Consider the following 57,671-nt stretch of genomic DNA (forward strand, 5'->3'; position numbering starts at 1 on the left):
CTCGCCAATCCTTTAAGATATCAACTAGTTTTATATACCCATTTTTAAAGAATATAACCTTCAAACTGAAAAAGTAATAAATGAAAGAGGGGCAGTGCCAGTTTTTCATTTTTTCGATTTCCGTTAGCTTTACTATACCATTATGTTTTTAAATTTAAATACAATGGTGAATGAAAGCGTACTTCAAACTGAAAAATTAGGATAAAGTGATGAAGACCTTGAAAATTCATTGACATTACCCATTCTATTCTGTATCTTTTTCAAGGTGTGTTTAATATTAGGGAGGTTCATCATGAGCAACGGGAGTACACATCATGTAAAAATAGTGACGGCAGATCCGTCAGCTTTAGGTTTATTTGGCCTGGCAATGGTCACTTTAGTAGCATCTTTTCAAAAACTCGGGATTACGGATGGAGTATCCTTGGTATTGCCCTGGGCAATATTTTTAGGAGGATTAGCGCAATTAATTGCCTCAATCCAAGACTCGAAACATAACAATACCTTTGGAGCAACGGCCTTTGGCGCTTTTGGTTTGTTTTGGTTTGGAGTAGGAATGTCGTGGTTAATCCAAATGGGAGCTTTTGGGGAAGAATTAGCATCAGCTGCAGATCCGAAACAGCTTGGATTTGCTTTTGTCGGCTACTTCATTTTCAGTTTTTTTATGACCATTGGGGCAATGGAAACACATAAGGTCTTATTTATTATTTTCGTGTTAATTGATTTCTTATTTATAGGGCTTTCTTTAAGTACATTCGGCTTTATGCATGAATTTACACATATGCTGGCAGCTGTATCCGAACTGTTAATTGCTTTGTTCTCTTTTTACGGTTCAGCCGCTGCTGTTTTGAATACTCATTTTGGACAAGTTGTCCTTCCTGTCGGTAAACCTTTTGGGATATTTAAAAAATAGGATTTTAAAGCCCTTTCGTTCATAAACAAAAGGGCTTTTTCTTAATGATTGTTCTTGCTACGCTTCTCCAGCTGATTATACTGATCAACAGCAGGCCAGTTTACAAACCTAAAGTAGTGGATCGAATCATGTATCTATTTAATAGGGCAGTTTAATAATCTGAAACGAGGGAAACTACTCCCTCGTTATTTTTTTTATCAAGATATGGTCATAACCTAGTTTAGCTGCTTCCCCTAATATATTCCTCGGCCAGCCCCATTTGCCCACTCCTTCTAACACTCTCGTGGCTATTTCGACCATACCGGACCGGGTTCTTTTCCCTTCCAAAGCAAGCTTTATGAAAATTATACAGTTTACTCTCCGATGAAGTATGAATGTTCAATTAAAGCCATATACTTTAATGTTCCTTTTGATTGTTTTCCAGGTTAAATACACTTCAGGTCTAACTCTTAGCAAAGGAGAAATCGATTTGCATTGTTTGTGTGAAGTTTTAGACTGCAAGAAATATTCCATTGACAAGCCTGTGGCTATTTTAGAGGATAAACAGATCATCCAGAAGCTTTTTGGGTTGAATGACAAATGGCTGAATATGTTCAATATTGACAGCCGGCTAATGACGGTATGCTATGAATCATTGGATGGTGATTTTCTTCGCTTTATTGTCGTGTATGATTATGAGTATTTTTGTTCAGATAATGAGGTTAAGGAAGCCATTATCTATCATGAATTAGGCCACATTACGCATCCAGTTGCTGAAAAAGAAATCAACCACCAGGCAGAAATTTTTTGTGACCAAAACGCAATCTTTCATGGTTATGTTTCAGGGATTAGAAAGGTACTGTTTTTGCTTTCGAAAATGGCCCATTCATTAAACAACCCTTTGCTTATTGAAGCGGCGGAAACCAGGACAAAAGCATTGGAGCAGTTCAAAGCGGGCTAAGGAAAATTGAAAGCTATTGCTTTGATTTTTCCCTAGCTTGACCGGATAGACATGTTACCTTTTCTTTAGGGGATTTGCCATTGAGGACTTGTGGATTTGAGGATCTGCTATAGGTATATGTATGAAAATAAAATAAGAAGACATGCTTTTATATATTTTCAATAAATCCATGTTCTTGGTATTTAGTGATAAAATCATCAAGCTGTCGGCTCAGTGTTAACGTATTTTTACTGCCAAGTCCTTCTTGCATTCCAGTCTGGACCATTTTCCTGCGCAGGGTTTCAATGGTTATCATCAATTCACTTTCTTCAGCTGCAATCGACTTGATTCGCATAAAAGTGCTCCCCCTTGTTTCTTTTCAAATTAATATATCCAGCCTGAATTCGTCCGCACTCTCAGCGGCATAAACTGTTAAATAACCCTTTTTAAGCATCATGATTTGAGTTTCATAGGTAGGGTAAACCTCTACCTCGGTGGGTATTAATCGAATTATAAAGGGCTTACATTATCGCTGTAAATAAAAAATTTTTAGATAAATATATAAATTTTTTAGATATTCCTAGAATGAATAGATATTTAAATTAGATCTTAAGTGTTTGTAACCTGAAAAATTGATTGGCAACCCCCCAATTTATTTACCTTACAATAAACCAATATACACAAACTATTCCCAGATCACTTAATGCATGACTGATGATAGAACCCGTAATCGAACCCGTTTTCTCTCGAATACCCCCCCATAAAACCCCGGCAATTAATACAGGAAGAACAGCAACCACGCCAAACCAGCCTTGGAAAATATGAAAAACTGATAGTAAATGATAGAGTGTATAGAATACAGCAGTTATCAAAATGGCCGTGAGTGCCTTCCCCTGCGATCTCACCTTCTTGTACATGTAGCCTCTCCAATAGACCTCCTCAAGGATTGGATTCACAATTAGCAGGATTAAAATAAGCCAAATCTCAGATGAACCAGAAAATCCCCATTCCCACAGAATGATTCTTAGCTGTTTAATATCCAGAAGATAGCTCTGCAGCAAGGTTACGCCACCGAAAACAAACAAGAAAAAGGCCAAACCGCAACCAATTGCCACAATAAGTTCATGCCTTGTTATCTTGAAGCTTTCTTTTGGAAAAGCTTTTTCTATTATCGGTGCCCAAAGCAGCCAGCCGTAAAATAACATAAATGTAATCGTAACACTCCCCAATAATTGAAGACCGATGAATACCATCAGGGTCGGTCCAATCAAACCTAATGTATTTTTCATTCAGCTCTCCCCCGAGGTTTCACTCAATATTGACTCCATGCCTTTCATACTAATGTTCACCTCCAGTCCGCAAAAACTGGTCAATAACACAATTGAATTCCAAAAAAGACCGTGGGGGCAGCTGATGGGTGCCATTGTTTATCATCACTACTTGTGTTTGAGGCGCAGCCTGCAGAAAAGGTATTCTATAACGGTGCATGGGTTTTTCCAGTGATCCGTATACAAGCAGGATTGGCATATTGAGTTGATGCATAGCATCCGTAGCTTTGTAATGAAGGCCTGCTATACAGTATTCGTAAGAACGCTGAGCGTCTGACAATCTGGCATACTGAAAAATTTCTTTCTCATCTTGAGAAGTGGCAGAATTAAATTTAGCCAGAAGTTTTGCCGCCAAAGTCATTTTGCGGTGTTTGGCCATCGCCATAACCGACTTAATGAAAATTTTAGGGATAAGAGTATTAATTTCCGAAAAACCTCCCGAAAGAATTAAAGCTGTCGTCCGCTCTGGGTACTTCAACGCAAACTGCTGGGCAACTAGCCCGCCGTATGAATAGCCGCACAGCGCCACTTTTTTCACATTGATGTGATTGAGCAATTCCTTTAAATGTTCTGCAAGAAGCTCGATGGATAATGGCTGGTTTCCTTTCGTGCTGCGTCCATGTCCTGCAAGATCATAAAAGATCGTTTGATACTTTTCCGCCAGGCGCTCCTGGTGTTTGAACACATTATGGCCCATTACAAAAGGGTGTATAAATACGATTGGCATCCCTTCCCCTTTTATTTGGTAGAAAAGCGAGAGCGAGTTATCGATGTTAGCGTGCGGCATAATGGTTTCACCTCATAGTGTCAGCGGTTCACGCCGTAAGTATAGTTTTGTTTAATACCCGTAATTCCAGTATCTCAAAACCGGCTAACTCAGGTGTTTTGAAGCAGACGCAATGGTATTTCGATTGCATTGCTGAGTATAGTTCCATAATAAAAAGCGGTGCCAGTAAGGCCCCGCTGTCAGTATGTATAGTTCTTATTGTGTTTCGTTCTCATTAAAAGAGCATTAATTCCTAATAATAATGGACTGATAAATATAAACATAATAAGCAAGAATCCAACTCCTGCTTCTCCGGTGGCTATGCTCAGGATGGCGGTATATAGACAAATCGTAAAAAATTGAGCTACGGTAGCAGCCAATGCGAGTATAAATGTATTTTGCTTCTTTATCAGTCTGTCCTTAAATTTTTTCACCAGAAAAATAGGCACTGCCAAAATAATTAAAAGTAATAACCAGGCGATTATTTTAGACCCCCTCCTTTCACTATGATAATAAAGTTACATGAATGATCGTAATTTGAACAGAGTTTTTATCCAGGGCCTGCCAATCAGCATTGAGTTTTTCTTCTCTTCTGGTGATATCCAGAAACACTCTAGATGCTATAGGAACCAGGATTGATCAAATCCGGTTCCCTTACTCATGGTTCATCTGGATTTTTTATTCGCCCCGTACCACTATGGAAATAGAGTCACCAGGCCTAATACAAGGTAGTAATGGCAAATCCTGATCCAGTACGTGTCCAATGACATTGACTCGATCATCGGCAGGCAAATCATGCAGTGTTATCTGAACCTCTCCCCGGTAACGCCCATACCGGTCATTGTCCATTGTTATGCTCCCTTTCGGACGTGCTTCCGTATTGGCCGGTGGAACTGAAGCCGTTGTTCTTGTATTCATTAACCTCAGCACATCCCGGGCAAAATCCGGCCGCAAACGGTACTCTCCTTCCTTTAAACAGGAGTCAGAAAGGTGAAGACGGACTAGATTCTTTTCATCAAATTCCACTAGCTGTTCCAATAATTGTCGGCCAGCACCAGGATCGCCAATATATACGTCCTCTACACCACTCCGAAACAGCTCTAGGGCCGCCGCATAGGGATGTGTTTCTCTATGTTTTTCCAAAGTCGGCAACCCCTCAAAAAGCGGCCCTCGCTTCTCCCCATCTCCCGGAATGTAGGCACTTACAGGAATATCGAATTGTTGGAACATCTGGTTCTGGCGAAAAAAGAACTCTTCGTCCAGTCCCGTTTCCTTCCGTGGATAAAAATTATGCCAGGCAATTAATTGTTCGGGGAGCAGTCCTGCATCCAGCAATTGGACCACTTCCTCTTTCATGACAATACTTGCGTTAAGAGCAAGCTTAAATTCCATAGAAAGGGCTAGAATCGTATTGGGTTCAAAAAAGTCGTCCAGCCGTAGCCCTGTTACTCCGAGTTCTTTCATGTCCTGTAACTTTTGAAGACCCATGTGGGCAGGCGTTTGATGCGATACATCGGCATAGACATCCACCCCGCACTCCTTTGCCACCTTTACCAGCTCTATGGCACGGGAAGCTAAATTTCCTGATTCTTCAGGGATGTGAAGCGAGGTGAACGCTCGCTTCACACCTTTTTTCCCAGCAAATACAATTCTTTCTTCGGCAAGAGGATCATTCAGGTAAAACGAAATGCCAATCATTCAAATTCACCGGCCATTTCATCCTTGAAGCCGAAGAGATAAGTAAAGATAAAGCCTGCAGCATAGGCGATCAACAGTCCAGCTAGGTACAGCAGGACTTCACCGGCATTGACAATAAAGGCGAGCGGCAGGCCGGAAACACCAATGGCTACGGTTGCGATGTTAAAAGCAGCCTGGAACGCTCCGCCGACGCCTGCTCCCAGACAGGCAGTAATGAAGGGGCGGCCAAGAGGCAGGGTGACACCAAAAATCAATGGTTCTCCAATCCCCAGCATTCCGGAAGGGAGCGCCCCGCCTATGGCCCTTTTCAAACGTTTTTTCTTTGTTTTAAAATAAATGGCAAATGCAGCCCCTACCTGGCCGGCTCCGCCCATCGCCAGGATTGGAAGCAGCGGATCGTCGCCAATGGAATTAATCAGTTCAAGATGAATAGGTGTCAAACCCTGATGGAGACCAGTGACAACCAGCGGAAGAAAAGTTGCGCCAAGGATGAAACCTGCAACCACGCCGCCAAAATCCAAAATCGAGGTAAGACCTTTTGTAATCACATCTGAAATAAATCCGCCAAGCGGCATAAAGACCAGGTACGTAATAATTCCGGTGATCAATAAGGCAATGGTAGGAGTTACAATAATATCAAGCGATTGAGGGACAAATCGGCGTACCCGCCTTTCGACCAAAGCAATGAAAATGGCGGCAAGCAAAACACCAATTAAGCCTCCTCGCCCTGGAAGCAATTCTTCCCCAAAAAGAGTAATGGTAGCAGATGCAGGGTTGAGGATGAGAATTCCGGCCAGGGCTCCTAGGGCTGGAGAGCCGCCGAATTCCTTGGCTGCATTTAAGCCTACTAGAATACCAAGATATCCAAATAGCCCCCCTCCGATGACCGAGAGAATGGTTGCAATTTGAGAGTCCCCTGCCAGCCAGCCAGCCAGCCTGTATGATAGCCTTGGTGATGCCCGTGATAAGACCTGAAGCAACCAGCGCGGGAATGAGGGGAATGAAAATGCTGGATATTTTTCGTAAAAACAGCTTAAAAGGAGTCGCGTTTTTTTGATTCAATTCTGCTTTTTTACTTGCTGCCTTTTTATCTAGGCTAATTTCTCCTGAAGCATCTAGCAGTCTCCCAAACTCTTCTGTTACTCTTGTTACTTTTCCAGGACCAATAATAATCTGCAATGTCTCTTCTTCCACAAGCCCAAGGACCCCATCAATCTTTTTAATGCCATCCTGGTTCACCTTCGTACTATCTGCAGGTGTAACCCGCAGCCTCGTCATGCAGTTCGTATAAGAAATGACGTTGGCCGCGCCGCCCAGCTGTTCCAGGATCTTCTCTGCCAATACCTTATCTGCTTCGGACATGATGATTCCTCCCATCACATAATAAATTAATGGTGCCTGCCGCCTTTAGCCTTTCAAAAATAATTCACCACTCCCCTTAGTTCCTCTCTTTCAGGAACCGGATTGCATCTCTTGTTTTGTCAATAGAATCTATGGTCTCCGCATATTGGGCGGTTGCCATCGATAAAAACAAAATATCGATCACATAAAGCTGGGCAAGCCTTGAAGATGTGGCACCACTCCGGAAAGGAGCCTCAGCTGAATAGGCTGTGTAAAGCTTAATATCTGAAAGGGCAGATAAGGTAGTATTGCCATATATGGTCAGAGAAATCGTCTTTATGCCCTGTTCTTTAGCGAGAGTCATGACTTTTACCACTTCAGGAGTTTCACCTGAAAAGGAAATTCCGAAGAACACATCCTCTTTTTTTGCATTAGCGATCAAAGTAGCAACAAGGTGGGAATCTGAAAAGGCTGTTGCCCCCTTGTTGATTCGAATCAGCTTTTGCTGGGCATCCAATGCGATGATATGGGAAGCCCCTATTCCATATAAATGGACATTGGATGCCTGTTTCAAGGCTTTTACCGCCTTTTCAAGTTCTTCAAGATTAATGAGTTCTTCTGTATCCTTCAGGCTTTGTATACTGTTGCTGGTTGTCTTTTGAACGATGGATAAAAAGCTTTCCCCCGGTTCAATATCACGATAGCCCCGTTCCACCGGTTTTGCCAAATCCCCGGCAATCCTGAACTTTAAATCTTGAAATCCGTTTACTCCCAATGATTTGCACAGCCGGACAACGGCAGCCCCGCTTGCACCGGCTTTAACCCCCAATTCATTGACAGTCCTGTTCACAACTGCATGCGGGTTTTGAAGAATGTACTCTGCTATCTTCTGCTCTGAAGCAGGCAGCTGCCCGAGCATATTTTCGATCATTTTTAGACCGCCTGTTGCCATGATGAAACCCACCTTTAATCTCTGTCTTTATTAGCCAGAAGAATCGCATTGCGAACATACCCGTTTGCCTGTTTAAGCAGCTCGGCTGCACGCTTGGCGTTAATATCGGCTTTTAACATTACAATTGCTGGTTTAACCTGGAGGCCGGCAGATTCCAGAGCTTCCTCAGCAGCATTGGATGACACCCCTGTGATCTGGCAGATTATGTTAATGGCACGTACCTTTAGCTTATGGTTGCTGACGTGGACATCAACCATTAAATTCTCGTAAGCCTTCCCCAGCAGGATCATGGAGGCTGTAGAAATCATATTCAGGATCATTTTATGGGCAGTGGCTGCTTTTAGTCTTGTGGACCCAGCCAGTACTTCAGGTCCGACGATCACCTCAATTTTTTGGTGTGCTTCTTTGCTGATTTCTGCACCTTTATTGCAGGACAGGGCACGGTTTTAGCACCTACGCTCAGGGCATATTTCAGGCCGCCGATCACATAAGGGGTACGGCCGCTCGCCGCTATTCCAATTACTGTATCATGTTCACTTAAGTTGATTCTTTTTAAGTCAGCTTCTCCCCATTCCGGTTTATCCTCTGCACCCTCAACTGCTTTTACGAAAGCACCCTCTCCGCCTGCCATCAATCCTTGAACCATTTCTGGAGAAGTGCTGAATGTCGGCGGGCATTCGACGGCATCAAGTATGCCGAGCCTTCCGCTCGTCCCTGCACCCATATAGATCAGCCGTCCGCCATTTTGGAAGGACTGAAAGGCAAACTGAACAGCGGCTTCCACATCAGGCAGCACCTTATTGACAGCTAAGGCTATTTTCTGGTCCTCGCTGTTCATAGTTTCCAGAATGGATAGTGGTTCTGCTGTATCGATTTGCATGGAATTCCTGTTCCTTGTTTCTGTCGTCAGAGCAGTAAGATCCTGGTCCATATATTAATCCTCCATTTTTTGAAAGCGGTTACTATTAACCATTATATATTGGTAAAAATTTTGTTTCAATAATTACTCTAATTCTTTGAAAATATTTTTCAGTGCTTAAAACAAATACTCATTAATGGCTGCTGCAATTCCACCCGCATTATTATCGTTTGTCACTGTATCAGCTTGTGCCTTTACTTCAGAAGGAGCATTTCCCATTGCAATCCCCAGTCCAGCTGTTTTTAACATCTGTACATCATTATAGTTGTCACCTATAGCAGCCACTCTAGACAAGGGAATCTTTAATAGGTCGGCGAGCCTCAATAAAGAAGTGCCCTTTGAAACGCCTGCTGGTGAAATTTCAAGATTCGCATAATTGAAGGAAGAGCTGATTTCCATCTCGTGTTTCGAAGCTAGCTGATGTGAAAACTCCCTTAAATCATGCGCTTTATCAAAGACAGCAATCTTAGATATTTTGGGCATGTTCTCAGAAATATACTGAAATAAATCATCAATGAGTTTCACCTGGCACTGGCTGCGATATCTATTGCAGCCTTCCAATGTGCCGCCAGAGTGTGCAAGCAAGGGGATATTATTTTCAATCCACTTGTCATTCCATTCGTTTTCCTCTGGAATCAACAATGTATCACCCTCGTAAAAATGAGCATAAATTCCTCTTGTCTGACAGCTGTCCAAGAAAGAAATAAGTGTTCCCTGCTGAAAATTGGAGGTCTCGATTATTTCACCGTTTTCATCTAAAATTATGGAACCATTATAGGCGATGATAGGTTCGCACAATCCTATGGTTTCGGCAACCCACTTTGTGGACAACGGCGAACGGCCGCTGCAAATGACAACCTTTCCGCCGAGCTCCCTGTAACGATGAATCGCATGGATATTTACTGGGTCTATTTCTTTGTGATCATTAAAAAGCGTTCCGTCCAGGTCTATCGCTAATAATGGAAATCTCATGAATAACCCCTTTTGTAAAATATATTTTTATTTTATTCTCTTACTTTATAAAATATTATATCAGTTTTAAAAACAATTATGATTCTTTTGGCAGATTGTCTTACAAGTAAAAATTTTATAAATAAAAATAGGACCTCCTGCGTAAAGAGGCCCATAAAGCATTATTTTAGATTTAGTATCCGTGTACGATGATGAATCTTTAATATAAGAGATACTTTTCACGTACCTCCATGAATTTTTCCTGTTCAGGTTCCCATTCCTTCTTCATTTCTTCAATGGATTTTCCACTTTCTATGCCGGCTCTGATTGAACCATTTCCGGTCAGATTGTCAAAGAAGGAGATCCCGCTGCTGTTTGGCTGCCTGAATTGAAATTTATCCGGATACAGATCATGGATCATTTTTACGAGATGCAGCCCGGTTTCAAAAGGCCTAAAGGACTTCCGGTCGGTCACATGAATCTGTACCCCGTGTGACAGGACATTTGCATGTTTGGAGAAAGTCGGCACAAAAGATGCAGCCCTGAACGTGACCCCAGGCAGGTTAAGGGCATTCAGCTTTTGGGCAAGATCGGTACTGTTGATGAAAGGCGCTCCAATCAGTTCGAAAGGTTTGGTAGTGCCACGGCCCTCGGATACATTGGTTCCTTCAATCAAGGCAGCACCAGGATAGACCAGCGCAGTTTCAAGAGTCGGTATGTTTGGTGATGGAAGGACAAAAGGCAAACCCGTCTCATCATAATACATATTCCGTTTCCATCCTTCCATTTCAACAACAGTGAGGTCCGCCCCGATACCGAATTCCGTGTTGAAAAGCTTCGCTAATTCCCCTGCTGTCATCCCGTGCCGGACAGGTATAGGATATTCTCCAATGAAGGATGAGTATGGATCTTCCAGCACAGGGCCTTCAACCTTTGTACCTGAAATGGGGTTTGGCCTGTCAAGAACTACGATCGGGATCCCGTTTTCTTTCGCGGCTTCCATGGCAAGTGCCATAGTATAAATATAGGTGTAGAAACGGCTCCCAACATCCTGGATATCAAACAACAGTATATCCACATTTTCTAGCATCTCCGGTGTAGGTTTTTTAGTGCTTCCATAAAGGCTGTAGACTGGAAGCCCGGTTATTTCATCCGTATATTTTTCCACATATTGACCTGCCTGGGCACTGCCGCGCACACCGTGTTCCGGCCCAAATAAAGCGGTAAGCTCGACGTCTGGCTGTTTGAAAAGCCTGTCGACAATACTATTCATCTTCTGGTCAACACCAGTGGGGTTTGTAATCAAACCCACTCGCTTCCCCTTGATGAGGTCGAGGCGGTCCTCAAGCAGAACTTCTATACCCAGCCGGAATTGTTTGCGCTTTTTTTGCTTTTCTCCCCCAGCGAGGGCTGCAGTGATGCTTGAAAGGATCAATACCATGGCAAGGATGCCTGAAAGCCACTTCTTCATGTTTATCTCCTCTTTCTTTAGGTAGATTAATAGCTTAATCCATGGCCAAAACTGAACAATTTGTCACCTGTTTGAGAAAAAATGGTGACTGGCAGCTTGCCTGACGGCTGGTTCTCTCCAAAAATGGTGTCCGCCATCGCCTTAAAGCTGGACGGCCTGAACCCGTATTGAACGAGGTACGCGTCAACACCTGGGTAAGCCATTATATCGTACGGGTTCCTGATTCCGACAGCTATTACTGGTGCATTTGTTTGGTCAATGAGCTGATTGGCGAGCTTCATTTGATCGCTGTTCGCCGATCTTCCGGCAACACTGGACGTTGATGTTCCCAAAATAATATAATTCGCCTGTTTGATTTTAGAAAGCTCCGCTTCAGTGAGGGGCTTTGTTGCATTGATTACCATGACGTTGTCATGATGATGTGCCACCTGGGAAGCCAAATCAGCAAGATAGGAGTTTCCAATAACGGCGATTTTGTCGCTTGGTGCTGGTCGTAGCGGAAGAACCTCCTCGTTTTTAATCAGCGTAATGGACTTGTTCGCAACTTCCTTTTCCACCTGTTTATGTTCGGGTGATCCCACTGTCATCAATGCATTGCTAACTTTTTCTTCAAGACTGGCCTCACTTTCTGATTTTAGAATCCCCCTGTTGATTTTAAGGGCCAAAATGCGTTCAACCGACTGCTCGATTCTATCTTCAGTAATTTCTCCAGAGCGGATCGCTTCATATAATCCATTGGCTACTTCTTTAATCCCTACTGGCATCAGTACAATATCAGTACCTGCTTTAACAGCACGGATGGCAGCATCGACTGGTCCGAAATGGTCACTGATGGCCTGCATATTCATGGCATCCGTAATGATAACCCCTTCAAAGTCCATTTCTTCACGCATGAGTCCTGTCAGTACTTTACTGGACAGGGTGGCAGGAATGGAAATTTCTGTTCCGTCTTTTTGTGAACTGGCTTTTGTGCTGTCAATCTTAGGAAAAGTGACATGTGCAGTCATGATAGCATCAATACCAGCATTCATGGCCTGCTGGAATGGATAGAGTTCTACCTGCTTAAGCCTATCGAGATCATGGGGAACTTCAGGAAGTCCCAGGTGGGAGTCGACCGCTGTGTCCCCATGCCCTGGAAAATGCTTGGCGGTCGCAGCAATGCCGCTCTCTTGAAGCCCGCCGATATAGGCATTCCCCATTTGGGCCACAAGCTCTGGACTTTCTCCAAAGGATCTTACTCCTATGACAGGATTATCAGGATTATTGTTGACGTCAAGTACGGGAGCAAGGTTCATATTGATTCCAAGAGCACTCAGTTCTTCGCCAATAGCCTTCCCCACCTGCTGTGAAAGTGTTTCTGACCTGGCAGCCCCCAGAGCCATATTGCCAGGCATATCTGTACCAGACTGCAGCCTGGTGACAATTCCGCCTTCCTGATCAATGGTCATTAGCAGCCCATATTTTTCAGCAGCATCCTGATAGGCAGAAACCAGCTCAGTTGTTTGTTCAGTTGTCACCACGTTTTCACGGAAAAGGATGACACCTCCCAGATGGTACTCCTTGACGAGCTCCTCAATCTCAGGCTGCATTTCCGTTACATTTTTCCCTTTCCATGTCCTGAAATCAGGCATCAGCATTTGGCCCACCTTTTCTTCTAGAGACATAGAGCTGATTGCGTGGCCAATCAGATTATACCGTTCCTGTTTGCTCTTATTTATGTGGATTTCCCCATCACGGCCTTTGCACTGGATGGCGATTCGGTCGCTGAAGTGGCCATCTCTCACTTTGATATACGTCTTTCCTTTATGCCCTGTAAGTGTAACTTCTCCCTTCTCATTGACAGTGGCAACATTTTTATTAGAGGAACTCCAGGTCAGGTTTTCAGCAGCCAGCTGGAAATGACCGTCTTTTAGAACTTGAAGTGCTTTTAATTGAATAGACTGATTCTTCACTTTCCTATTGACCTGAGGTATGTTCAGGTCAATGACCAGGTCTTTGATGTTTGGTGCAGCCTCCCCTTGAACAGGGATTTGCATGATCAGCAGTACTAAGGCAATCATTGTTATCATTGATTTTTTTACATAGCGCCCCATCGTCTCTCTCCCTTTTAATTGCTGATTTAGTAATTTCTTTGCAGCCAGTCGCTGCTGGTCAGAGGCAGTTCACTGGTCTTCCCTTCTGTTTTAACCTCAGGATTATAAATATACCAGCCGCGGCCATTGACTGATCCATCTGTTTGATAACGGAAACGCAGTTTGGAAGCCTCTTTTGGCAATATTAGCTCTGTCTTTTCCCAGTCCTGGCTGTTTGCCGTAAACTTCGCAAGCTGCTGCCACGCTCCATCCCGATAAACTTCTACAAAACCAAAATCGGCATTTCCTTCCATGCGGTGCCACTGTTTAAAAGAAAATATTCCTGTTTCTCTTAATGAAAGGTCAGTTTCCAGTACCTTGTTTTGATTGTCTCCATAACCGGAAAACCATGTGTTCCCTTTCCCGGGAATGGTGACTGGAATAGAATCCGCCACCCGTCTTGCAAATAAACGCCGTGTCTGGTTGACAGAAACGGTTGATCTTGATGGGTGCACCCGGTTGGTAAGCAGGATGGCAATCGTCTTGTTGGAGGGGTTTACGACAATGGAGGTCCCTGTATAACCTGTATGCCCAAAAGAATCCCCATCTGACATGGCATCCATATACCAGCCTTGGTTCAGCTCCCAGCCCAATCCATGATCATCACCTGGAAAGGTGGTGTTTTGATTCTCCAGCAGCGCGTGAACGGATTCAGGCGAAAGTATTCTTTTGCCTGCATATTTCCCTTCATTGAGAAAAATAGAAGCAAACTTTGCCAAATCACTAGCTGTTGAGAACACACCGGCATGCCCAGCAACTCCGTCCAATGACCAGGCATTTTCATCATGTACCTGGCCCCAGACCAGCCCCCTTTTAAGCAAAGGCTGATACTCTGTCGCAGCAATGCGCTTCTGTAACGCTAATGGTGGATTATACATGGTGTCCTTCATCCCTAATGGGCCGGTAATATACTCCTTGACAAACTCATCAAGGGGCTGAGCTGTTAGTTTTTCCACTATTGCTCCCAATGTAATCATATTTAAGTCGCTATAGGTGTAGACTGTCCCTGGCTCGTTTTTTAACGGTTGTTTAAAAACAAGCTGCAGGCGCTCTTCTCTTGAATGTCCTTTCGAATATAAGGGAATCCAGGCCTCTAATCCGGAAGTATGGGTTAACAGCTGACGGACCGTGACAGATTCCTTTCCTGCCTGTGCAAATTCAGGAATATAAACTGCTGCATGCTGGTCGAGTTCAATCAATCCTTTCTCATGCAGAATCATCACTGCGACAGATGTAAAAATCTTTGAGATGGAAGCTAAGTCGAAAATGGTATACGTGTTCATGGGAATGAGGTTTTCTAATTCTGAAAATGAGTCGTCTGCATACCTTGCAGAAAAGCCATATGCAGAATGTTTTACAACTTTTCCGCCTCTCGCTACCAACACCACAGCCCCCGGCATGATTTGATCCGAAATCGCTTTGTCCATGATCTGATCGATTTCGTTTAGCGAGGCCGCCCTCATGCCAGCTCCTTTAGGAGATGATGGGTGAAGGACCTTATATCTTGGCTGAACAGCTGTGTCCCATACAAAACCTGGCTGAGGACGGACAGGATTAGAGATGTGCTTATCCTTGTGTTCAATAGACTGAACATCGTTCCAGCCCCCTCCTGAAAAAGCAGCAGGAACACTCAAAAGAAGAGCGGCCACGGCAGGAATCAATAAAAGGTTCTTTTTCATATAGCCTCCTTTTTCAGTGAATTTGCAGGCGCATCGTGGGATTTCACAGAATTGTTAGCGCTTACACATCTATAGGAGAAGTGTAAGTGATAACTGGTATAGATGTCTATAATACTTCTTTCCTATCAAGAGAAAGAGACAGTAGGTAAAAGGGAAATTGGTAATATGTCATTTGGATTATATTTACAGCCGCAGTAATCTGTTGGGCAGTAAATGGTGATGCAATGTCTGTTGTATTCTTTTATCAAGGTTTTTATGAAAAAACGTTCATCCTGAATAGCAAACCTTATAAAGAAAAACCGCATTATGTACGCGGTTTTGGAGAGTAATTAATTAATTGTGAGGTACTTAATTTTCATCACCTTCCCTATTCAAGAAGGCATTGATTTCTATGCAACTGATCAAAGACGCATGAATTCTGGGACTTTACAAATGCATCAACTACTTTATGGCAGTCCTTCCTGGCGTACTAAAATGATCGTTTTTCCCAAATTTTTTTATGGCAAAATATGAAAACAGTGATAAGGACACAAAACTCCACAACAGCGAAGTTTTAGGGTCGATATCATTAATGACAAACAGAGAGGGAAGCTTTCCAAAAGCGGAATGGTCCATGGTTAAAAACCAGCCGATGAACATATTATTGGCAGCATGTGCACCGATGGTTAATTCTGCACTGTTTGTTCTTGCTGTGATATAACACCATAAGACCCCTGAAAGAATATAGTCACTTCCAACAAAAAAGGCGGAATAATTCATTTCAGGATTTCCAAAGTGAAGCGAAGCGAAGATTAAGCCAACAATTACTGATAACAGTATCTTATTATTAATCTTCCTTCCGAACCACTGCATCAGGTAGCCTCGGAAAAAGACTTCCTCTGCCGTTGTTTGAATTGGAGTGAGAATGAGAACAAATAGAAATAGTTTAATAAAATCCTGTGCTTTTATTTGATTAAGAGAATAATCACTGGGATTTAACAGGAAATCAATCAGTGAGGTTCCAGCCACAAGGGCAAAGAATATGCCAAACCCCCAAAGGACCCGCTTCCAGTCAATTTTTTCCTTAGGCGTAACAAGCGTTTTAAATTTACGCTTATGAATAAGCCTCATGAATAAAAACAATCCCAAAAACCAAAAGACGTAGGTAAGATTGGAAAATACAAAATCGTAGACTGGGTCCACATTAACACCAACCATACCCTCTAGGTCAAAATATGAATCGGGATTTCCATCTGCGGCGGCAAACGCGGCTAAAGCAAAAAGGTACCCTACAGAACCCAGGAACAAAAATAATAGAAACAGAATGAATGAAAATAGATACCTTTTCCAATTATTGATTCCCTGATTCATCTTAATAAAATCGTTTCCCAAACATATACCCCCCTTTTTATGACCTTTACATCTTGAAGATTATACCATATTTTATATTTATTACTATTCTATTATTATTTTTTTTCGTTAAAAAAGAGATTGGACAAAATGCCGATCTTTCTAACGTTTAGTCTCCAATCTTATTCTTTACAAGACGCGTTAATGTCTTTTCAGCTGTTAGAAACCCATACATTTTTTCATTTTGACTAATGATTTTACTGACTTTCTTTATGTTTTCCTTGGAAGTTTGTTTGTCACCCTCCATATGAGCAATGATGGCTTTTCCTCGATAATAGGAAACAGGCTCCATTTTCCCTAACAATTGTTGATATTTTTCCATCTTTTCTATTTCTGCATCACCTGTTAAAAAATGTGCAAGCTGCTTCATATGAATCAGGAACCCTATCTGCACTTTATTTTTAGATGTTACTGGAATCGCAGAATACTCTTTCAATGCATTTACAGCAGCCAGTAAGCCATTCTTCTCTATTTCATGATAATAAATCAGCATTGCGTATTGTAAATTATCAACCGTAGGAGGCTTTTCCTTTGCCAATTGGATATATTCACAACTATATTGTGATGGATGTTTGCTGCTGAGAAGCTCTTTTGATACAAGGAGATCCTCCATCAGTAATCTTGACTGGTCATTATTTTTCATCAGTGTAAAGAGCACATATCCATCTGTTTTCATGCTTCCTTTTAAGGGCAGCATCGTTGCCATTAATATAGTCCCATTCATTAAAGCAAAGTAGAATAACATTTGATAAGAAAATAGCTCATATAGACCTAACCCGAAGAGTGCTAAAAGAAGAGATATGAAAGGGCCGCCCGCAGTGTATAAAGCCATTTTTTTCATTAGGCTTTCTCTTTTCTCTTGGGGAGGTGTCATCATGGCAACGCCGCCAAAAAATAACCAATTTCTGTTTTCCTTTACCCTTACGCCAGCACTCTCTTTTTCTATTAAAACAGGTCCGAATGCTAAAAAGATAAAGTCATATCCACACCATTTCCCAAACAGAAAATGGCCAAGCTCATGCAGTGAAATCGCTAGCCATGTACAAATCATCAGGCTGGCTAAAAGCATGGTTCCTTCATAAGTACGGTCTACGAACGTTCCGATGGTTATTAAAACGATAACATAAATAGTTACCCATTTAGGTGTAAAAAAGGGATTCACTATTTCCCCCTCACTTTCTTTATTTTGTTCGATTCTCCCGGCAGACACCTGCAAGTGCCACTACAATAGGATAAGAAGCTCTTCATAGGATAAATAATAGGAAATAATATCCACATACTATCTTAAGCACAAAAATGAAAGAGTGCAAACACATCAACTCTTTGTACAAAATAGCTTCAACGCATTGAAACCTATTTTAGTGTATAGCCGCCTACTTTGTGTATGCCACTTTATCAAAATAAAGAGTGCCTGACCCGCAACGCTTTAAAGCGATGCAGTCAGGCCCCTTCTTTCTTATTATGGGCCGGTGATATTGTGGCAAACAACCACAATGTTCAGGAGATGTTCCGCAGACAAATAGGCATAAAAAAATAACCCGGATCAAGGGGTTATTTTTTTAGCTATCATAACGTGCATTCTCAAACAATACTTCTTCAACGGACCTCTTTTTGAGATGGTAGATCATCTGGGATATCGTTTAGCTTGTAATTTTCTGAAAGCCAGAAGGTAGAAGGAGCCACATTAAAAGAGACCAGGATAAAAAATAAATACCTGGAAGATTATTTGGAAGACAGGATCTATTATGAAACGGCTATGCTGCCCCAATTCATATTTTGTTAGACATTCCAAATACCTCTAAAATATTTAAAAGAAAAAAGCACTTCTACTAAATGCAGAAACGCATATGTTCTCTATTTTATAGAACGATAAATAAAGCTGCTTAAAATGGCTCCATGGCACTAAGTGCCTGCTGCACACTCTGAAAAGTCATGATTCCCGAGAAATCAAAGCCTACGTGAACAGCCGCCTGGGCAAGCCTGGGCCTTATGCCGGTAAAAGCAGTACCAACGCCTAGAAGCATAAGGATTTTCTGTAATTGTAAAATCTGTGTAGCGACCATTTTATTAAATGTACCAATTCCCGAACAATCAATGATTAAATGATGAATCTTCATGTCCGCCACTCTTGTAGGTACAGATTGAATAATCCCGTCAAGTCTGTCTTGATTAAAGATGCCAATTAAAGGCAGAATGGCGGTTTGGTTCATGATTGGAACAAGGGGGGCAGATAACTCGTTCAATTCCTGTTCAGCTATTCGAAGTGCATCTGCCGTCTTTCTCCGATCCGTATCATCCTTAAACACAACCTGAATAGCCGGCTTTCCAAAATAAGTTACTCGCGAAGCAGAAACTTCTACTTCAAGGACTGATCCATCCCAACAAATAACTTTTTCCTCGATCGTTTTATTCACAGACCGCTCTCCGCTTAACAGTTTTTTCATTCTTTGTAATACTGTTTCATGGTAATCAGGGTGGATGACTTCAAAAACGGATTTACCCAGAATACTGTCCTGGCGGGAAGGGGCTCGAAATAACGTCACACCGGCAGGATTAAGATAAACAAACTGGTCCTCTATATAAATGGCCACAGCTTCAGGGCAATTTTCAATCAATTCCTGAAAGTTTATCCCTAGCATCGCACCTGTTTCTTTCATAAACTCACCCTGTAATTCTTATTTGACTTTTCATGAAGAATGGCTTTCATATCATTCATCCTGTGTTGAAAATTCATATGAGTTCATCCTCTCATAACTGGTCACGTTACTATTTAATTCACCAACCATGATGTAAAATCCTTTCTAATTTCTGTTAATTCAATACAGAAAATTAACAGTCCCGGATGGCAGTTTATCATTTCTCCAAAATTCATCGAAATAACAATTCAGTAGTTATCCCATTTACAATTGGGACCTTTTTTTATCCCTAGGGGAATAATATTTTAGATAGTGAGACGACTATAGTTACGGTCACCATACTAAAAATGGTAGACATCAAGACGGCTTGAGCAGCGTATTCTGGATGGTTTCCATATTCCAAAGCAAATAAGGAGCTGTTTCTTGATGTTGGAAACGAACTAGCAATAAATAACGCTTGAGCGATTGTCCCTTCCAGATGTAAAAACGTAATAATTAAAAATGCCAGACACGGTGACAGGATCAGGCGCCCAATAATACTTAAAACCAGTGGAAAAGAGAATCGGTTTATTTTTAAGAAGGCGCTCTGTGCTCCAAGTGTGACAAGAGCGACAGCCACAAAAGCATAGGATGCATTTTCAATTGGAGCCCAAAGGAATCCTGGCAGTTTTATAGAGAAGGTATGAAGGAACAGACCAATCAAAAATGCATAAATGACAGGGTTTTTAAAAAAGACCTTTATCGCCTGCAACCCTTTCTGATCAACAGATACTGAATTGTATAAACCATATGTATACGTAAGTAGGTTTTGAAAAATCATCACCACAACCTGTATGGACTGACCCAGCGGGTGATGCTGGAAAACGAGCTGGCTGACAGGCAAACCAAAGTTCCCTGAATTGACAAGGACGACACTATTTTTAAAGGTGGAGGACAGACCTCCCTCAAACTTGGCTAGTTTAGCGATACAAGAGGTTAGAATAATTAAGCTTAGACTCTGAACAGCCAAAAATGTCAAGATATAAAGCAGTGTAGCACTTCCCATTTTGCTCTGGTACACATTGGCAAAACTGACGGCAGGCATCAGCAAATAGGTTGTAAGTTTTGATAACGTATTCAAATCCAATGTGAATTTTCGGTGAAGGAAAGCTCCTGCCCCGATAAGGGTGAACACAGGCAAAATGACATTCAATAAAATTAGAAACAAAACATCCATCAACAATCATCCCCAGACGGTAACACCGATAAAACAGCGAATCTTCAAAGATTCTGATTAAATCGCTAGTGGTGCCTTTATTTTTATAAATAAGAAAATCGGTAATCCATCCCCCATGCTTCCTTTTCATTATAAAAATCACCACTCTATAGTTAAAATACAAATAAATTATGTGCATTCATTCAAAAATGGAATATTAAAAAAGCGTGGGAACTCTCCCACACTTTCCTTATAACTGTTCAAAATCCAATTTACTTATAAAGTGTACAAACTCCTTGACAACCTTCAGGTCCATTGATTCTTCGCGATACAGCATCCAGGTTTTCCTGACAAGAGGGTTGCCCGCATCGTCTTTTAAGTTGATTTTATAGAGGTCATTCCGATTTTCCACTAACACACTTGGAAGTATCCCATATCCTAATCCACTTGTGACCATTTCCTTGCATGTATCAGCTTTGTCCACTTCCATCCCAATAACAGGCGGCTCTGAAAAATTGCCGCTCCACCAGTTATCAATCATCGACTTCAGTAAAGCATCCGTTTCATAATCAATTCTTGGAAGTACAGGCAAATCCTGAATTTCAATGTGTTCAGTTGAAACGATACAGATGTTTTCTTCAAATAGAAGCTGCCGGGATTCCGGCCATTGATAGTCACCTCGAACAATCCCAATTTGCACATCCCGGTTATAGGCAAGCTGAAACACCTCCCTGCTCCATCCGGTTGTGACTTTATAGCTGACTTTAGGGAACTGTTCACGAAAAAGTTTTAAAAGCTGAGGAAGCTTATGCCTTGTTATGAAATTGGAAACTGCGATGCGCAAGGTACCGCTAACTTCCTGATCCATATTCCGGACCGTTTCTTTAATCCTTCGATGCCGTTCGAGCATTTCATCTGCACATTTGGCTAAATATTCTCCCTGGGGTGTAAACTGTACGCCGCGTGTTCCCCGGCTGACAATGGTCAGATTGAATTCCTTTTCTATTTGCTGAATTCTTTTTGTCAAGGAAGGCTGTGACATATATAAAATTTCAGCACTTTTTGTAATGTTGTTTTTTTCATATAAAACCTTCAAGATGAGCCAGTCCCGTTCATCCATTGTCTTGCCCCCGCTCCATTGATGTGATTGTATTATGGTAGAATTGCAAGAGCTGAGCCCCCATATTCAAAAATACCATAGCAACAAAGATTAATTCAAAAAATAGTAAGGTTCTTTATTTTATATTCCATTCATAATAATGCTATTTTACTAATTTAACAGTTTCGTGGAACAGTCTTTTAGTTGAAAAAGAATGACTATCCTACGTAAAAAAGCTGAATGAGAGTTTGATTTTGCAAGTCTTGTCCAATCCCAGAGAATTTGATTGTTCTGCATAAATCAGCAAACTCATTATTGCTTTTTATCGAGGTTAAACTATTTATATTCTTTCTGTGTAATTACATCTATACCTACAAGTTTTTTTAAAGAATAAAAAGAAAACCACGTGAACATACTATCATTTACGAAATGGACGGCAAAATTAACGGGGGATTTTGCAATGCCGGGATATGTAGAAATTATAATACGTACAATCATCGCTTTTAGCATCCTGTGGGTTTTTGTCCACCTGCTCGGGAAACAGACTATTGCCCAGAGGACGTACCACCTCTATATTGCTTCGATTACAATGGGGACAATTGGAGGGAATCTGGCATTTAATATTAAAATTAAATTTCTGTATTTTATTATTTCTATTTTCTTGATGGGCTCCATCGTTTTTGTACTGAATATGCTGTCTGTCAGGTCAAATCGCCTGCGAAGATGGATTGCTGGAGAGCCTGCTACACTGATAAAGGAAGGAAAAATTCTCGAAGAATCAATGAAGCGAATGGGCTATTCGCTGGATTCCCTAAAACAGGCTTTACGGGCCAAAGACATATTCAACCTGGAAGAAGTAGAATGCGCGATTTTGGAAATCAACGGCTCTCTTTCAGTACTCAAAAAGCCATCCTACCGAAGTGTTACCAAGCAAGATTTAAATATAAAATCCTCACCTGAAAGTGTGCCAGTTGAATTGATCTATGACGGCAAGATGCTGCAAAATAATGTTCTCAACCATACTTACGACCGAGAATGGTTAGAATGTGAGCTGAAAAAAAGAAACCTTGCAATTAAAGATATCTCCTATGCTGTGGTTGGAACAAAGGGGAATTTGTACATCGATTTATTTCACGATCAGTAACGGGAAACAGAATCTTACAGTAATAGAGAGCTGGTATAACCAGCCCTCCATCTTTAATGATTAGTATGTGCACTATGGCTCTCTTCAAATTCTGGTCTTGGTTTGAACAATAATCCTAGATTAATTAACCCAGAGATTCCAACTAATCCGTAAATAATTCTCGATAAAGCAGAATCCTGCCCGCCGAAAATCGCTGCAACCAGGTCAAATTGAAAAAATCCAATTAGCCCCCAATTTATCGCGCCAATTATTACCAGAGTCAGGGCAATTCTTTGCAATAAACTCATATTGGCCTCCTTAAGGTTAATGTTAATACCTTCTTTATATACACTAAGAGATGAGTACATAAACCTGTGAAGAGAGCCTGGAAAGCTTACTTAATACCGTTTGGCAAGTACAACAAAAGTAATGAAAACAGTCATGATTGTTAAGGCAGCCAACACGCTTACTGTCTGGTATCCTGTCAACGCAATAATATGAAACTAAAACCCTAGCATAAGGAGCGACATAAAGCCCAGTATAAAAAAATAACTGATGAACATGCCTCTCTCCCGGATTCTTTTTGAACGTTTATCATTTTCTTTAAAGTGAGGGTAAAGATATGCATTGCAAAAGGCCATGACACTGACACTCAGTAAAATCAGGTCACATCCAAGAGGAAAGACTCCTTCCGAAATAGCAGCAGCACTGACCATGACCCCAAACAACAACAACAACAACAACAACAACAATAAGGAGCCAAATACGATAAATTGTACTGGACCGGTTTTATCCACACAGTTTTCTATCCTTGTCCGATTAAAGGCTGTCCTGATATTTTATTTACATAACGTGACAAACTCAGTTAATTTCTTCAAAGAGGTCAGATTTTGATTGCACTTAGCGCTATCATGGCATATATAATTTCCTCTCTTTGTGAAGGTGCCCTCTGCTACTCCCTTTTTCTCTGTCAGGAACATGCCAACTACTTCCAACTTATTGCAGATCGCACAGATCCCTTTTTTATGACTAGGTGTAAAATGACCTTGCAGTCCGATTGGCTTGCTGTCTTGATAGACCAGGATATATTTTTTCTGGGATCCGGCATCGTCCCATCCCAGGTAGGAAGTCTCTTTTAAACAAAGGTCATCCAAAGGTGGCATTTTCAGCTTTTTTACTTTAGGCCATAACTTTTTTAGTGAATTCAGAGATATTTCCTTAAATGGGATAACAAACTGCTTTAACTGTGTTAAGTATTCGCCGGCCTGTTCTTTTCTGTGAATATCCCCGAGACGATTTAGCATGATTAACTGCTCCGATTTGATATCAGAAAACAAATTTATTGACTTTTCAAGCACCAGTGATTTCAAAGCACTCAGGACCTCCCGATCATTGACAGAAGTATGCCCGTTAACAAGAACTTGAATTTGGTCTCTGATAAAGTTATATTGATCATTCCGAATAAAAGGTTCCATTACTTCCACTCCTAAATAGTTCTTTGCACTTCATTATTTTAAATAGTTCATGATGTGTTGGAAATGCAAACTTTATTTATGAAAAGAAGTCGCCATACTAAAAAGCATTGATGGAGTCCACCAATGCTTAAAAGTTAAGTTTTCTTGTAAATTATTTTTTTTATTGTTTCAGTCGAAAGATAGTATTGTTCGGCAAGTTGATCAATACTGCTTCCATTTTTATATTCGAATTTAATGGACGCATTCCGGTCATCTATAAATTTTCGGGCGCCAGAACGCTCCCCCCATTTTTGGTGTCCAACATCCAGTTTGGGGATATAGATCGTTTTACCGTGTACGTATTTTTGAATTTCTGATATCAGCTCTTCTGGCAGAATTGCCGTTGCTTTTACGTAGGCCATAATTCCAGCTCCTTATTTTGAGTTTAACTTTAAAATAAGGTGCAAAGCCTGACGATCAGAAAAGCTACCTAATGGGCGATTGTAAAGATCTGCCCCATGCAAAGTATCGCCTTTCCAATACTAGGCTTTGCATGAGTTGTCCTAGGCTTAGGCAGGTTGCTTAATTGTGCCATTTTACCACCTCCAGAATGATTTCAACGTAAAGCTCCAGCTTTATTTTACCATTTTTAGGGATACGTGAAAGGGTTAAATGATCAGCTGTGCGTTTGAGGTGCAATTGCTTTACCTTTTAGTCTGCATACACTCACCATATACCTCGCTTTTATATAGACAAATTGAGAATATGACAAGAACTGCACTGACAATTTCAGCCTTAAATTTAATCAAGTGTACTACGTCAATTATTTTATGAATGGATAACTCTATAGCCTGTTCCTTTTACTGAGATACCGTTATAGATAAAACTAAAAAGTCTAACCAAAGGTTTGAAGGTAGCAGGAGATTCCCTGCCCATAATGGCACACCCTTATTTAAAAATTTTAATATAGCGATTATACTCATTGTATGTCTGCATCCCCATACTTTCATATAAGGCCTTGGCTGCATGGTTTTCCGGGGCCGTTTCTAAAATGATGAACCTGATGCTTTCATTGACTCCAAACTGAAAGGCTTCATCAAGGAGAGCTTTGCCTGTGCCTCTTCTTCTAAATTCTTTCTTAACAAATAAGTCGTTTAAAATATAGGCTTTCTGCATGCCTATTGAGGTGAAGGTTGGATACAATTGAACAAAACCTGCTGCCTTCTCCCCCTCATAAGCGATTAAAATTACCGATTCGCTATGCGAAATTCTGTCCCTAAGGAATGCTGCTACTCCTTCTTCATCACTTGGCTGCTGATAAAAAACCCGGTAAGCATTAAACAAAGGCACAAGATCCTCCAAAGAATGTATAGTTGCTCTGATAATGTTCAAACTAAGAACCCCTTTCTATTTTTCTCGAAATCTTGCAATTTGTTTTTTCCTTACCTATATTATTTATATAAAGTGACACATTAAAAAGGTACAATTCTCATCTTTTTTACATGTCAGATAGGGTGTGGGATTTGAAAGAGCTGTTGTTTCAATTGGATGAAATGAATCCAAAATACAAACAAATTTATCAATCGATTCGATCATTAATTGAAAAAGCTGAACTAAAAGCTAATACAAAGCTGCCCTCCATTCGCCAGCTGGCTGATCTGCTGCAGGTTAGCCGGAATACAACGCTTACTGCATATGAACAATTACTGGCGGAAGGCTATATCAGGAGTGAACCGAAGCGGGGCTATTTCGTAGAAGAGTATGAGCCGATGCATCTTCAATGCCCAAAAGCAATGCCAGTAAAATACCAGGGAACAGAACTTCCCGCCTTCGTCGATTTCCGCGCTGGAGCTGTTGACATGACAGTATTTCCTATAAAAGCATGGCGGCAATGCAGCAATGAAGTATTGAGGGAGGAGATTGCATACACCTATGGAAATGTACAGGGTGATCCTCATTTAAGGGCTAACCTTGCTCATTATTTATTGCAATCAAGAGGGATCCAGACCAGCCCGGATGCTATCATGATTGGCAGTTCTACCCAGCAGCTATTGATGCACTTAACGATTTTATTAAAAAAGGATTTTTCAGCCATCGCAGTAGAAAATCCAGGTTATGACGGCGCACGTACTATATTTAGCCTGCAGGGATTTACCCTCCAGCCAATAGACGTAACAGCAAAAGGTATTTCGATTAAACAGCTTGAACAAACGGATTCAAGGGTTGTATACATCACCCCTTCGCATCAGTTTCCAACGGGGGTTACGATGCCGGTTGCTGAACGCCAGCAGCTGCTAAAATGGGCCCGCCAAAATAATGGCTACATCATTGAAGACGATTATGATAGTGAATTCCGCTATAAACAACAGCCTATTCCAGCCTTGTCTTCCATAGGGAATCCTGAACGTGTTATTTACCTAAGCACCTTTTCAAAAGCGTTTCTGCCATCAATCCGATTGAGCTACATGATTCTGCCTCCATCTCTGCTCGTTCGATATCAGCAGCTGTTTTCATCGGTTGAACAGACAGCTTCGAGTCTTCATCAGCGGACAATGGCTCTTTTTATGGAACGCGGTTACTGGGACTCCCATATTCGGAAGATGCGGGCAAACTACAAGCGAAAAATGCAGAGGCTTGTTTCCGCTCTGGAGGGTTCATTCGGTGAGACCGTAAAAATCATCGGTTTTCAATCAGGTCTGTATATACTAATTCAGTTCCAAAGTTCGATTGGCGAAGAGAATCTAATTAGTCAAGCAGCGAAGCATGGAGTCAAGGTCTATCCTATATCCCAGTACTACCTTGGAAAAGAATCACAAAAAACGATATTACAGCTTGGTTTTAGCAATTTGTCTATGGAAGAGATCAATGCAGGAGTCCATTTTTTACATGAAGCTTGGAGTAAATCTTTCAATTACCTCTAAAAAAGTCCAGTATCCCGGCTTTGGGGGGGCATGTACCGGTTTTAAATAAAGAAAAAAGCTATATTCAAAGTAAAGGCTTCTGCCGTTTTAAATAAGCAAACACCCTTCCTCATATATAGATGAGAATTAAGGATTATTGGAGAAATTGCTGATTGCATTCAGGATTAAAACCGGTGACCGACCCTCATTCTCTGTGTTTCTTATTTCGACCGTATGTATTATCAGCCCTTAACCTGGCGAAGTAAAAATGAAGGATTCCTTATATGTTCTCCCCGGTGCCTTGGTTCCTTCTTGCAGGATAACAGGTTTATCTTCCCAAGTAATAACAAATTCTAACTCTTCACTTTGTGCCTTTACTGGAAAGTTTAGAAACTTAAAATCGTCACCTTTCACCATTAGATTCCTTTCCATCTCCGGAGCTAAACCAAACATTTTACTTGTGCCCGGTTGACTTCTGAATGAATGAACATGCACATTATAAACTTTTTTTCCTTTGTTCGTTACGAAAAGGCTGTATACCTCGTATTTATCTTTTTGCCCCTGAGACAGATTCTTTTCCCTGGATGGGGCTTTTAACTCTACCTTCCATATGTCTGATTCTTTTAAAGCTGGAACCTGAAATTCTGCTTTTGCTTCAATTGGAAGGAACGCGAATCCTAAAATGAATGCTGGAATAATGATTCCCTTCAATCCTTACACCCACCTAGTCAAAGTTTAGCCGTAAGCTAGAATAGTTTTTCCTGATAGATTTTTTTTATGTGCTCAATACTTTGTGCGGTATGTTCCTTAAAATGTACAAAAGGAAAGCATCTCTCCGGTAAGGAGCTAAAAGAAAAGACACCAATCATATACGTTACTTCCTGTACAAGTAATTCCAATAATTCCTTTAATTTCATTTGAAAGCTTGTGACATTGTATATAAGTCTTCTATTCCCGCTAAAGACCTATGAACCTGGTGAGAAATGTCCTTATCTTTCCTTATCTCGCTTTTTAAGGGATACAAAACAGTTAACAGCCTGACATTATGTAGGTGTATTCTCTAGGAAATCATTTTTAGAAACCAGGTACCATCGGAAAGCATAATTTCCCTTCCTTTATACATATTGAGAAGTACACGGAAAATGTTCTGAGCTGCTCCGCAATCCTAAAGGTATGTTAACCTGGTAAATTTATAGAAAAATAGGGTCCGATATTGTATATACAGATAACAAATATTATCTCATTGTCTTTGTCTATTCACCCTTCGCTCAATTTTTCAATAGCCTTTTTAGCCTCATAAATGATTACTCGTTTTGGAATACCTGCCGTTTTATTTTTCACCAACTAAAAAAGGATTCAAAATTGAATCCTTCTTGATTATCGGATGGTTATTATCCATTTCCTTTACTTTTACTTTTCCGGTAGAAAATATACCCTACTACCAACGCTAATATTACGAAGATTGGCAAAAATGACAATAATGTCTGGCTTAGATCGATTTGCATAAGGCCCTCCTTATGTTTTTATACATCTATACCCGCTTACACTCTGTTCATTCCTGATATGCCATCACATTTTGGGGGACCGAGAACTTCATGGCCAAGTAATAAGAAGATCCTCCATGTATATTTCCATATTTCTAATAAAAACTTCTAATTATTTATAATTATTTTTGTGAAAATTAAACCTACATCGGCCCGAATGGACAGGATGTATAAATTAAATCAAGGTGTTTTTTTACTGGATTGGCGATGGAATGGTCCAAAATCCAAATGACATATTCATGAACCTTTAATTCCAGAGCCCCTGCGGTTAGAATTCCATCCTTTCCAGCAGCATAGCTGGAATTAGGAGAAATGATCGGGTCAACTAGTGATTGAAAGTTGGTTTCGGTATAGAAATCAAGGAGTCCATAGTTTCCGCTTGTCTTCGAAATTTCTCTAACCCCCTTAAAATTTAATACCATTTTTATCATATTTTAATAGTCTTCTTTCTATGTCAGGATGTACAGCCTCTTTAAAAAAAAGAAAGCATCCAACCCTGAAAAAAACAGGAAGAATGCTTTGCTTTTAAAAAGGATGGTTACCGGCTGTTTGCTCCAACTTCAGAAAAACGGAATTGACAATGGAATAATTGATATAGGCACCCACACTAAAAATGATTAATGAAGATGCTGGAAAATAGTATAGGATGAGAGTTAACAATGCAAGAGCGCCTATTAGCAAAAGAGTTGTCGGAAAATGGGCGATCGCCAGGAAAAATGAATTCTTTATTCCATCCTTCAACGTGACCTTATAATGGGTAATCAGTGGAAACAAAAACACTGTTAAACAAATAAACAGGAATGAGATGATAAATAAAGGCACAATAATGACAAATTTCACAGGCGTTTGATCTTGATTCAAGTAGAAAAAATTAAAAAATAGTATGGCTGCAAAAAAAATCCAAAGCAAACCTACTAAAAAGCTTTGCTGAAAGTTTTCTTTAAAATAACGAAAATAATTTCTCACAACACTAGTATCCTGCTTTAATTTCCATTGTCTGACCACACTGAACATCGCTGTTGTCGCAGGTGCAATCGTTATAATCGGAAGACAGGAAACAATCCAAAATATGTTCAGGATAAAAAGGTTGGATAATCTGTCAACGCCCCCATAAAATCTGCTATCCAGGATATTCATACTGCAACCCCTTTTGGGGAGAAGGAGTCATAAAAAAACCTTCTCCATTTTTTTTGCACTTTCGATGGCTCCAAAAACCATTGCCATGCTTTTAATATTGTCATGGCAATCCGTTTCGGCCTTCCGATTTTCCTCCAGCGCTGAAAACATTTCATCCAGGCAGCCCCAATGACCTTCTCGTCCATCCCAGGCACTCTCCGTCTCGATTGACTGTACTCCGCGCAAGAATTCTTTGGGCATTTTTTCATCAACCACTTCGCAGACCGGGAGATTATGGCCATCCCAAAGGATACTGCCTTTGCTTCCGGTCACCCTCCAGTCAGATTCCCAGGAGGTATTGAAGCCTTCAGCACACCAGGAACCACGATAGGTAAATACTATACCGCCGGTCATTTCAAAAATGCAGATGGCCGAGGCATTTCCTTTATACCAGGAGCCTGGGGGATTATATTCATGGCAGTAAACAGAAACCGGGTCACTCCCGGAAATGAAACGCGCCTGGTCAAATGTATGGATGGCCATGTCCAGGATCAGCGGGTGATCCATCATATCCCGGAACCCTCCAAAATGGGGGCCGAGAAAGAAGTCAGCATGTATGGACCCTATTGTGCCAACAGCCTGGCTTGACACTAGATCACGGAATGCGCGTATTTGCTTTAAATACCGCCGGTTTTGCATAACGGTATACCTTTTCCCATAAAGTTGAACGGTTCTTAGGACCTCTTTCGCATCTTCCATCGATTCTGCCATTGGTTTTTCACCAAAAACATGACAGCCAGCTTTCATGGACACAGTAACTATTTCTTTATGCACAGCAGGGATTGTCACATCGAACACCAAATTCGCCCCTGTCTCAGCCAGAGCTTCTTGTAAATCCGTAAAAACCGGGACATTTAAATCCTTCCGGTTTGCCATTGATCTTGCAGCGGAAATATTCACATCAACTAATCCAACAATCTCGGCATTTTCTCGCTGGATGGCATAATCAACCCAGTTATTGGCCATACCTCCGCAGCCTGCAACAACAATTTTATGATTCATTACTCAACCTCCTTCATTTTTTAAATGGAGCTAAATCGATTCACCTTCAATGATCTTAAAATCCAGAGACATTGGAGAGTATGTGTTGAATTTTCCATCTTCAATTTTATAAATCAAGCTTTCAACCGCCATCTTTCCAATTTCTTCAACTGGATACTCAACCGTCGTTAATTTGGGGGAGATATATTTAAGCACATCGATATTATCAAAGCCCATCAACCCGACATCCTCGGGGATCTTGATCTTTTTTTCCTTGAAATGATTCATGACCTCAAGAGCATACAGGTCACAGGAGCAGACAATTGCCATATCACCATCTTTAAACACTAGGCCATCGAGTACATCCAGGTAATCATTCTGTTTAATGACCTTCACATGATTGATGCCCCTTTCAGAAAGTCCTTCCTCTAACCCCTTCAGTCTTTCCTCCTGGGTAAAAATATTTCTTTTCCCCTGAAATGACAGCGGGGGACAAATGTAAGTAATTTTGGTATAGCCTTTATCTGCAATAAATAAAGCGACGTCCTTCATAGCTCCCCGTTCATGAATTCCAATGTATTGCCACCTTTCCGACAAAAAGTTGAAAATCGTTATAATCGGAAAGGAGAAACTTTCCAAATAGTGTTCAAACTCTTCTCCTTGATGGACTGTAAATAGGATCATTCCATCCACTTTGTGATTGGCAAGATATTCAATACACTGTTTTTCATTATCAGGATCTTTATTTGTCAATGCTACGTAGATAAAGTATCCATACTCCTTTGCTTTCAGCTCGACTGCATTCAAAAGCTGTGCAAAGGTACGATTGTAAAGATCAAACAGGACAATGCCAAGAGTCATTGTCTTCCCTTTTACCAGGCTTCTGGCGGTAAAATCGGGACGGTAATTTAATTTTGCGGCTGCTTCGAGAACCTTCTGTTTTGTTTTAAGCTTGATACCGGGACGGTTATTTAAAGCTCGATCCACCGTCCCGGAGGAAACACCGCAGTACTCTGCAAGGTCTTTAATCGTAATTCTCATAGAGCCTCCACTGATATCATGAAGAAATCGAGTTCACAATTCTTACTCCATAGACACCGCCGGCAGCTTTCCCTTGCTCTGACTGAAACTTGACTTCGACCTTTTGTTTCTCCTGTGTCAGGTGAAGTGGTATCTCGTAATTCATATCGATAAGGCCGTCGGAGAGCTTTCCTGTCAGCTGCTGCTCGGCAATCACTTCTCCATTAACTAAAATCTGAAAATAGCGTTCAAATACTTTTCCATCCGTATAAAGGGTATTGTCACGGCCATAATAGGTGACCTGTAGGTACATTTGCTTCTCTGGTTCTACAGCCATCTCATAGCTAAAAAATCCTTCCCCGCGAACATCCCGCCATGATTTTTGAACCACATTGAAATAATCAGACTGCGAGTTTTGTGATTGAATCCCGTGCTCGATCTCTGGCTGCTGTTCACCAGGCTGAACGGCATCAACTGTGATGGATCTCAGTCTTTCCAGCTCTTCTTTTTCCTTATCCACAAACGTTTCGTAAGTTGTTTCATCCATCAAGTTCCAGTACAGTGTGTAACGCTGATGATGTAGTTCATAAAACGGAATAAGGATAACCTTTATGTTCCCTGGCTGTCCAATCGCTTCAGTTTCAAACTTCAACGGTGAACCCTCAACAGGCTTGATCCATTCTTCCAGGTTATTTTTGTCCGCTACAAGGCTTGGCACCTCAATCAATGGATGATTATTGAGTTTCAGATGGTCACCAAGGATATCGCTTTCAGGGAAATTCTCGTTGCCCAATGCACCAGCAAGAACGACAGGGCCGTACATGAATCCCGTTTTAAGCGGGTTATCCTTAGCCGTATAAGCATGAAGTCCCATTGGCAGTACAAATTCTATAGTGTCACCTGTTTCCCATTCTGCATCAATTGTTACATAGCCTTCTGCAGAAGAGGAATCGGCAATTTCCCCATTAACCAGGACTGAAAATGATTCAGTCACCCAATATGGCACCCGGATATGTAATTTCAATTTATCACCGTTTGCCTGTTCAAATAATAGCCGAACTTTATTTGATCTTGGGAAATCTGTCTCTTGCCTGATCTTCAGCTTTCGATCTTCTGACTCAAGCTCCGAAGCTATAAACAGATTTAGAAACAGGTTTTCTTGTTCTTGATAAAAGATGCATCGTGTATATCGGGCAGGATTTTCCATACCGGTTCCGGTACAGCACCAAAAGGAATTGTCCGGGGAACAATAAACTTTAAAATGTCCAGGCTGTGTGGCTACAAAATAGGTCTTCATTCCGGAATCAGGATCCTGCGAAGCAAGTATATGGTTATAAAGGGCTCTTTCATAGTAATCCATATATTCTGCTTTCCTGGACCACTTGAATAAGTGCTCCGTAAGCTTTAGCATATTGTAGGTATTGCAGGTTTCCAGCGTTTCGATTCCGAGTGTTTCCTTGTCCGCCGGCCCGAAATGTTCTCCAATGCTATTGCCGCCGATAATGTAGGATCGGTTTTCGGTTACTACCTTCCAAAAGTAAAGTGCCGCATTCTTGTAATCTTCGTTCCCTGTCAATTCATAAAGCTTAGCTGCCCCTATGACTTTAGGTATTTGGGTGTTCGCATGTTTTCCTTCAAGAATGTCGATGCCTTTGGATAAAGGCTCAAGTATCGCTTGATGGCAGAATCTTTTGGCAAGATCAAGATAATCTTCATTGCCAGTAATCATATAAAGATCAGCCATAGCTTCATTCATTCCACCATGCTCACAGATTAGCATTCTTTGAAACTGTTCATCAGTCAGATTATCGGTCCCCTTCTTTGCCCAATCAGCCAGAAGGATGACTGCATCAAGGGCTTTTTGGTTTCCAGTGAGTGTATATACATCAATAAGACCTGCATAGATCTTATGGATGCTGTACCATGGAACCCAACCGCCAGCAAGACTGAAATTATCTACTTCAAAGTCACCTGTAAATGTTTTATCAAAACATTCCCTGGAGAATCCGCTTACATATCCTGCACGATCAAGGCTTTGTACATAGGACAGTTCATCAACCGCATATTCCAGTTTTTTGAGGAGAATCTTATCTTTGGTAACAGCATACATCGAAGCAGCTGCAGAAAGCCAATGGCCAATAGAATGTCCTGCAATGCCGGTCGATTCCCATCCCCCATACCTGGGTTTTTTGGCTGCATGTCCTGCCCCTTCATAACATGGGGCAATAAGCCTGTCCACATCAAGGTAAATGAGGTATTCCTTCCCTTTATTCTGTGATTCTCTAAAAATCCCATCCAGTAAGGTTACTTGTGATTCTTTAAAAATTCCATCCAGCATGTTTACATCTTTCATAGCTGCTATTCTCCTTTTACTCACGAAATATAGTGAATCTCAATTACCACTATACTATTATAAGAACTTTTTTAATAGAAAGAAAACGGGAGGTTCCCTAAGATGAACCCTTACACCATGCATTCCGTCTGGTTATATTGTTGAAGGCCATATGTCCTTTTTATCATCCTTTTACTGAACCAATCATTACACCTTTTTCAAAGTATTTTTGGATGAATGGATACACAAGTAAAATCGGCAGCGTCGAAACAATAATCACTCCATATTTTATCTGGTCAGCATATTTCTGTGCATATCCGCCGGCTGCTCCCCCAGAGCCCGCTCCCTCAGCAAACACCTGATTCGCTAACAGAATGTCCCTTAGAACGATTTGCAGAGGCTGCAAACTGTAATCCCGGATGTAGATCAAGCCTGTAAAGAAATCGTTCCAGTGCCCGACTAGGTAATAAAGTCCGACAACAGAAATGACAGCCTTGGATAATGGCAGTGCGATCTTTCCAAAAAATTGAAAGTGTGAACAACCATCCATTTGTGCGGCTTCAAATAATTCCTTCGGCAGCGATGTTTCAAAAAATGTTCTGGTGATGATCAGGTTGAAGACGTTGACAGAAAACGGAAGAATGAACACCCACATTGAGTTTGTCAAGCCTAGTTCTTTGATTAGAAGGTAGGTTGGAATTAATCCACCGTTAAAAAACATCGTAAATACGAATATGAACATCAATGCACGCCTTGCTTTAAACTCCGGTCTTGAAAGCACATATGCAGCAGGCAACGTAAACAATAGGTTCACGGCAGTACCTAAGACGGTATAGATAATCGTATTCTTATATCCAACCCAAATTCTCGAGTCGTTAAAAATTTCCTTGTAGCCAAACAGACTGAAGCCTTTAGGATATAAGGTAACCTGCCCGGTAGATACCAGCGTGGAATCGCTGACGGATGCAATGATGACGAAATACAATGGATAGGCGACAATTAAAAAGACGAATGCACATAGAACAAAAATAATAATGTCAAAGATTAAATCCGACGTCGATTTCCCTTTTTTACTTAAAAGGCTCATGGCCTTCCCTCCTTGCTTTGCAGTTCAAACAGAATTTCAAATAGCTGTAGGCCATTACCATAAACTAATGTTAGAAAATCTCTTGGCAATATAATTCATCGCCAACAAGAAAGCAAAATTGATAAGTGTATTGAATAATCCAATAGCGGCAGAATAGCTGAATTGGTTGGATATAATCCCGATTTTGTATACATAGGTGGCGATTACTTCTGAGACAGGCAGGTTCAATGGATTTTGCATCAGGAATATTTTTTCGAACCCAGTATTCAAAATATTTCCCATACTTAAGATGAAGAGGATGATCATGGTTGGGACAATCGCTGGCAAATCGACATATCTGATCGTCTGCCATCTGCTTGCTCCGTCGATCTTAGCAGAATCATATAACTCAGGGTCTACACTAGCCAAGGCCGCCAAATAAATGATGCTGTTCCAGCCGGCGTGCTGCCAGATATCCGACAGTACGTATACGGGAACAAAAGCTTTCTCGGAAGCAAGGAGGTTGACATCAAAACCCAGGGAACTGGCAATATGCCCTACTACCCCTGAATTTGGCGACAACAGAACGTTAAGAAGTCCTACCATTACGACCATCGAAATGAAATGGGGCAGGTACACGGTTGTTTGAATCGTTTTCTTCCATTTTTTCCAAACAACCTGATTAATGATTAACGCTAAGATTATGGGGGCCGGGAAACCCAGGATAATGGTAGCCAAACTGATGACCACCGTATTGGTCATTAAATCTGCAAACATAAAACTGTCAATGAATTGCTTAAAGTATTTCAGGCCGACCCATTCTCCCCCGGTAAGTCCTTTGGTAAAATCGTACTCCCGAAATGCCAGTTGGATTCCGTACATTGGTATGTAGTTAAAGATGATAATAACGATTATTGCCGGCAGGATCATCAGCCATAATTGATAATCCCGTTTAAAGGTGTTGAAAACAGTTGCTTTTTTCTTTGGTACAATAGCACTGGGGATGCTGCCGTCAATTGGTTTTGTTGTTTGAGGATTTAAAAACGCCACAAATTTATACCTCCTATTGATAGGAAGATGCTATACCGTTTTCTCGATATAGCATCTTCTATATCATTTTTTATTTTTGCTTGTATTCATCATAATACTTTTGCATAATTTCAAGGTTCTCAGGCAGCCCGGTCTTTTCTGCCTGCTTAACATAAGCATCCCATTCTTTCTCAATGCCGCCTTTGGTTATCCATTGTGAGTACTTTGAAAGGGCAAGAGTCATCAGGTTGGTATTGTTCAGACTTAATTTGGAGTTATCTTCTTTGCTGTATTTGATGAACATGCTAGGCAGTACATCGTTTTCTTTGTCGACCGCATCTAGTGCCGGCATAAACGGTTCTGTCTGCTTTCCAACAGACTGCATATCCGTACCAAGTTCAAGCTTTAGGTCGTCTGAAATGTACATGGGTCCATTATCGGCGAATGTAGACGTCCATTTCCATGTACCAGGGTCCATTTTTTCATCTGCAGGAGGCAGGACCTTGTAGCTTCCGTCCCCTTTATCCTCAATATTCGTTCCTAATGAACCGAATAAAACCTGCATGCTGACTTCAGGATCATATAATTCGTTGATAAACTTCAAAGCGGCTTCTTTATTTTTCGATTGCGAGGAGAGCGTAACCATATTCGCTCCGTAGTTAAGACCGTTAAAGTCATAGCTCCAGGAAACTTGCTCTGTTGAATTTGCAGAAACCTTTAATGGTGCCAATGACATATATTGCGGAGCCAGTGTGTTTCCGAATCGGTCGGTCACTTCCCAGCCGTACGTATATCCAACCTTTGCAACATCGTCCTTGCCACGGGCCACTGACTGGTATTTTGTATAGTCCTGGGTAAAGACCTCCTTGCTGATCAATCCCTCCTTATAGCATTTGTGCAGGAATGCAACCATTTCTTTATACCGTTCATCTGTCAGGAAATTTTTGACTTTCCCATCTTCAGCAAAATAGCCAGCTCCGCTTGCGTCTGTCAATGTAATCCCAGTGCTCCCAAGAAGAACGGTTGGCTGGAAGAATCCAAAGCCGACAGTTCCGGTTGGTGAAAAGTCCATTGGAATTTCATCACTTTTATCTCCGTTGCCGTTTGCATCCTCTTCTTTAAACGCTTTCAGGACAGTATATAATTCATCCCAGTTGGTCGGTGCTTTTAATCCCAGGTTTTCCAGCCACTGTTGGTTGATAAATTGTCTTGTTGCAGTAGCCGGCCAAAATCTTTGATATTTAGGAAGACCATAAATGTTTCCGTCCAGCTGAGTGGCAATTTCCTTTGTTTCAGGCTTCTCATCGAACATAACTTTTACATTGGGCAAGCTTTTGTCCAGATCATCCGACAAGTCTTCAAACAGACCAGGAAATTGGACATGATCTGCATCTGTGATAGCGTTAGGCCCGATGATTAAATCCGGGACATCTCCGCTTGTAAGCAATGCCCCTTTTTTCTGATCCCAGTCAGCTGTCACCTCTTCCCATTTAATTTCTACTCCTGCACGCTCTTCCACTTCTTGAAGCCATTCCATTTTATTGACATCCTGTGTTAATGGATGCTTGGTAATGAGGGCTGTGAGTTTCGCCTTTCCATCCTTTGTTACCTCTCCTTTTTCTTCCGTGCCTGCTTCATCATCAGAACACCCAGCTAAAACACCCGCGGATAATGAAAGGGCTAAAATACCATTTACTACCTTTTTCATTTCATTTCCCCCTAGTATTAATTATGTAATGTGTACGTTCACGAAAAATAGTGCACGTTCACGAAATACCATATAAGTATGGAGTAAATCAGGATTAGTATAGTTTTTAACCCTGCTTCAACCTAAAGGCCAGCGCTACTCTAAGGACAGGCTTAAATTAAGTTAACTATGAACTTCGCGAACACATAAACGTGCATGATAGACATTAATATATATATTAATTAGTTAATGTATCTTAATTTAAAATCATGATAGCGTTTTCTTTTTGGCTCGTCAATAAATTTTATAAATATTCACAAAAATAAAATAATTTTCACATAAAGTTATAAATTTTTCATGTTAGTGGGAAATGAGAGGAAAATCTTTTGAGGGCAAGTCTACGAGGTTTAAATCGCATACTCTTTTTGATTGGCGGAGTAAACTATAAAGCAGCATTGGAGACCCTTGCTTTCTAATTTTCCATTCAAAGCAAAAAAGGCCGCCAATGACAGCAGCCTTCCTATGGTTGATCGATGTTATCATAGTCACTATGCTACCGGACCAGTAATCGCCTTTTAGTCTGTTTGTTTAACACCCTTGCTTTTATATGGTTTAGCACTCTTCGCTTTATTGGCACCAGCCTGCCACCGATTCCACCCTTTTTTTCCAGTCCCTCTACCAGTCCCGCTCTTTCCTTTTGCTTTACTCATTACACCAGCTCCTGCATCCATGAATTTATGTTACCTATATTAAGTGTTAGTCTTATCATTTTCCTTTAGGATAAAAAGGATGAAAATAAAATGTTTCAGACCCCCAAAATCATTTATTATACCAGAGTTTATAAAAAAGGAGTGAAAAATATATATCTTTAATCAAAGACATAAATATTCTATCCTCCCGTATTCAGCCTCACAGCTCGTTTTTCTTGTTTCTTATGCTGTTTTGTCAATTTAAAAAAGGAAATTGAGCCTATTAACGAGGTCGTAAACAATATGGCCCCCATTGGTACGGCGGTCGTCTCGTTTAGTCCTACCAAAGGAGAAACTATGGATCCCAAGAGTAATGGAAGGACTCCTAACAAGGCGCTCGCGCTTCCTGCACGATGGCTCTGGTTTTCCATTGCCAGTGTGAAAGAGCTTGTGAGAATCATTCCAATCGTCATCATATAAATAAAAATTGGGATAACCAAGCCAGCCAGCGGTCCCTCTACCAGCGTCATAGTAAACAGGACTGTATTGGCACAAAGAGCAATAATTATGGCGAATCGGAGCAGTTTTCTTTCATTTATTATTGCACTAAAACGCCCAATAATAAAACTTCCTGTAATAATGGCCAAGCCGTTAATGCCAAATAGTATACTGAAGACTTGCGGAGACACTCCGTAGATTCCCTGGTAGACAAAAGGTGTGCCAGAAACATAGGCAAATGTTCCTCCGTGAATGAATCCTACTGTAAGGGCATAGCCAATAAATGACCGGTCTTTAAAAAGGCTTGCCATGGTTCGAACGGAATGTCCAACTGAGCCCGGCATGCGGCTTTCTAGGGGCAATGTTTCCTTTAAACGAAGGAAAACCGTAAGGACAATGATAAGTCCAAGCACACTTAAAAAATAGAAAATCCAGTTCCATTCGGAAAATGGCAAGAGCAGGATGGCTCCGCCAGCAACTGGAGCTATCAGTGGAGCTGTTGAATTTATCACCATTAATAGTGCGAAAAATTTAGTCAGCTCTCTTCCGCTGAATACGTCTCTGACAATAGCCCTCGATAGCACAATACCCGCTGAGGCAGTCAGCCCCTGAAAAAACCTTGCTGCGATAAAAGCAGTGATATTCGGAGCAAGTGCACAAAAAAGAGAAGATACAGAAAATAAAAAAAGAGAAATCAACAGTGGCTTTCTCCTGCCGTTCGCATCACTTATAGGGCCAACGATAATCTGGCCAATAGAGAGCCCTATTAAACAAGCAGTCAAGCTTAGCTGGACAAGTGAAGCACGGGCACCTAAATCCTCGCTAATTTCAGGGAAGCTTGGTAAATACATATCAATATTAAAAGGACCTAGCGTTCCCAGCATGCTGAGGAGAATAGCCAGCCCCAGCCGCTGTTTTCCTGTTGGATTCTGAAGCATCCATAACCCGCCTTTCTAGTTAACTCTTAAGAACTTCAATCGTTCGTAAAACTACATTTTCCCTTTCAAACTATCCCCTGTTTAGGGAAGGGAAAAACCATCTGACAACAGGAATGTTTACAGACGGCAATTGGCGCAATATAAAAAGAGCAGCCCCACTAGTGTTGGAGCTGCCCCATTACCGAAAATTTACTTATGCAGAGTTCAGACATAAAATACAAGTCCATAAGCCAGTTGAAACCCCAAAAAGTATATAATTATTTGATTTGGCAAACCATTAGCATATTCCCATCTGGATCCTTGATATTGAACCAGTGACCATGTTCAATGCCTGTAATCAATTCGACCTCTTTTTCTTTCATAAATTCATAGGCTGCCTGAATATCATCAGTATTAAAATGGAACATCGGGAATCTCGAATAAGAGTCTTCCGTGTAAACCTTGCTGTCTAGAACAATATATAAGCCGTTATTATCAAGCGGCAAACAGCAAAGATGTTCTGAGATAATATCATAAGTTGGTTCTAGTTCCAGAATCGAGCAATACCAGTCTCTTGCCTTTCGAATATCGCTTACTGGTATAAAAATCGCACCGACTTTATTAGATATAATAGACATTGGTTTTCAGCTCCTTATTGAATTCGCCCCTATTCTGCCCCGCAACCGTTGCCCAAACAAAGTGGAGTACACTTTGTTGTTCAGAAATATGTAATTTTCCACTCCGCCAGTAAGGTAATTTTTATTCAGTATGATTGTAACAGAAGGTTTAACCTGGATTAATTTTACTGCTGCCAAGATTTACGCGCTACATTGACCCTTCTGCCGGTCAACCCCGTTTTGTAATTCCCGCAGAATAAAATATACGGTATTAGGGACTAAAATAATTATGCAAATATTTGGGCAAATCTGCAATCTTTTCGTCTAAAACAAAAACATTTAAAAGATCGGCATAAAATTGTACACAAGTAAAACATTACTTTCCTTTCTCATATTGTGACTTATCACTTATACATGCTGTGTTAGCCCGAATGATGGGCTATTATTACTAGGCTTTGATTAAGACATTGTCCGGTTGGTGATGAGGTTACTTTAGCGGAAAATTAAGATGGTTTTATTATTGAATAGATTTTCCTTGTTTGAGAAGAATACTTTCTAAAAAGGAGTGATACAAATGAAAATTAATCCGGTTTTGCTCAGTGAAACTCAACGTTTTCATTATGATGAACCTAGCTGCGGTGTCTTGGTTGATGTTTTCCAGAAAGGAGCCCATTGGCATGCTGTTGCAATTGCGGAAAATTCCGAGTGGTATTGTCACAATGGGTTTGGGGATACGAAGGAACAGGCAATGGAAGAAGCAATTATCGGCGTGTTAAAAATCGTTAAGGACCGAGACTGACAAAAAATAGAGCATCCAAATGGATGCTAAAATGATTTTAAATGCAATTTCTTTTTTCTTAATTAAATCTTTCCTGAACCTTTACAGTTCGAACAATCCAGAACATGCAGAGATTCAAACCCTGAGGAGAAAAATCCTCTGCCAGAACAATCAGGGCAAATACCCCGCTTTGCCTTTTTTTCGCGCCGTCTTTCTCTTTGATTGCCAAACAGACTAAACATATCTACTAACATCCCTCCGATATTTTTCTTTAGTATCTCTCTTCGTTTCTTTTGTTATTACAATTATGGGGGATCACTGAAAGAAAAGCGGAACAGTCAGGATATCCAGCAGCTTCTTATTTACTATTTATGGTTTTGAGAAATCTTGCAGTTTTAGAGGAAGTGGCAAAAAAAATAATAAATACCGCCCATATAACCATCTCATGTTGTTTCAGGAAAAATACTCATAAGTATACAATGTCCTGATAATAAAACACCGTTTAGTCAGACCTAATCGGCATGCAATTCGCAAACCTCGGTAAAGCAAGCCATCCAGTCATTTATCAGTAAAGAAACAAGCTTTTAATAATAGGGGCTGCTATTTTCTTTTAGAGAAAATTTGAACAACTTGCTTTATGGAGGAAGGCGTATGTTTCTTGACAGGAGGCAAAATTGATGAGAACCTTGTTAAAGAATGTTTCATGAAGGTAAAATCATTAAATGAACGATCCACACGGGGAGATGACAAAGCAGTTAGGCTATAGACCAGGGAATGGTGAAATACAAGTCTCTTCTCCAGTACTAAAGACGCAGGAATCTGCCAATGACGTTATTGAATACAAGAGAATAGTTTTAATCTTTGTCTGGTTCTGATAAGCACTTAATTTATTGCTGCAAAGCCAGGTCTTCACTTACTGGTGTTACTGGGTGCAGTATCATAAACCACATGAAGCCAGAGAGGAATCCTTCAATTCATGGTAATCCTGGCCATGTTGAATATACTCATCTAATAGAGTCTGATTGACAACAGGTTTAAAGTCACATGGCTTTCCTAATGTTATCCCCCTTACACTGGCTACAGAAATAATCAACCCCAGTTCATAATACATATTTTTTGATAAAATCCCTCTTTCGATGTTGTCCAGTATTTCCTGATAAAAAGCAATCAACATATCAGTGGGTAATTTTTCGTAAAAATCCATTATGAACCCCTCCCTGTTATAAATCTTTTTAGAAAGCACCATGAGGTTAGCTTGTGCTTACTTCCCCATTATAAACAAGCCATCTTGCATTGTTTGTCGATTTAAATAGATTAACAAAATTTTAACAATAGAAACTAAATCAACCTTCTTTCAAATATTATTATATTTGAAAACGCTTTCATATTCAACTATTATTTTACTTTTATTGTAAGAAGATTTCAACTTAATTGCATTAATAGAGCTATCAAAATATTTCTCTCCACCTGTTTAAAGCCGGCTTATAAAGGCCGGCTTCTCTTTTTTGCTGTGGGTACATTAAATTTCACATCCAATATTTTGGATACTGTCTCGAGTGAAACAGGTTATTATAAAACGTAGAAATGATTACTAAGAGGACCGGACAAATTACGATGGGTAACAGGAATCCCCAGCCCGGTTCGGAGTTTATCGCTACTAGGGCACTGGCAGCTGCAGGAGGATGTACGGTGTGTGTAAAAGCCATTAAGATAAGAACCACTGCGAGGGCTATGGCAATGGTAAATAAACTTTTGCCAATAAATTCCCAAATAATCAAGGCTGAAGCCGCTGAAATAAAATGTCCTCCAATGACGTGACGAGGCTGCGACAAGGGACCTTTATGTGCTCCAAAAACGAGAACACAGCTTGCCCCTATCGGAGCGAGTGCCATTGGATAACCCAAGTAAACGGCCAGGATGCTTAGAATGCTGATCGCAATAAGTCCACCTGTTGCCGATACAAGTGAATCAATAAAATCAATGCTTGTTTCCCTCTTAGGCTGCCCCCTCATTTTCTTCAGATAGGCAGTTACGCTCATTACAAATTGATGATTCAAAGTGCTTCCAAAACTTTTTTCGATTGCCATTACAAAGTTACCCTCAGTCTTTCTGATTTTTTTGCAAGGAATGTGTCAGTATTTCTAACATAAAACCTATTGTAGCTGAAACCTTCTGAAAATTAAATACAAATTTATAAGTTTTAAGTATTAATCTGAGTTTCCAGGTAGGATATACTGAGACACATAAAAAAGGGAGATTGCTCTCCCTTCGATTTAAGTTTCATTTTTTATTAAACTGTACAGCTCTAGGGTCAAATGTTTGGACTGCAACCATTAAACTGTTATTTTTATCTTTCTAAAGAAACTGAACCTTCCCCGAGATTCAAAGGACTTCAAGTTTAAGCAGCCTGGAATACACAATATTTTAGCTTTAGTTGTTTTATATTTTTTGAACAGCTACTTTATTAAGAGCGTTTCTGACAATTCCATACTCACTTGCATGCGGACGGTCCTCTCCATCTTCATACCCATAATCAAACATTCGGTTACGGTTGAGTGCCAGCTTTTTAAATGTCGGCTTCAATAAATCAAATAATCTGAAACGGTCCTCCAAGTGGGAAAATCTGTGCTGGTACGCAAGGATTTCTTCTCGGATAATATTCCAAAATTCATATTCTGAAAATTGCTGGTGTGTCTGCAGAATGTTGCTCAGATACCGGAAATGGCAAATAAATAAGCCTGTCAAAATGAATTGAGTCAATCCTTCAGGTGCCTCACTGCGCAATACTTTCTTCAACTCTGGAGAAAGATCTTCCAGTTCATCCAGTGGCTGGTCACTAATATTGACATCATCGACAAAATCCTTCATGATGATTCGTGCTGGCTGATATTCTTTCAATACAAGCACAGTATTTTGGCCGTGCGGGGAAAAGACAGTACCATATTGATAGAGATAATGAAGCAGCGGAGGCAGAATGGAATGTGCTAATGTCTTTACCCACATTTCGGTAGAAAGACCCGATTTTTCAATTAATTTTGTTACATACGGCATCCCTTCATGGTCCAAATGCAGGAGTGCGGCCAGGGTAATAGCTTGTTCACCGGCTTCAAGCTGCTGATAAATACTCTCTCTCCATACCACTCCAAGCATCTCAAGATATTGATATGGAGCACCTTCTAGATTCATGAATGTTCGGTGGCTGACATTCATGGCTGCAACTTCTCCCAAAAGTCCAAGGCGGCACTCTTCTTTCAAGAATAAATCCTTTTCCAGTATATCTTTCATAAAGGCTGTTACTTCAGGTGCAATCACCGTTCTCTCGCTTGGCAATCCTCTGTAGACAAGTGTATTTAAAATGCTCATCGGCAGCTTAACATGATACTTTTCCTTATGCGACACATTTACAAATGTACGAATGGACTGTTGTGGTAAATAGCTGTCCTGCCCTTCACCTAGAGGAACAATCTCTTTATTGGCAATTTCCATAGAGTACATGGTGACAATGACATTTTGCCATTGCCAGGCATGAATAGGCATGAAATAGTAGTCCTTCTTATTTAATCCCATGACTTTCAATTTCTCTGCGAAGGATTGGAGACTTCTTTCATCAAGCTCCTGTTGAATGAGGGTGTCATACTTCAACTCCTTTACTGAATGAAAGGTTCCAATTTTTTTATGGACGGCAATCCAGGATAACTGCAGCCGATTCTTTTGTTCGGGAGCGTAGTTTACATAGTCATCGTATCCAAACCCAATTCTCCCTTTATTATAGGTAATCCACGGATGTCCTTTCATTTCTCCTTCAAGCTCGGCATAGTCCATGTCAATCAGTTCGCCGGATCGTTTGGAGCTTTTATTTAAATGAATGTCTGCGAGAATTGTATTATAGTACTCTTTTACCAAATGGCCCGCTGTTGAGCCTGTCATCTTCCCCTCCTGCTGGATGCTTTGCAAAAAAGAAAGAGATAACGGTCTATCAAGCTGTTCTATGGTTTGTACTTCAATGCTGCCGGGTAATACATAGAAGCTATCAAACAACCGCTTCTCAGCTTTAAAACGATAAATGGTTCCTGTTTGATCTTTCCACTCATAACTCTGTACTGCATCCGTCTCACTAAGAAGCTTTGGTGTAAAGATTCCTTCATACATAAACTCCTGTATCATTTTTGTTGCAAGCTGCAGGTCCGCAGCCTTCCATGCTTCCCCCGTCAGCATATGTAGAGGTGTTTCACAAATTCCCATTATGCGTCACTCCCTTTTTACTAATTCTTTGAACTTTTTTCATCCTAAATGAAAATGCGGGCCTTAGATTCCAAATCGTTGGAAGGTATTATGTTTATAGGTTTTATAGACTTCTTTGCCTGCCAGCCGATTCACAATGATTGCATTCCGATACGCCCCTAACCCAAGATCGGGTGCACCGACACCATGTGTATGGAGCTCGCCATTTTGGACAAAAAGATGATTGGGGCTGTCATTGTTAAGCTTCACTCGATAGTCTTCTGTTATGTCTAGCTCACCTTCCTCATCAAAGGAAATCAAATGCCTGATTCCTTTTAAACAATCCGGGAAATAAGGATGATAGCCTGTGGCAAGAATCACGATATCACTTTCCAATAACATGCTTGCCTCTTCCTCATGCTGGTACAAGGATAAAAAGCAATGATCATTCCAGTCCTCAATCGATAGCAGTTCGGTCAATGCTTGAAGATGGATTTTGGGCTCCATGTTCCCAACCGATCGCTCATACAATAACTCATATATATCAGCTATTGTTTGGAAGCTGATCCCCTTATATAAAAGACTCTGGTTTTTCAGCACTGTTTTCTTTTTTTCCTTCGGCAGACTATAAAAGTAACGAGTATAGTCAGGTGAGAAATGTTCCAAACCAAGTTTTGAATATTCCATCGGGTAAAAACCTTTTGACCTTGTGAACCAGTTCAGCTTATAGCCATGGTCAGGCTGTTTTAACAAAAGGTCGTAAAAAATTTCACCTGCACTCTGCCCAGAACCGATGACGGTAATTGAGCCCGCTTCCAGAGAGAACTCCCTCTTGTTTTTGTATTGTGATGAATGAAAGATCCTGTCCCCAAGGGCTGTATAAAATCTTTCCGGGACATGAGGCCTCGTTCCAATTCCCATGACAATATGTTTACTGTAATAGGTTTTTCGCTCCTGTTCTGCATGATGCAAAACAGTTACACAGAAATCCCCGTCCTCTGTTTGTTCGATGTTCTCCACTTCGCAGCCAAATTGAAGCTGTGTAAGCTGCCCAGCGATCCATTGACAGTAATGATTGTATTCAGTACGGGGGATATTAAATTTTTCGAAAAAGTAGAATGGATATAATCTTTTATGTTCGTGCAAATAATTTAAAAAGCTAAAAGGGCTGGTTGGATCTACCATCGTAACAGCATCCGCCATAAAAGGGACCTGCAGGGTGGTTCCTTCCAAAAGCATTCCTGGATGCCACTCGAAACGGGACTTCTTATCAAAAAACAGGTACCTGCAATCTGTTTTAGTAAGTAATGCCGCCAGCCCGAGGTTGAATGGACCAATTCCTACTCCAATCACATCCATAATTTGTTTTGCCAATCTGTCCACCTTCTTTCAAACACATTCCGGTAACACATCATCAATAGACCGGTTTTATCAGGCAATACAACTTCTTTGACAGGGTGAAATCCACATTTCTTGAATATATGGATCATTTTTTCATTCCTAATATCAGGTTCTGCCACAATTTTTCGTGTTTCGGCCACTTGAAATTTTTTATGGAGAATGGTCATTAATAATGGGTAGATATAACCTTTTCCTAAAAACCCTTCATGGCCGATTAGCAAATGGATGCCCTGGTCATACTCATTGAACTCATAATAGTTGCCAATCAAATCATCTTTCACCCAATAGGACTCCCAGTAACTCATGGGAATCCCATCAAGTTCCCCCACTAGCAGTGTTTGATGATCGTCATTTAAAAAATTCATTAAATGTACCTTATAGTCTTTTAAAGAAATATTAAGCTTCCAAAATGGGATTACATGTTTCTGGTGCATCCAGGAGTGGAGCATTCCTAAGTCCTTTTCAAAGCTGACTTGACGAAATGAAATACTTTTTTGGATAACAGGATCAAAAACTTTAAATGGATAGTCCGGTTGAATGATAGCTTTAGACTTCATGAAACACACCGGACATAGCCACAAGAGGATTTTTGACAGGTACATAGACAGATTGTGTTTCTAGAGAACCTGCAAGTTCATCCATATCATGCACTCTAGTCAGTAAATTGGCTTTACAAGGCAGCACCTTTTCATGCAACAAAGAATTTAGCAGGTTCGTAGGATCCCCAAATTCCTTTTTTAAGAATTTCAATTCCTTTTTCAGCCTTGCCAGCAAGGTTTGTTCATCAATTAATGAGTTCGCCCCAAAAGCATTTATTAGACCAAATAAGTGATTGAAAAAGACATAATAACGGAAACGCTCCTCCGCGATTGAATCGGTACATATGGTATCGCTCTTTTCATTGATATCGGGAACAAGCTCTCTCAGGGCAGCAGCCTTTGATTCCATGAAATAGTAGCCTTGATTATCTCGATAATAAAAGATATTCGGATATCCCTGCTGATTTAGACTAATGATAGAATTTTGCTGATGGGCTTCCAGGGCAATCCCATACGTTGCATAAATCCAGTACATAGGGTGAAGGCTTACTTTTAAATAGGCGGCAAACCAACGCTCACTCGCCTCCGCAAGAGAAATACCTTCCTGGCCTGCGATTTTTGAAAGGACATTTCTTAATTGAGAATACTCTCCTCCAACAGGATCCTGGCAAAGGGCCGCAAGCAGAGTTGTCCGTGTATCGGTCCCTTCCTGAAAGGGATTTTCCCTAACTACGGTTTCGAAACCGGATTCTTCTGCCCCCAGGTTTACGGTAATGTAAGCTGGATCCTGGATCATCCTGAAATTTGGATAAAGGGCAGCCAGCTTGTCACTAAGCCCTCTGTGAAGCAGACGGCTTACTTCAACACCCCGTTCCAGCTCTTTCCTTTTATTAACGCGCAGCGAATTTGTAATCTTAACTGGAATGGAAAACTTATACATAAACGTTGCTTCCGGATGATAAACGGTACGGACGGAAGATGTCGGGAAAAACTTTCTTCCTTGTGGCCCCAGATAAGAAAGGTTCCCCAATTGGATTTGTTGGCAGACATCTTCCCGTCCCAGAAGTTTTCTCGCCTGCAAAGGATGAACAGGGATTAACGAAAATCCATCTTCTTGACAATATTTCTCTTTAAAAGTCTCAGGAACTATTAAGTCCTTTTTTATTTCTTCCTTGATAAGCATGGAAGTGTCCTGGTGTAAAGCAGATCCTTCTTCGACTATTTTGTTGGCGGCACGGAAGTAATGAAGCTGAAAAGCTCCTTTATGTTCTGGAGCAAAGATTGCCTCTTCGTCTTCATCAATGCCCTGGCGGCTTTTTGGTGTTGGGTGCAGCTGGTGGCCGATTAACAGAGACTGTTCGGATTGAAGGAACGTTTTATCATTTTGATAGCACTCTGCTATGTCTGTGTATCTTTCTGCTATTATCCTTTTTATATTTTGAAAGCTTAATATCGTCCTAAGCATAAGCTCATCAGTTTGAATTGAATTCCCTGAATTATAGGAAAATTCTTTTTGGATGAAACCTATCAAAGTAATATAGTCAAGCGGCTTCACTTCTTCATATTTATACTGATAGTACGTGAAAGGTGAAAATAAATGCCGTTCTGTCACCGATTTATATCGAACCGGTATATAAAGTGTAACGTTCTGGTGTTTAAAAGATATAACCAGTATTTGTTTTGGCTCCTCAGCCTTAAATGGAATAGGTACTTCAGATGCATCTTTCCATTCCCCGTTCCCTGTTTCCTTTACATAGCAATTAATTAGATTCTGTACGGTAAGATGATTCGTTATAAACGGAACATTCATTCTGGATCTCCCCTTGCGTTTTCTCGAATTTTTCTCCAGCCTGCCTGATTCTCTCTATATGCATCCTCATATTCTCGATTGTGTTTAGAGGATTAAGCATCGTAAATTTAAGGAACACTTTCCCGTTTTCCTTCGTTTTTGCCATGATGAGCTCACCGCTTTGATAAAAATATCGTTGAATCTCTTGGTTAATTTCATCTGCATTTTTCTGGTTCTGGCAAATCAATGGGCGGTATCGGAATATAACGGCATTTAATTCTGGGTCATTATGCACTTCGAAGAATGGATCCTCCTTCAGCATATCTGCAGTTTTTTTTGCCAGATCGATGGTGTAATCCACCATTTCCCCAAACAGCTCAGTTCCTACTAACTTGAACGTCATTAATAGTTTTAAAGCGTCAAATCTTTTGGTTGTTTGGACACTCTTTTCTACAAGATTGATAATGCCTTTCTCCTGGTCCTGTTCAGGATTTAAATAATCTGCATGATAAGCAATTTGGAGAAAATCTTCCTTGTTCTTCACAAAAAAGGCACCGCAACTGATTGTCTGATAATAAAGCTTATGGAAATCAATCGTAATGGAATCTGCTAGACATAAACCACTGACCAAATGGCTGTATTGATGTGAAAATAACAAAGCTCCTCCGTAAGCGGCATCGACATGTAACCATAATTGTTCTTCGTTCGAAAGCTTGGCCAGTTCCTTTAATGGATCAATGCTCCCGAAGTCTGTTGTTCCAGCTGTCGCTACTACCATAAAGGGAATAAGCCCCTGTTCCCGCAGCTGCCGGATTTTCTTTTTTGCATTTTCTATACATAGCTGCCGCTTATTATTTGTCTCTACTTTTACGACAGCATCGCTTCCTAGTCCAAGCTGGGATGCCGATTTCTGAACTGTGAAATGAGCGTGTTCCGAACAAAGAATCCGAAGCTTCCTTGCTTCAGCCGGCAATCCCTCCTTTTGGACCAAGACTGAGAAATAAGTATTGCACGCTTTGTTTCGGGCCAGGAGCATCCCCATATAATTCGACTGAGTCCCGCCCGCCGTAAAAGTACCGTCTCCATCACTTGTATAACCTATCTTCTTCGTAAAGAATTTTATTAATTCAGCCTCCACATAAGTAGCAGCTGGACTCTGATCCCACGAATCCATTGATTGATTGAGTGCATTAAGCAGGACTTCAGCGGCAAGGGATGGAAGCAAAGGCGGGCAATGGAGATGAGCCATCGACGAAGGATGGGAGATCCACAAAGAATCATTGACAATGCCTTTATCGATTTCATCCATCACCTTGTCGATATCCTGTACCCCCTCTGAAATGGAAAGGATCTCTTTTACATTTGAATGGATCTTTTCCCTGCTGGTACCTGAAAATGGCTGAACCCTCTTCTTTGACTGGTCCGATACAAGAACCATTGCTTTTTCCATAAGGGCACGGTACGTGGTTTGGCTAACATCTCCTGGATGAAGAAACCATTTAGCAAAATCCTGTCTCAATCTAAATCCTCCCTAGCGTAATCCAAAATGAATTTCAGCTGATTTAATTCCTTCATTTAACCGATGGAGAACATCGTCAATTTGTGATTTTGTAATAATCAGCGGTGGCAGCAGACGAATTACTGTACTATAGCGGCCTCCTATTTCCAGGATCAATCCCCTTTGAAAGCATTCCTGCTGAATTTTCCTGGCAAGCTCTGGATAGGCGGGGTAGCTGCCATGCCCGTTTGGCTGTTTGGAAGGATTAATCATTTCAATGCCAAGCATCAGCCCTCTGCCTCTGACATCCCCTATGGACACAACTTCCTTTTGGATAGACCTGAGCTGATCCATAAAATAAACACCCATTTGATGTACATGCTCAGCTAATTGATTTTTCTTAATGAAATTCAGTGTTGCCTGGCCTGCTGCCATTGCCATTTGATTTCCTCTGAAGGTTCCGATGTGAGCCCCTGGTTCCCATTTATCCAATTTGCGGTCGTAAAGCACGACTGACAACGGAAGGCTTCCTCCAATCGCTTTTGAAAGGACAAGAACATCTGGTTCAATTCCTGCGTGCTCAAAGGCAAACATTTTGCCGGTTCTGGCGATACCGGTCTGAACTTCATCAATAATTAAAGGTATATTCCGTTCTTTTGTCATTCGGCGCAGCTCTTTTAGCCATTTAAGTGGGGCGGGTACAGATCCTCCTTCCCCTTGGACCACCTCCACAATGACTCCTGCCGGGGTGACAATTCCGCTTTCCGGATCATCCAGGAGATTTTCAATATAGGTGCTGCTGATCTGGTGTCCATCTTTTCCAATTCCAAATGGACAGCGATACTGATACGGATACGGGAGAAAATGCGTGTCCGGTACAAGAGAGCCAATATTCATTTTTGGTCCAAGTGTGCCGCTGATGCTGAGCGTTCCATGTGTGGAGCCATGATAGCCTCCCTGGAATGCAAGGATTGCCCTATTGCCAGTTGCTGTTTTCACCAGCTTCAAGGCGGCCTCGATCGCATCACCCCCGGTCGGGCCACAAAACTGTATTTTGGCTTTTTGCGCAAAAGCAGATGGCAAAGAAGCAAATAATTCATCGACAAACGCTTCTTTTACAGGGGTAGTTAAATCCAGTGTATGTAAAGGTAAATAGGACTTCAGGATCCCCTCAATGGCTTCACGGACAACACTGTGATTATGCCCCAACGCCAGGGTTCCAGCCCCTGCCAGACAGTCAATATATTGTTTTCCATCCATATCGGTAATGTGAATACCTTCCGCTCTTTTAACGGCAAGGGGCAGCCTTCTGGGGTATGATCTTGCATTGGATTCCCGATGCTCCTGCATTTTCAGGAAAGCATCATTCCTTGAAGAAATTTGAGCAGTCATTTCCATTATTTTCACTCCTTTTTTTAGGTTACATTAGTGATAATGATTATCAGTATCAATTACAAGTAACAGATTAAATGATAATGATTATCATTGTCAATAATAATATTAAAAAACAAGTAATTTTTCCCATTTTTTTATTACTGATAGTTTATTTGAACTAAAGCTCACTGAAAAGCCGTTCACTTCCCTCAAGGAAAATTTTACTTTTAGTTGGAAAATACCCCCTATTATTTGTGCAAAATGACATAGTATAATTTTGGGAATGAAAAAAGACATTGCTCCCATGGCAATGCCTTTTTACACCTTCAGAACCGTAAAATCTTCTCCTATTTACTTTAAAGGGAATAGGTTCTTCATCACCTATTCCGAATACGATATCCCCATTCAAGAGATGGTAATTGTATCCCCTTACCTAAGTAATAACATTTTTATTAAATATGGCGCTTTTCTTTATTACACATAGTCGTACCGATTTTTATTAGTAGCCAATGATACTTTTGCAACTTCCTCGGCGACCACAGAATGAACCCTTGGGTCTAATGGATGGGGCACTAGGTCCCCCAGCTTTGTACATCCAGCTATTGCTTCTGCTGCGGCTACTAACATAGGATGGGTAATTTCCTGTGACCTGGAGTTCAATGCTCCCCGGAATATCCCTGGAAATCCCAGTATATTATTAACTGACCGGCCATCTGCTGCATACGCTGCGCCTGCTTTCAATGCAGCCTCAGGCTCAATCTCCGGCTTTGGATTGGATAAGGCAAGAATAACTTGTCCCGGTTTCACCCATTTTTCCTGGATAAGTCCCGGCACTCCAGTAGTAGCAATGACAATATCGCATTGCTCCATCAGTTCTTCAAGAGTACCCATAACATGTCCGCCATATTGCTTAAGCCGCTCTTTTGCGTCTTCTGACTTGTCTGCTCCAAAAACCTTTTTCACACCATAAGCCATGAACATCCGGCAGATAGCCAATCCGGCAGCCCCTAGTCCAATTTGGCCAACGTGAGCCTCCCTTAAATCAATTTCCGCACTTTTGGACGCTGAAATGACAGCGGCCAGTGTAACGACTGCCGTACCATGCTGGTCGTCATGCATGACTGGGATATCCAATTCTTTTTTTAGACGTTCCTCGACCTCAAAGCAATGTGGGGATCCAATATCCTCTAGTAATATTCCGCTGAACCCTGGAGAGATATTTTTTACCGTCCTGACAATTTCATCGGGATCCTTTGAATTTAAAAGTATGGGCACCCCGCTAATGCCGGCAAATTGATCGAACAATGCTGCTTTTCCTTCCATAACCGGCATTCCAGCCACTGGACCGATATCCCCCAGCCCAAGTATAGCTGTTCCATCCGTAACAATGGCTACTGTATTGCCAATACTGGTATAAATCCTTGCTTTTTCAGGCTCTTCCTTAATTGCCTGGCATACACTCGCTACCCCTGGTGTATAAACTCGCCTGAGGTCAGCGAGGGATCTGATTGGATTTTTGCTGACCATCTGAATTTTTCCGCCTTCATGTGCACGGAGGACGTCATCTGAGACTGCATGAAGATGAATGCCTCCATCAAGCTTTCGAACTACCTCCAGGAGTTCTCCAAGCTGCTCCTGGTTATCAACCTGAACCGTAATATGGCGCATTGTGTAGGTGGGGCCAACTTGAACTGTTTCGATTTCGCCGATATCTCCGCCCGCCATACCGATAGCGGTTGCAACCTTCCCAAGATTGCCTGGGAGTGCCGGTGTCTCAATTAATAAAGTTCTGCTTATTTTTCCATTCATAATGCATACCTCCGAGGTCATACAATGCTGTAGTCTGTATAAAGATTAATTTAACCAATTTAATCATTTGTTAGCAGCATAAAAGTCGGTCATATATGTTTCATTTTCCGGAAGTTACTTTCATGGTTCATTATCAGCCTGATAAAAAGGGATTCAACCTTTGTAAAAAATTATAGTCAATATAAATATGTAAGCTTTCTTTTATAAAGTTCATGTAAATCGCCGATAATATAAGGGGAACTGGACCCTAAAGATCTCAGATTCCCCTTAGATAATCTTAATACTTCTTGTTCCTGCCGTGATTCTGGTTCTTTTTCCTGTCATGCTTTTTGTTTTGGTTTTTATTTTGATTCCTGTTTCGGTTTCTGTTCTGGTTGCGGTTTTGGTTTTGAACCGCGTCCGCATCTGCTTCTTGGTTTTGATCCTGATCCTGATCTTGATTCTGGTCCGCATTTGCCCTGGTCCGTACTCTTGCAAGCGACTCACTGTCAACGCAGATGTCCAATTCGATATCCGAGTTTCCACTGTTTGCTACACGAGCCTTTGCAAAGTTTTTGTTTTGATCCTTTAGCTGGACATCGGTTTCGTTAGTAGCTTCCGCTTCATTATTAGCTCTAAGATCAAGTTCAGCATCCAGGTCAAAATCATTGCGAACATTGTTATTAGCCTCGTTGTTATTGCTCATTGAAGATTCCCCCCCTTCTCACTCAATACTCATTGTATTCTCGAGTATCATTTAGGGTTGGACAAATGTCTTGTATATCCTTTATTTGAGGCATTTGTTACAAAAAGGATATTAACCTGATCTATTGCCCTGGTAATGAGTTCCTTTCGCTTTCTATAAAAACAGACCGCTCGTTAAATGAGCGGTCTGAGTAATATGGCAATCACTTGAACTAGTTTAAAATATGTAAATTAGAATTCAAAAAAACTCGTATAACCCATCATTAAAATAGATAAACTCTTCTGGAGACATCCGGTAGTATTTATATCCTTCATAAAAGAAATTTTTATATTCTTCATTCCTGAAAAAACTTCTGATTGCCAATGCTTCATCATAACGGGGATCGCCGTAGGCTGTCCCTGAAACATCAATGAATAGCTTCACTTTTCTTCCCGACACCAATACATTGTCAGTTGTACAATCTCCATGAATTAGGGTTTGTTTTACTGGCAAAGGCTTTTTAGACTTTAGCAGCTCCAAAAGCTCCATACTGCCATCGCATTGTCCTAGTTTAACATATCCTTCCGCTCTTTTGAGCTGTACATCCAGCCATGCATTTTTATCTTGATGGACGTCTGTATTTGTTCGATGCAGCTGATCAAGCAACTGCCCAAAGCTCATTATTAGTTCCATTTCTTCACTTTTGCTAGCCGCATTCTTTAATGCAGTGGTCAACGTGACTCCCTCTTCAAAAGACATAATCAAATGACAGCCATCCTGTTCTTCAATAAATCCATAATATCGAGGAACTCTTAAGAGATTCTCCTGATTCTGTTTCTCTAAGATAAGAGCCTCCGCCTTTAACCAAGTTTGATATTTCTCACTAGATGCGCTCTTAAGCAAATAATTCCCTTTTGAACTTTTGATTTTACGGACAATTGATGTACAGCCCTGTTCCTCCAAAAGCGAAATTTCCGAGATATTACCGATTACCCTTTCGATCTTTTTCTGTAAATCAGAATGTATTTTTTTCACCTATATCAACTCCTTTACTCTGCAGCTCGTTTACAGTCTCTCCTTGATTTCATCCTTTGAAGAAAGATATTCGTTCCTGTTTTTCAAATCTTGTCAATAAAATCAGCCGCCTCTGACGCGCGGCAGCTGATAGAAAAGCTAAAAACATACTGACTGATCATTACAGCATTCACAATGCTGATTATTTCCGCACCCCAATACCCCTTCTAAGAATCTCTTTTCAGAAACGGTTGGCAATCTTCTGGTAAGACGAAAAACGATTTCGTTTACTTGTGTATTGATCGTTAATTCTCTCCCGGAAAAAATTCTTACCAATTCACCTACACTGCAATTATTTTGACAACAACAATTGAATGGATCGCATTGCCGGCAGCTATCTCCATACATACTCTATCACCCTTTTCGACATGTTTATTTATTTTTATTCAATAAACAGACACTCTGTGAGGGCTCAGATACCTATTTAAACAAGCATTTAGGTATGACTTAGCCATGCATATAGATGGGAGACAGCCAGCCTAAGTACTTAAGTATCTTTTACCATTCATCCAATTTTACTGGTATCTCTGCCAAATCATCTATAATGGAATCCGCCTCCACTATGTCCCATTGAAAATGCCGTTTCCAGATCGCTTTCATCCCCACGTGCTTGGCAGCCCATACATCATTTTCTGGATGGTCGCCAATAAAGACACTCTGACTCGCTGAAACACCGAGACGCTCTAAAGCCCTGTTAAAAATTCTCGGATCTGGCTTTTTGATCCCTTCCCGTTCGGATATAAGAATGGTATGAAAATAACGTTCAATCCCCAGTGCCCTGATGTTCTCCATCTGAAACTCGCTTTTCCCATTGGTAATCATTCCGATTCGAAGGTTTCTTCCATTCAGTTCTTGAAGCATCCAAAGGAGATGAGGGAATGGCACACAAAAATTCCGAAATTCAACAATATAATCCTGAAGCAGTTCGCACGAAGATATTTCTGTAATCTTAAAGTATTCTATTAATTGCTTATAGACCTTATCTTTCCACACATATCCGTGGTTTTCCAATTTCAGAAAGCTCTTAACATATTCTTCTTTTGGAATATGGCTGAAAACAGAACCAAGCCTGTCGTACTGATTATCAATAAATCTTCTGACAGATTCGTCTCTGTTCAGCAAGGTTCCATCTAAATCGAAAAGAACACCTGTTATCATGTCTAAATGTTCACCCCACGGCTTATTTTTCTCTGTTATTTATAAATAAAATGACCGCAGCCATCCTATTGAACTGTGTTAGATTAATAATAAAAATGGGCAGCACTAAGTTAAAAGTCCCTTCCTGCAAAAGACCTTTTATAACTATAGCTATCTTATTAAAATAAGCGTTCCTGCTTGATACAGAAACGCTTAAATCGCACCCAGCAATTAATCACTTCATTGAATAGGAAGAGCCTATTTGTCTGGATGACTTGCTGCTTTTCACCATATTATTTATGGCACTAAATAATGCTCTGATTGAGGAATTCATAATATCTGGGTCAATTCCGCAGCCCCAGTGCTGAACACCGTTTTCGTCTTTTATACCGATATAAGAGACAGCCTGTGATCTTGATCCAATTTCCTGGGCATGCTCCTTATATACCAGATCTGAAAAATGAATACCCAATTTTGTTTGAAGTGCATTGCTAATGGCGTCCAATCTTCCGTTTCCGACACCTGTAATATCCATGATCTCATTATTAACCTGGATAGTCAGGATGGTCCGGAATTGGTCCTCTTTGGTATTTTCATAGCTGATGAATTCAACAGGTGTCTGGATGTTTACATAGCCTTCGATGAAAATGTTATAAATCTCATCCGGCATCAACTCTTTATTCTGATGGTCCGATACATTCTTTACTTTGTAGCCAAAGTTTTCACGCATTTTTGGAGGGAGATCGTAGCCATACTGCTGTTCAAGCAGATAACCAATTCCGCCTTTTCCCGACTGGCTGTTAATCCGGATAATGTCACCTTCATACTCTCTGCCGATGTCTTTTGGATCGATCACTAAGTAAGGGACTTTCCATGGTTCATTTTCGTTTTCTTCCCTCCATTTAAAGCCTTTTGTAATGGCATCCTGATGGGAGCCCGAGAAAGCTGTAAAGACAAGCTTGCCGGCAT

At 40.9% G+C, this 57,671-nt stretch carries 51 protein-coding genes and 2 pseudogenes (1 of these 53 cut by a window edge); 5 read left to right on the forward strand and 48 right to left on the reverse strand.

Translation table 11 applies throughout. The features are described from left to right. The first annotated feature begins 292 nt into the window (after window positions 1-292). Both EV146_RS07695 and EV146_RS07700 read left to right on the forward strand, forming a co-directional pair. Window positions 293-910 carry an acetate uptake transporter gene (locus tag EV146_RS07695; RefSeq protein WP_132004228.1) on the forward strand — a complete coding sequence of 206 codons (618 nt, stop codon included), beginning with the start codon at window positions 293-295 and terminating at the stop codon, window positions 908-910. Between the two features lie 370 nt (window positions 911-1,280). Beyond that, window positions 1,281-1,850, forward strand: coding sequence for a hypothetical protein (locus tag EV146_RS07700; protein WP_241993850.1), 570 nt, complete (start codon window positions 1,281-1,283; stop codon window positions 1,848-1,850). 148 nt (window positions 1,851-1,998) lie between these two features. Here the strand turns inward: EV146_RS07700 and EV146_RS07705 are convergent, their stop codons facing one another. From EV146_RS07705 to EV146_RS07780, 16 genes and pseudogenes are all read right to left on the reverse strand, one after another. Then, entirely contained in the window at window positions 1,999-2,184 is a 186-nt protein-coding gene (locus EV146_RS07705) for an aspartyl-phosphate phosphatase Spo0E family protein (RefSeq protein ID WP_132004234.1), read from the reverse strand. A 301-nt stretch (window positions 2,185-2,485) separates the two neighbouring features. Beyond that, window positions 2,486-3,118, reverse strand: a complete 633-nt coding sequence (locus tag EV146_RS07710; RefSeq protein WP_132004237.1) for a CPBP family intramembrane glutamic endopeptidase — start codon at window positions 3,116-3,118, stop codon at window positions 2,486-2,488. 49 nt (window positions 3,119-3,167) lie between these two features. Further along, on the reverse strand, window positions 3,168-3,944 hold the full coding sequence (locus tag EV146_RS07715; protein WP_132004240.1) for an alpha/beta fold hydrolase: 777 nt from the start codon (window positions 3,942-3,944) through the stop codon (window positions 3,168-3,170). A gap of 657 nt (window positions 3,945-4,601) precedes the next feature. After that, entirely contained in the window at window positions 4,602-5,621 is a 1,020-nt protein-coding gene (locus EV146_RS07720; protein ID WP_132004243.1) for a MupG family TIM beta-alpha barrel fold protein, read from the reverse strand. Further along, window positions 5,618-6,983 (reverse strand): annotated as a pseudogene (locus EV146_RS07725) (PTS transporter subunit EIIC). Before EV146_RS07725 ends, EV146_RS07720 begins: the two are co-directional and overlap by 4 nt. Before the next feature lie 76 nt (window positions 6,984-7,059). Continuing rightward, window positions 7,060-7,914: a MurR/RpiR family transcriptional regulator gene (locus EV146_RS07730; protein WP_132004246.1), complete on the reverse strand. Its 855-nt coding sequence runs from the start codon at window positions 7,912-7,914 to the stop codon at window positions 7,060-7,062. A gap of 14 nt (window positions 7,915-7,928) precedes the next feature. After that, a pseudogene (gene murQ / locus EV146_RS07735) lies at window positions 7,929-8,845 on the reverse strand (N-acetylmuramic acid 6-phosphate etherase). 105 nt (window positions 8,846-8,950) lie between these two features. Further along, a complete protein-coding gene (locus EV146_RS07740; protein WP_132004249.1) occupies window positions 8,951-9,805 on the reverse strand; it encodes an HAD family hydrolase in 855 nt (284 codons plus the stop codon). A 199-nt stretch (window positions 9,806-10,004) separates the two neighbouring features. Then, window positions 10,005-11,255, reverse strand: coding sequence for an exo-beta-N-acetylmuramidase NamZ family protein (locus tag EV146_RS07745; protein ID WP_132004252.1), 1,251 nt, complete (start codon window positions 11,253-11,255; stop codon window positions 10,005-10,007). Window positions 11,256-11,281: 26 nt separating this feature from the next. Further along, complete coding sequence (locus EV146_RS07750) at window positions 11,282-13,348, reverse strand: glycoside hydrolase family 3 protein (protein ID WP_132004255.1); 2,067 nt, start codon at window positions 13,346-13,348, stop codon at window positions 11,282-11,284. Window positions 13,349-13,374: 26 nt separating this feature from the next. Continuing rightward, a complete protein-coding gene (locus EV146_RS07755; protein WP_132004258.1) occupies window positions 13,375-15,066 on the reverse strand; it encodes a serine hydrolase domain-containing protein in 1,692 nt (563 codons plus the stop codon). A gap of 441 nt (window positions 15,067-15,507) precedes the next feature. Continuing rightward, window positions 15,508-16,437: a CPBP family intramembrane glutamic endopeptidase gene (locus tag EV146_RS07760; RefSeq protein WP_132004261.1), complete on the reverse strand. Its 930-nt coding sequence runs from the start codon at window positions 16,435-16,437 to the stop codon at window positions 15,508-15,510. A gap of 127 nt (window positions 16,438-16,564) precedes the next feature. After that, window positions 16,565-17,617, reverse strand: a complete 1,053-nt coding sequence (locus tag EV146_RS07765; RefSeq protein ID WP_132004264.1) for a site-2 protease family protein — start codon at window positions 17,615-17,617, stop codon at window positions 16,565-16,567. 721 nt (window positions 17,618-18,338) lie between these two features. Next, window positions 18,339-19,112: a PAS domain S-box protein gene (locus EV146_RS07770; protein WP_132004267.1), complete on the reverse strand. Its 774-nt coding sequence runs from the start codon at window positions 19,110-19,112 to the stop codon at window positions 18,339-18,341. Between the two features lie 268 nt (window positions 19,113-19,380). Next, complete coding sequence (locus tag EV146_RS07775) at window positions 19,381-20,307, reverse strand: AEC family transporter (RefSeq protein WP_132004270.1); 927 nt, start codon at window positions 20,305-20,307, stop codon at window positions 19,381-19,383. A gap of 229 nt (window positions 20,308-20,536) precedes the next feature. Further along, window positions 20,537-21,406, reverse strand: coding sequence for a LysR family transcriptional regulator (locus tag EV146_RS07780; RefSeq protein ID WP_132004273.1), 870 nt, complete (start codon window positions 21,404-21,406; stop codon window positions 20,537-20,539). Between the two features lie 439 nt (window positions 21,407-21,845). Between EV146_RS07780 and EV146_RS07785 the strand changes: the two genes are divergently transcribed. Continuing rightward, window positions 21,846-22,529 (forward strand): DUF421 domain-containing protein, encoded by a 684-nt coding sequence (locus EV146_RS07785; RefSeq protein WP_132004276.1) that lies wholly within the window; start codon window positions 21,846-21,848, stop codon window positions 22,527-22,529. 53 nt (window positions 22,530-22,582) lie between these two features. On the opposite strand, the gene EV146_RS07790 is transcribed toward EV146_RS07785, so the two are convergent. The 5 genes from EV146_RS07790 to EV146_RS07810 form a co-directional block, all read right to left on the reverse strand. Next, window positions 22,583-22,816: a DUF378 domain-containing protein gene (locus EV146_RS07790; RefSeq protein ID WP_132004279.1), complete on the reverse strand. Its 234-nt coding sequence runs from the start codon at window positions 22,814-22,816 to the stop codon at window positions 22,583-22,585. A gap of 195 nt (window positions 22,817-23,011) precedes the next feature. Then, a complete protein-coding gene (locus EV146_RS07795) occupies window positions 23,012-23,305 on the reverse strand; it encodes a hypothetical protein (RefSeq protein ID WP_241993852.1) in 294 nt (97 codons plus the stop codon). A gap of 42 nt (window positions 23,306-23,347) precedes the next feature. After that, window positions 23,348-23,983: a FusB/FusC family EF-G-binding protein gene (locus EV146_RS07800; protein ID WP_132004282.1), complete on the reverse strand. Its 636-nt coding sequence runs from the start codon at window positions 23,981-23,983 to the stop codon at window positions 23,348-23,350. 134 nt (window positions 23,984-24,117) lie between these two features. Beyond that, window positions 24,118-24,384 (reverse strand): CD3324 family protein, encoded by a 267-nt coding sequence (locus EV146_RS07805; protein WP_132004285.1) that lies wholly within the window; start codon window positions 24,382-24,384, stop codon window positions 24,118-24,120. Window positions 24,385-24,910: 526 nt separating this feature from the next. Next, window positions 24,911-25,354 (reverse strand): GNAT family N-acetyltransferase, encoded by a 444-nt coding sequence (locus tag EV146_RS07810; RefSeq protein WP_132004288.1) that lies wholly within the window; start codon window positions 25,352-25,354, stop codon window positions 24,911-24,913. 131 nt (window positions 25,355-25,485) lie between these two features. On the opposite strand from EV146_RS07810, the gene pdxR reads away from it, so the two are divergent. Then, a complete protein-coding gene (gene pdxR / locus EV146_RS07815; RefSeq protein ID WP_241993853.1) occupies window positions 25,486-26,883 on the forward strand; it encodes a MocR-like pyridoxine biosynthesis transcription factor PdxR in 1,398 nt (465 codons plus the stop codon). Between the two features lie 228 nt (window positions 26,884-27,111). Here the strand turns inward: pdxR and EV146_RS07820 are convergent, their stop codons facing one another. The 13 genes from EV146_RS07820 to EV146_RS07875 all read right to left on the reverse strand — a co-directional run bounded on the left by EV146_RS07820 (window position 27,112) and on the right by EV146_RS07875 (window position 40,439). Then, a complete protein-coding gene (locus tag EV146_RS07820) occupies window positions 27,112-27,573 on the reverse strand; it encodes a hypothetical protein (RefSeq protein ID WP_132004294.1) in 462 nt (153 codons plus the stop codon). A gap of 680 nt (window positions 27,574-28,253) precedes the next feature. After that, window positions 28,254-28,367 (reverse strand): FeoB-associated Cys-rich membrane protein, encoded by a 114-nt coding sequence (locus EV146_RS27490; protein ID WP_181215916.1) that lies wholly within the window; start codon window positions 28,365-28,367, stop codon window positions 28,254-28,256. Between the two features lie 182 nt (window positions 28,368-28,549). Beyond that, window positions 28,550-28,837 carry a hypothetical protein gene (locus EV146_RS07825; RefSeq protein WP_132004297.1) on the reverse strand — a complete coding sequence of 96 codons (288 nt, stop codon included), beginning with the start codon at window positions 28,835-28,837 and terminating at the stop codon, window positions 28,550-28,552. 94 nt (window positions 28,838-28,931) lie between these two features. Then, on the reverse strand, window positions 28,932-29,543 hold the full coding sequence (locus EV146_RS07830) for a YesL family protein (RefSeq protein WP_132004300.1): 612 nt from the start codon (window positions 29,541-29,543) through the stop codon (window positions 28,932-28,934). Window positions 29,544-29,570: 27 nt separating this feature from the next. Continuing rightward, the gene (locus EV146_RS07835; protein ID WP_132004303.1) at window positions 29,571-30,584 is read right to left on the reverse strand and encodes a Gfo/Idh/MocA family protein; all 1,014 of its coding nucleotides are present in this window, start codon (window positions 30,582-30,584) and stop codon (window positions 29,571-29,573) included. A 30-nt stretch (window positions 30,585-30,614) separates the two neighbouring features. Next, the gene (locus EV146_RS07840) at window positions 30,615-31,604 is read right to left on the reverse strand and encodes a LacI family DNA-binding transcriptional regulator (protein WP_132004306.1); all 990 of its coding nucleotides are present in this window, start codon (window positions 31,602-31,604) and stop codon (window positions 30,615-30,617) included. A 16-nt stretch (window positions 31,605-31,620) separates the two neighbouring features. Further along, window positions 31,621-33,936 carry a glycoside hydrolase family 127 protein gene (locus tag EV146_RS07845; RefSeq protein ID WP_241993854.1) on the reverse strand — a complete coding sequence of 772 codons (2,316 nt, stop codon included), beginning with the start codon at window positions 33,934-33,936 and terminating at the stop codon, window positions 31,621-31,623. 163 nt (window positions 33,937-34,099) lie between these two features. Then, the gene (locus tag EV146_RS07850) at window positions 34,100-35,002 is read right to left on the reverse strand and encodes a carbohydrate ABC transporter permease (protein WP_132004309.1); all 903 of its coding nucleotides are present in this window, start codon (window positions 35,000-35,002) and stop codon (window positions 34,100-34,102) included. 54 nt (window positions 35,003-35,056) lie between these two features. Continuing rightward, a complete protein-coding gene (locus tag EV146_RS07855) occupies window positions 35,057-35,911 on the reverse strand; it encodes an ABC transporter permease (protein WP_121614030.1) in 855 nt (284 codons plus the stop codon). A gap of 190 nt (window positions 35,912-36,101) precedes the next feature. After that, window positions 36,102-37,718 (reverse strand): ABC transporter substrate-binding protein, encoded by a 1,617-nt coding sequence (locus EV146_RS07860; RefSeq protein WP_121612844.1) that lies wholly within the window; start codon window positions 37,716-37,718, stop codon window positions 36,102-36,104. Between the two features lie 554 nt (window positions 37,719-38,272). Continuing rightward, window positions 38,273-38,407, reverse strand: a complete 135-nt coding sequence (locus EV146_RS07865; protein ID WP_121612843.1) for a DUF3934 domain-containing protein — start codon at window positions 38,405-38,407, stop codon at window positions 38,273-38,275. Between the two features lie 179 nt (window positions 38,408-38,586). After that, on the reverse strand, window positions 38,587-39,822 hold the full coding sequence (locus tag EV146_RS07870; protein ID WP_132004312.1) for a Bcr/CflA family efflux MFS transporter: 1,236 nt from the start codon (window positions 39,820-39,822) through the stop codon (window positions 38,587-38,589). 257 nt (window positions 39,823-40,079) lie between these two features. Beyond that, on the reverse strand, window positions 40,080-40,439 hold the full coding sequence (locus EV146_RS07875) for a VOC family protein (RefSeq protein WP_132004315.1): 360 nt from the start codon (window positions 40,437-40,439) through the stop codon (window positions 40,080-40,082). A 553-nt stretch (window positions 40,440-40,992) separates the two neighbouring features. On the opposite strand from EV146_RS07875, the gene EV146_RS07880 reads away from it, so the two are divergent. Beyond that, the gene (locus EV146_RS07880) at window positions 40,993-41,217 is read left to right on the forward strand and encodes a hypothetical protein (protein WP_132004318.1); all 225 of its coding nucleotides are present in this window, start codon (window positions 40,993-40,995) and stop codon (window positions 41,215-41,217) included. 58 nt (window positions 41,218-41,275) lie between these two features. On the opposite strand, the gene EV146_RS26885 is transcribed toward EV146_RS07880, so the two are convergent. From EV146_RS26885 to EV146_RS07945, 14 genes are all read right to left on the reverse strand, one after another. Beyond that, on the reverse strand, window positions 41,276-41,425 hold the full coding sequence (locus EV146_RS26885) for a hypothetical protein (RefSeq protein WP_158287040.1): 150 nt from the start codon (window positions 41,423-41,425) through the stop codon (window positions 41,276-41,278). A 708-nt stretch (window positions 41,426-42,133) separates the two neighbouring features. Next, on the reverse strand, window positions 42,134-42,400 hold the full coding sequence (locus EV146_RS07885) for a hypothetical protein (protein ID WP_132004321.1): 267 nt from the start codon (window positions 42,398-42,400) through the stop codon (window positions 42,134-42,136). Window positions 42,401-42,722: 322 nt separating this feature from the next. Further along, window positions 42,723-43,283: an HPP family protein gene (locus EV146_RS07890; RefSeq protein ID WP_132004324.1), complete on the reverse strand. Its 561-nt coding sequence runs from the start codon at window positions 43,281-43,283 to the stop codon at window positions 42,723-42,725. A gap of 352 nt (window positions 43,284-43,635) precedes the next feature. After that, a complete protein-coding gene (locus EV146_RS07895; RefSeq protein ID WP_132004327.1) occupies window positions 43,636-45,438 on the reverse strand; it encodes an IucA/IucC family protein in 1,803 nt (600 codons plus the stop codon). Between the two features lie 63 nt (window positions 45,439-45,501). Then, a complete protein-coding gene (locus EV146_RS07900) occupies window positions 45,502-46,800 on the reverse strand; it encodes a lysine N(6)-hydroxylase/L-ornithine N(5)-oxygenase family protein (RefSeq protein ID WP_241993855.1) in 1,299 nt (432 codons plus the stop codon). Beyond that, window positions 46,767-47,318 (reverse strand): GNAT family N-acetyltransferase, encoded by a 552-nt coding sequence (locus tag EV146_RS07905; protein WP_422392476.1) that lies wholly within the window; start codon window positions 47,316-47,318, stop codon window positions 46,767-46,769. The genes EV146_RS07900 and EV146_RS07905 overlap by 34 nt, the downstream gene beginning before the upstream one ends. 46 nt (window positions 47,319-47,364) lie before the next feature. After that, entirely contained in the window at window positions 47,365-49,167 is a 1,803-nt protein-coding gene (locus EV146_RS07910; protein ID WP_132004333.1) for an IucA/IucC family protein, read from the reverse strand. Then, entirely contained in the window at window positions 49,118-50,665 is a 1,548-nt protein-coding gene (locus EV146_RS07915) for a pyridoxal phosphate-dependent decarboxylase family protein (RefSeq protein ID WP_132004336.1), read from the reverse strand. The genes EV146_RS07910 and EV146_RS07915 overlap by 50 nt, the downstream gene beginning before the upstream one ends. 12 nt (window positions 50,666-50,677) lie before the next feature. After that, window positions 50,678-52,042, reverse strand: a complete 1,365-nt coding sequence (locus tag EV146_RS07920; protein WP_258235981.1) for an aspartate aminotransferase family protein — start codon at window positions 52,040-52,042, stop codon at window positions 50,678-50,680. Between the two features lie 450 nt (window positions 52,043-52,492). Continuing rightward, complete coding sequence (locus tag EV146_RS07925; RefSeq protein ID WP_132004339.1) at window positions 52,493-53,827, reverse strand: NAD-dependent malic enzyme; 1,335 nt, start codon at window positions 53,825-53,827, stop codon at window positions 52,493-52,495. Window positions 53,828-54,104: 277 nt separating this feature from the next. Further along, the gene (locus tag EV146_RS07930) at window positions 54,105-54,512 is read right to left on the reverse strand and encodes a hypothetical protein (protein WP_132004342.1); all 408 of its coding nucleotides are present in this window, start codon (window positions 54,510-54,512) and stop codon (window positions 54,105-54,107) included. Window positions 54,513-54,749: 237 nt separating this feature from the next. Then, complete coding sequence (locus tag EV146_RS07935) at window positions 54,750-55,526, reverse strand: phosphotransferase (RefSeq protein WP_241993856.1); 777 nt, start codon at window positions 55,524-55,526, stop codon at window positions 54,750-54,752. 537 nt (window positions 55,527-56,063) lie between these two features. After that, a complete protein-coding gene (locus EV146_RS07940) occupies window positions 56,064-56,723 on the reverse strand; it encodes an HAD family hydrolase (RefSeq protein ID WP_132004345.1) in 660 nt (219 codons plus the stop codon). Between the two features lie 214 nt (window positions 56,724-56,937). After that, window positions 56,938-57,671: the end of a 2-isopropylmalate synthase gene (locus EV146_RS07945; protein WP_132004348.1), read on the reverse strand. Its footprint extends 970 nt past the window's final position; the window shows 734 of its 1,704 coding nt (coding positions 971-1,704); the start codon falls outside the window, past its right edge; its stop codon occupies window positions 56,938-56,940.

Source organism: Mesobacillus foraminis, assembly GCF_004340465.1.
Taxonomy (GTDB): domain Bacteria; phylum Bacillota; class Bacilli; order Bacillales; family Cytobacillaceae; genus Mesobacillus_B; species Mesobacillus_B foraminis.

Bases quoted from the DNA above. Each gene is read 5' to 3' on its own strand.
- EV146_RS07695 (WP_132004228.1), top strand. From the start codon at position 293: ATGAGCAACGGGAGTACACATCATGTAAAAATAGTGACGGCAGATCCG.
- EV146_RS07700 (WP_241993850.1), top strand. From the start codon at position 1,281: ATGAATGTTCAATTAAAGCCATATACTTTAATGTTCCTTTTGATTGTT.
- EV146_RS07705 (WP_132004234.1), bottom strand. From the start codon at position 2,184: ATGCGAATCAAGTCGATTGCAGCTGAAGAAAGTGAATTGATGATAACC.
- EV146_RS07710 (WP_132004237.1), bottom strand. From the start codon at position 3,118: ATGAAAAATACATTAGGTTTGATTGGACCGACCCTGATGGTATTCATC.
- EV146_RS07715 (WP_132004240.1), bottom strand. From the start codon at position 3,944: ATGCCGCACGCTAACATCGATAACTCGCTCTCGCTTTTCTACCAAATA.
- EV146_RS07720 (WP_132004243.1), bottom strand. From the start codon at position 5,621: ATGATTGGCATTTCGTTTTACCTGAATGATCCTCTTGCCGAAGAAAGA.
- EV146_RS07730 (WP_132004246.1), bottom strand. From the start codon at position 7,914: ATGGCAACAGGCGGTCTAAAAATGATCGAAAATATGCTCGGGCAGCTG.
- EV146_RS07740 (WP_132004249.1), bottom strand. From the start codon at position 9,805: ATGAGATTTCCATTATTAGCGATAGACCTGGACGGAACGCTTTTTAAT.
- EV146_RS07745 (WP_132004252.1), bottom strand. From the start codon at position 11,255: ATGAAGAAGTGGCTTTCAGGCATCCTTGCCATGGTATTGATCCTTTCA.
- EV146_RS07750 (WP_132004255.1), bottom strand. From the start codon at position 13,348: ATGGGGCGCTATGTAAAAAAATCAATGATAACAATGATTGCCTTAGTA.
- EV146_RS07755 (WP_132004258.1), bottom strand. From the start codon at position 15,066: ATGAAAAAGAACCTTTTATTGATTCCTGCCGTGGCCGCTCTTCTTTTG.
- EV146_RS07770 (WP_132004267.1), bottom strand. From the start codon at position 19,112: ATGAAAGAAACAGGTGCGATGCTAGGGATAAACTTTCAGGAATTGATT.
- EV146_RS07775 (WP_132004270.1), bottom strand. From the start codon at position 20,307: ATGGATGTTTTGTTTCTAATTTTATTGAATGTCATTTTGCCTGTGTTC.
- EV146_RS07780 (WP_132004273.1), bottom strand. From the start codon at position 21,406: ATGGATGAACGGGACTGGCTCATCTTGAAGGTTTTATATGAAAAAAAC.
- EV146_RS07785 (WP_132004276.1), top strand. From the start codon at position 21,846: ATGCCGGGATATGTAGAAATTATAATACGTACAATCATCGCTTTTAGC.
- EV146_RS07790 (WP_132004279.1), bottom strand. From the start codon at position 22,816: ATGAGTTTATTGCAAAGAATTGCCCTGACTCTGGTAATAATTGGCGCG.
- EV146_RS07800 (WP_132004282.1), bottom strand. From the start codon at position 23,983: ATGGAACCTTTTATTCGGAATGATCAATATAACTTTATCAGAGACCAA.
- EV146_RS07805 (WP_132004285.1), bottom strand. From the start codon at position 24,384: ATGGCCTACGTAAAAGCAACGGCAATTCTGCCAGAAGAGCTGATATCA.
- EV146_RS27490 (WP_181215916.1), bottom strand. From the start codon at position 28,367: ATGCAAATCGATCTAAGCCAGACATTATTGTCATTTTTGCCAATCTTC.
- EV146_RS07825 (WP_132004297.1), bottom strand. From the start codon at position 28,837: ATGATAAAAATGGTATTAAATTTTAAGGGGGTTAGAGAAATTTCGAAG.
- EV146_RS07830 (WP_132004300.1), bottom strand. From the start codon at position 29,543: ATGAATATCCTGGATAGCAGATTTTATGGGGGCGTTGACAGATTATCC.
- EV146_RS07835 (WP_132004303.1), bottom strand. From the start codon at position 30,584: ATGAATCATAAAATTGTTGTTGCAGGCTGCGGAGGTATGGCCAATAAC.
- EV146_RS07840 (WP_132004306.1), bottom strand. From the start codon at position 31,604: ATGAGAATTACGATTAAAGACCTTGCAGAGTACTGCGGTGTTTCCTCC.
- EV146_RS07845 (WP_241993854.1), bottom strand. From the start codon at position 33,936: ATGAAAGATGTAAACATGCTGGATGGAATTTTTAAAGAATCACAAGTA.
- EV146_RS07850 (WP_132004309.1), bottom strand. From the start codon at position 35,002: ATGAGCCTTTTAAGTAAAAAAGGGAAATCGACGTCGGATTTAATCTTT.
- EV146_RS07855 (WP_121614030.1), bottom strand. From the start codon at position 35,911: ATGATCCTGCCGGCAATAATCGTTATTATCATCTTTAACTACATACCA.
- EV146_RS07860 (WP_121612844.1), bottom strand. From the start codon at position 37,718: ATGAAAAAGGTAGTAAATGGTATTTTAGCCCTTTCATTATCCGCGGGT.
- EV146_RS07865 (WP_121612843.1), bottom strand. From the start codon at position 38,407: ATGAGTAAAGCAAAAGGAAAGAGCGGGACTGGTAGAGGGACTGGAAAA.
- EV146_RS07870 (WP_132004312.1), bottom strand. From the start codon at position 39,822: ATGCTTCAGAATCCAACAGGAAAACAGCGGCTGGGGCTGGCTATTCTC.
- EV146_RS07875 (WP_132004315.1), bottom strand. From the start codon at position 40,439: ATGTCTATTATATCTAATAAAGTCGGTGCGATTTTTATACCAGTAAGC.
- EV146_RS07880 (WP_132004318.1), top strand. From the start codon at position 40,993: ATGAAAATTAATCCGGTTTTGCTCAGTGAAACTCAACGTTTTCATTAT.
- EV146_RS07885 (WP_132004321.1), bottom strand. From the start codon at position 42,400: ATGGATTTTTACGAAAAATTACCCACTGATATGTTGATTGCTTTTTAT.
- EV146_RS07890 (WP_132004324.1), bottom strand. From the start codon at position 43,283: ATGGCAATCGAAAAAAGTTTTGGAAGCACTTTGAATCATCAATTTGTA.
- EV146_RS07895 (WP_132004327.1), bottom strand. From the start codon at position 45,438: ATGGGAATTTGTGAAACACCTCTACATATGCTGACGGGGGAAGCATGG.
- EV146_RS07910 (WP_132004333.1), bottom strand. From the start codon at position 49,167: ATGAATGTTCCGTTTATAACGAATCATCTTACCGTACAGAATCTAATT.
- EV146_RS07920 (WP_258235981.1), bottom strand. From the start codon at position 52,042: ATGGAAATGACTGCTCAAATTTCTTCAAGGAATGATGCTTTCCTGAAA.
- EV146_RS07925 (WP_132004339.1), bottom strand. From the start codon at position 53,827: ATGAATGGAAAAATAAGCAGAACTTTATTAATTGAGACACCGGCACTC.
- EV146_RS07930 (WP_132004342.1), bottom strand. From the start codon at position 54,512: ATGAGCAATAACAACGAGGCTAATAACAATGTTCGCAATGATTTTGAC.
- EV146_RS07940 (WP_132004345.1), bottom strand. From the start codon at position 56,723: ATGATAACAGGTGTTCTTTTCGATTTAGATGGAACCTTGCTGAACAGA.